The following is a 57,294-nucleotide window of genomic DNA, read 5'->3' as shown; positions in this document are numbered from 1 at the left end:
GCGTGCAAAAACGCGACATTTTTAGTTGATCCCACGCCCGCCAAGCCCTAAAGTTCGCGCCGAACGTCCATGCTGGAAACGATCCATCCGGCTCAAGTACTGACGACGAGACAGCAAGGCCAAGGGCAGCTTACCCCGTGGCCTTTTTGCTTTCGGCGACATGCCTTGGGAAGTAGGCGAACCAAAGTGGGGATACGGAGGACGTTCATTTGCACCCATTGATCAAATTAGTTTGCCCTTAGGAGTTCCCAGCATGTCGATCAACGTCGAAGATTATTTCGCGCGCGCCACTTTTGACAAAATGAAGGCGTTCGCCGACAAGCAAGAAACCCCGTTCGTGGTGATCGACACCGCGATGATCAGCCAGGCCTACGATGACCTGCGCGCCGGTTTCGAATTCGCCAAGGTGTATTACGCGGTCAAGGCCAACCCGGCCGTCGAGATCATCGACCTGTTGAAAGACAAGGGTTCGAGCTTCGACATCGCATCGATCTACGAGCTGGACAAGGTCATGGACCGCGGCGTCAGCGCCGACCGTATCAGTTACGGCAACACCATCAAGAAATCCAAGGACATCCGCTACTTCTATGAGAAGGGCGTGCGCCTGTTCTCTACCGACTCCGAAGCCGACCTGCGCAACATCGCCAAGGCCGCGCCGGGTTCGAAAGTGTATGTGCGTATCCTCACCGAAGGCTCGACCACTGCTGACTGGCCGTTGTCGCGCAAATTCGGCTGCCAGACCGACATGGCCATGGACCTGCTGATCCTCGCCCGCGACCTGGGCCTGGTGCCTTACGGCATCTCGTTCCACGTCGGCTCGCAACAGCGCGACATCAGCGTGTGGGACGCGGCCATCGCCAAGGTCAAGGTGATCTTCGAACGCCTGAAGGAAGAAGATGGCATCGAGCTGAAGCTGATCAACATGGGCGGCGGCTTCCCGGCCAACTACATCACCCGCACCAACAGCCTGGAAACCTACGCCGAAGAAATCATCCGCTTCCTCAAGGAAGACTTCGGTGACGACCTGCCGGAAATCATCCTGGAACCAGGCCGTTCGTTGATCGCCAACGCCGGTATCCTGGTCAGCGAAGTGGTGCTGGTGGCGCGCAAGTCCCGTACCGCCGTCGAGCGCTGGGTGTACACGGATGTGGGCAAGTTCTCCGGCCTGATCGAAACCATGGACGAAGCCATCAAGTTCCCGATCTGGACCGAGAAGAAAGGCGAGATGGAAGAAGTGGTCATCGCCGGCCCGACCTGCGACAGCGCCGACATCATGTACGAAAACTACAAGTACGGCCTGCCATTGAACCTGGCCATTGGTGATCGTCTGTACTGGTTGTCGACCGGTGCCTACACCACCAGCTACAGCGCGGTTGAGTTCAATGGGTTCCCGCCGCTGAAATCGTTTTACGTGTAAGAACAGCGGTAAGTTTTAAGCGACAAGCTGCAAGAAGAAGCCCATGACTTGTCATGGGTTTTTTTATGGCTCAGGAAAAGGCCGCGGCTCGTTGTTGGTAGGCCTCGGCCATGGCGCGAATCCGCGGGTCATCCGCCTGCGCCAGCGCCTTGTGCGCCGTTCGCAGAAACTTGAGATTCCCGCCTGCCAGCGCCTTGTGCAACCATTCCAGCGCCGCGTCGATCTGGCCGCTGTCGGCCAGCACCGCCGCATGGCTGAACTGCCCACGAAAATCCCCTGCCTCGGCTGAGCGGCGATACCACTCAACGGCCACCTCAACATCCTTGGGGCAATGCTGCCCGTCTTCCAGGTAACGCCCGAGCAGGTTCATCGACTTGGCATGGCCCTGTTCGGCAGCCTGGCGATACAGCGCCAGTGCTTGCGCCTGGTCTTCAACAACGCCACGGCCGGTAGCCAAGAGGTTGGCGTAGTTGTACTGCCCCCAATCCAACCCGGCGTGTGCCGCCAGGCGATATTCCCGTACTGCGGCGGCTTCATCGACAGCGCAGCCCCAGCCATGCTCGCGGCAGCGCCCGATCATATTGCGCGCCATCAGGTGCCCGCCCTGCGCGGCAATCTGGAACCAGCGCAGCGCCAGGGCCTCATCGCGGGCAATGCCGCGCCCTTCCAGCAAGATTTGCCCGAGCAGGGCCTGGGCCTCGACCACACCTGCCTTGGCGGCGATCAGAATGGCCTGGGCGGCGCGCACCGGGGAGTCATCGAGCATGCTCTGCAATTGTTCGACATTGAGCACTTCTTCGCGGCGCAATAAAAAACCCATGCTCAGACCTCGACCCAGCGGCGCAACAGGTTGTGGTAGGTGCCGGTGAGCTGGATCAGCGCAGGGTGGTCGGGCACGTCGCGGGTCAGTTGCTGGATCGCGCCGTCCATCTCGAACAGCAAGGTGCGCTGGCTGTCTTCGCGCACCAGGCTTTGGGTCCAGAAGAACGAGGCATAGCGCGCGCCACGGGTCACCGCGTTGACTTTGTGCAGGCTGGAGCCGGGGTACAGCACCATGTCGCCAGCGGGTAGCTTGACCCGCTGCAGGCCGAAGGTGTCCTGGATCTCCAGTTCGCCGCCGTCGTACTCGTCGGGATCGCTGAAGAACAGCGTGGACGACAGGTCGGTGCGCACGCGCTCGTGGCTGCCTTTGGGCTGGCGCACCGCATTGTCGATATGAAAGTCAAAACTGCCGCCAGCGGTATAGCAGTTGAGCAGTGGCGGGAAGACTTTATGCGGCAGCGCGGCCGACATGAACAGCGGGTTGCTCCACAACCGCTCCAGCATGGCTGCGCCAATTTCCTTGGCCAACGGGTGACCTTCAGGCAATTGCAGGTTGTGCTTGGCCTTGGCCGACTGGTGACCGGCGGTGATTTTGCCGTCAGCCCATTCGGTCTCTTCCAGGGCCTGGCGAATGCGCAGCACCTCCTCGCGAGAGAACAGGCCGGGAATGTGCAGCAACATGGGGCAATACCTGGGATCAGAGAGGCGTCAATGGTATTGATTCTTATCCTCTCTGTAAAACACGGGGACGAACGAGAGCGCAAAATCCGTAACAAAAAAGTGTAAAGAATGTAAATTTGATGCGAATAGCAATATCTCGCAATTGATACAAAGTCTTGTTGGCCCTATATTCCGCGGCCTCACATCCTTGGGGAAGGGACACGTCATGTCGCGCACTACTCTAAAAATACCGGCCCGTTCGCCACGCATGCTGGCCTCCGCCATTGGCGTTGCCCTGAGTGCCGGCTCCGCCGCCCACCTGGCGCAGGCGGCTGAAAATACCGAGCCAAAAGGCGAGCGCAATCCTATCTCCCTCGGCGCCACCAACATCACCGGCCAGGAGCAGGACAACACCTCCTACCAGGTGGAGAAAGCTTCGTCGCAGAAGTACACCGCGCCGCTGGTGGACACGCCGCGTTCGGTCACTGTGGTGCCGCAACAAGTACTCAAGGACACCGCCGCCACCTCGCTGCAGGACGCGTTGCGCACCGTACCGGGTATCACCTTCGGCGCCGGTGAAGGTGGCAACCCTCAGGGCGACCGCCCGTTCATCCGTGGTTTCGACGCCCAGGGCGATACCTACCTCGATGGCGTACGCGATACCGGTGGCCAGAGCCGCGAGATCTTCGACATCGAGTCCATCGAAGTCAGCAAAGGCCCGAACTCCTCGTTCGGTGGCCGAGGCTCGGCCGGTGGCAGCCTCAACCTGGTGAGCAAGACCCCACAAGCGCGGGACTTCACCAACGGCGGCTTTACCTACGGCTCCGACCAGACCCGCCGCTACGTGCTCGACGTGAACCGCCAGTTCCTGGACGACAGCGCGGCATTCCGCCTGAACCTGATGAGCCATGAACAAAACGTGGCCGGCCGCGACGCGGTGAATTACGACCGTTGGGGCGTGGCGCCGTCGCTGACTTTCGGCTTGGGCACGCCGACCCGTGTCAACCTCAGCTACTACCATATGGAAAGTGATGACCTGCCGGATTCGGGTATTCCCTACGGCTACGGCTCGTCGACCGCCACGGCCCACGTGCATGACAAACCCAACGACGGCGGCGACAGCAACAACTTCTACGGTTTGAAAAGCCGTGACTTCCGCAAAACGCGTGCGGACATCAGCACGTTCTCCATCGAACACGACTTGAACGACAACATGACGCTCAAGAACACCCTGCGCCACGGCAGCACCGGCCAGGACTATGTGCTCACTCAGCCGGATGACAGCAAGTTCAACGTCAACCGCTACGGCACTGTCTGGCGTCGCGCCAACAGCCGTGTCTCCACCACGACCACAACCACCAACCAGACGGATCTGTTTGGCAGCTTCCAGGCCTTGGGCTTCAAGCACACTTACTCCACCGGCCTGGAATTTACCGGCGAAGAAACCCGCGTCAGCGGCTACACCGTCAGCCCTAACGCCAACCCGGTGTGCACAACGGCCAAGGGCAGCCTGGGCGGCCAGTGCACCTCACTGAGCAACCCGAACCCCGACGACGCCTGGAACGGCAGCATCGCGCGCAACTACAACGGTACCAACACCAAGGCCACCAGCCGCGCCGCCTACGTGTTCGATACCATCGAACTCGATCCAAAATGGCTGCTGAACGTGGGGTTGCGCTACGACACCTTTGACACCGAAGCCAACACCAACGCCATCGCCGGGCGCACCAAGATCAAGGACGACAGTCAGTTCTTCAACTGGCAGGCCGGCCTGGTGTGGAAGCCGGTGGAGAACGCCAGCATCTACGCCTCTTACGCCACATCGGCCACGCCAGCCGGTGGCCTGGTAGGCGAAGGATCCGACGGCAACCCGCTGTCTGCCGGTGCCGCCACCAGCGACTTGCAGCCAGAAGAAACCGTCAACTACGAACTGGGCACCAAGTGGGACCTGTTCCACGACCGCCTGTCCCTGACCGCAGCCGTGTTCCGCACCGAGAAGAAAAACACCCGCATCCTGGTGGATGCGCTCACCTACCAGAACGCCGGTGAATCTCAGGTCGACGGCATCGAGTTGTCCGCCAGCGGCAAAATCACCGAACAATGGCAGGTGTTCGCGGGCTACAGCTATCTGGACAGCGAACTGGTCAAATCCGGCCTCAACGGGCGTAACGGTGTGGTGAGTGCTGGCTCCAGCAAAGGCAACCAGATGCCCAACACGCCGAAGAACTCCTTCAGCCTGTGGACCACCTACGACATCACCCCCAAGCTGACCATCGGCGGCGGCGCCTTCTATGTCGACCAAGTTTACGGCGATGTCGGCAACACGGTGTATGTACCCTCCTACACCCGCTACGACGCCATGGCCAGCTACAAGCTGACCAAGAACGTCGACCTGCAACTGAACGTGCAGAACCTGACCGACAAGACCTACTACGACAAGGCCTTCTCCACGCACTTCGCCAACCAGGCGGCCGGTCGTACGGCGTTGTTGACCACCAGCTTCCACTTCTAAAAGCGGTCAAGGTTCAGCCAGAAGCCCCACACATCGGATGCGTGGGGCTTTTGCGTGTTTCCCGGCAACTCACGGCATAATGCGCGCCGTGATCAGATATCCAGCTAAGCGAGGCGCTCCGACGTGTTGAAGAAAACCCTGTTCCAGTTGCATTGGTTCTTCGGCATCACGGCCGGGCTGGTGCTGGCCTTGATGGGGGTCACCGGGGCCGCGTACTCGTTCCAGGACGAGATCCTGCGGGCGCTCAACCCCACCGTGTTGAGCGTGCAGAAACGCGAGGCCGGTGTACTGCCGCCCGCCGAGCTGGTACGCAAATTGGAAGCGGCTGAAGGCAAGACCGTGGCCATGCTGTGGGTAGAAAGCGACAGCGGCAACGCCGGCCGCGTGTCCTTCACCCCGCCACCGGGCGAGCGTCGTGGCCAGATGCGCTACTTTGACCCGTACACCGGCGACTACATGGGCGACGCGGTCGGCCAGGATCTGTTCGGCTTTATCCTGCAACTGCACCGCTTCCTCGCCATCGGCGACACCGGGCGCAACATTACCGGCGCCTGCACCCTGATCCTGCTGTTCTTCTGCCTCTCCGGCCTGTACCTGCGCTGGCCGCGCCAGGTGAAAAGCTGGCGTGTCTGGCTGACCCTGGACTGGCGCAAAAAGGGTCGCAGCTTCAATTGGGACCTGCACTCGGTATTCGGCACCTGGTGCCTGCTGTTTTATCTGTTGGCAGCGCTGACCGGGCTGTATTGGTCGTACGACTGGTACAACCGTGGCGTGACCAAACTGCTGTCCGACGCGCCGCAGAACGAGCGCATGCGCAAGCGCGGCCCAGCCCCGACCGGCCCGGCTCCGGTGGCCAACTACGACGCGATCTGGAGCAGCATCTACAGCAACGCCGGCCCCGACTTGAGCGCCTACAACATTCGGATGCCCGCGGTCGCCGGGCAACCGGCCACCGTGTATTACCTGCTCACTTCATCGCCCCATGACCGTGCGCTGAACCAGATCAACCTGGACCCGGCCACAGGCGAGGTCAAATCTCACGAGCGCTACGCCAGCAAAAGCCTCAAGGCGCAGTTGCTGACCAGCGTGTATGCGCTGCACACCGGCAGCTATTTCGGCCTGGTCGGGCGCATCGTCCTCACCGTCAGCTCACTGCTTATGCCGCTGTTTTTCATCACGGGCTGGCTGCTGTACCTCGACCGACGCCGCAAACAGCGCCAGGTCCGCGATGCCCGCAAAGGTCTGACAGATAACCACAGCGATGCCGCGGCCTGGCTGATCGGCTTCGCCAGCCAGAGCGGCTTTGCCGAACAACTGGCATGGCAAACGGCCGGGCAATTACAGGCTGCGGGCCTGGCGGTGAAGGTGCAGCCCCTGGGCAGTGTCAGCCGCGACGACCTCAGCCAGTCGCAGAATGCGCTGTTTGTGGTCAGTACCTTTGGCGACGGCGAAGCGCCCGACAGCGCCCGTGGGTTCGAGCGCAGCGTGCTCGGCCAGGCGCTGCCCCTCAAAGGCTTGAACTACTCGGTGCTGGCCCTGGGTGACCGGCAGTACGAACATTTTTGCGGCTTTGCCCGACGCCTGCATTTCTGGCTGACCAACCAGGGCGGCACCCCGCTGTTTGCCCCGGTGGAAGTCGACAGCGGCGATACCCTGGCGCTGCAGACCTGGCAACAGCAGCTGGGCCAGCTCACCGGGCATGCGCCGGCAGCGGCCTGGCCGACGGCCCAGTACGAAAACTGGACCCTGAGCCAACGCACCCTGCTCAACCCCGACAGTGTCGGCTCGCCCGTCTACCTGCTGGGCCTCACATCCACGTCTGCGCACAGCTGGGCGGCCGGCGACCTGGTGGAAGTCCTGCCGCGCAATTGCCCCTGGGCTATCGAACACTTCCTGGCCGGCCTGGGCTTGGTCGGCAGCGACGGTGTGGTGATCGACGGCGTCGCCCACCCCCTTGATCAGGCCCTGGCCACGCGCCAACTGCCGGAAAACCGCACGCACCTGGTCGGCCTGCACGCCCAGGCATTGGTGGATGCGCTGGTCCCCCTGGGCATGCGCGAATACTCCATCGCCTCGATTGCCAGCGACGGCGTGCTGGAGCTGATTGTGCGCCAGGAGCGCCACCCCGACGGCAGCCTGGGGCTTGGCTCCGGCTGGCTGACTGAACACGCCGCCCTCGGCTCGGCCATCAGCCTGCGTCTGCGGCGCAACAGCGGCTTCCATTTGCCCGACGCGCCTGTGCCGCTGATTCTGCTGGGCAACGGCACCGGGCTTGCGGGCCTGCGCAGCTTGCTAAAAGCACGCATTGCCGACGGCCAGCAGCGAAACTGGCTGCTGTTCGGCGAGCGCAATATCGCCCACGACTACCTGTGCCAGGACGAACTGCAAGGCTGGCTCGCCAGTGGAGACCTGGCCCTGCTGGACCTGGCATTTTCCCGTGATCAAGAGGAGAAGATCTACGTACAGGATCGCCTGCGCGAGTCAGCGGATGTGCTACGCAAATGGCTCGCGGACGGCGCAGCGATTTATGTGTGTGGCAGCTTGCAGGGGATGGCGACGGGGGTGGATCAGGCACTGAAAGACATCTTGGGCAATGAGGCGCTGGAGCGCCTGATCGAACAGGGCCGCTATCGTCGGGATGTCTACTGACCCCCAGGAACAAAGAAAATCGAAGGTGGGAGCTGGCTTGCCTGCTCCCACAGTTTTAACTGTATTCCAATCAGATGGGTTGCAGCTTTTGCTCGAACACCGAGACTCCATCGAGATCGCGCAGCATCACCGTCAACTCCGCCGTCTGCCCATCAATCTGCACTTCACCAAAAAACTGAAAGCCCGCAAACGGCGAGGTGTTCTGTGCCGGTGGCGCCTTCTGGAATACCACCTGCGGGCCAAAGGTTTTATCCAGTGGGTTGGGCCCGAAACTCCCGGCATTCAACGGCCCCGCCACAAACTCCCAGAACGGCTCGAAATCCTGGAACGCCGCGCGGTCAGGGTGATAGTGATGCGCCGCACAGTAATGCACATCGGCCGTCAGCCACAGGTGGTTGCGCACCTTGTGCTCATGCAGGAACCCCAGCAGTTCGGCGATCTCCAGCTCACGCCCTTGCGCCGGGCCAGGGTCGCCATTGGCGATCGCTTCCCAACGCGCCACGCCGGGGCTGACCTCACCGTCGGGCACGCCCAGGCCGATGGGCATGTCGGCGGCTACCACCTTCCACTGCGCTTGCGACGCCTTGAGCCCGCGCTTGAGCCAGTCCAACTGTTCACGACCAAGGAAGGGTTTTTCAGCGCCCAGGTTGTCGTCATTGGGCCCGCGATAGCTGCGCATATCCAGCACAAACACATCCAGCAGCGGCCCATAACTGAGCTTGCGATAAATGCGCCCGCCACTGTCGGCGCTCTGTCGGCGCATGGGTGAATATTCCAGCCAGGCCTGGCGGGCACGGCCCACCAGGGTGTTGATGTCGCGGGTCTGGTAACGCTCATCCAACTGCTTGCTCGATGACCAGTTGTTGATCACCTCGTGGTCGTCCCACTGCCAGATCTGCGGCACCTCGGCATTGAAGCGGCGTACGTTTTCATCCAGCAGGTTGTAACGGTAATTGCCGCGATATTCATCGAGGGTTTCCGCAACTTTGCTTTTGGCTTCAGTGGTGATGTTGCGCCAGATGCGCCCGCCTTCAGTGGTGAGCTGCGCGGGTACCGGGCCGTCGGCGTAGATGGTGTCGCCGCTGTGGATAAAAAAGTCTGGCAGGCGCAGGCGCATGGCTTCATAGATGCGCATGCCACCGATGTCCGGGTTGATGCCGAAGCCTTGGCCGACGGTGTCGCCGCTCCACACAAAACGAATATCACGCCGCTGTTGCGGCACGCTACGCAGGTGGCCGAACCAGGGTTCACTGGCAATGCCGGTCTGGGCGTCTTCGAAATGCACGCGGTAGAAAATCGCCTGGTCGACCGGCAGCCCGGTGAGCTCGACACGGGCGGTAAAGTCGGTGCGGCTGTCGGCCAGGGGCGAGACGAATCGGCGCGGGTTGCTGAACACGCTGCGGGTATCCCACTCCACCACCATCTTCGCCGGGCGGTCACTGCGGCTCCAGATCATCGCGCGATCGCCCTGCAGGTCGCCTGATTGCACGCCGTCAGTGAGTTGCGGTCGGTCCTTCACCGAAGCGATCACCGCCGGCGCCAGGCCCGGCAACAGCAGGCCAGCGCCCACAGCTTGCATCACGCGGCGGCGACCGAGATCGAAATGGCTCATGCAGGTGCCCTCTTGAGTATCAAAAGGGCCACTAAAGCATGACGGGATGAAGCGCAGATGACACTGATCAGGAGAACGGTCTAGCTCCCACACTTTCTGCCAGTGTCAGGCAGTCACGGCCAGCTCGGCCGCTTCCGGTCGCTTGAGCACGGCATACACCAAGCCGGTCAAGACACTGCCCGCCACAATCGCCAACAAATACAACAACGCATGGTTCATCGCATTCGGAATCACCAACACAAACAACCCGCCATGGGGCGCGGCGAGTTTGCAGCCGAAATACATCGACAGCGCACCGGTCAACGCGCCACCGGCGATGCTGGCTGGAATGACGCGCAGCGGGTCTTTGGCGGCGAAGGGAATCGCGCCTTCGGAGATAAAGCACAGCCCCAGGATCATCGCCGCCTTGCCGGCCTCGCGCTCGGTCTGGGCGAACTTGCGCCGGGCCAGCAACGTGGCGATGCCCATGCCAATCGGCGGCACCATGCCGGCGGCCATGGTCGCGGCCATCGGCGCGCCGCTCGACGCGGCCAGCAGGCCAACCGAGAACGCATAGGCCGCCTTGTTGATCGGCCCACCCAAGTCCACGCACATCATGCCGCCGAGCAGAATGCCCAGCAGCACCGCGTTGGTGGTGCCCATGGTGCTGAGGAAATCCGTCAGGCCCGTGAGCAAGCGGGCGACCGGTGGGCCCACCAGGTAGATCATCACCAAGCCGGTAAACAGGCTCGCCAGTAACGGGATAATCAGGATCGGCTTGAGCGCTTCCAGGCTCTGGGGCAGTTGCACCGCCCGGCTGATCAGCTTGACGCAATACCCGGCGACGAAACCGGCCAGGATGCCGCCGATAAACCCAGCCCCCAGCGTCCCCGCCAGCAGCCCGCCGATCATGCCGGGCGCAAGGCCAGGACGGTCGGCAATCGAGTAGGCGATGTAGCCCGCCAGCAACGGCACCATCAACAGGAACGCCTGGTCACCCACGGATTTGAGCGCCGCCGCCAAGGTGCCGGGCTGCTCGAAAGCATGGATGCCGAACACAAACGACAAGGCGATCAGCAAGCCCCCCGCCACCACCATCGGCAACATATACGACACGCCGGTGAGCAGGTGTTTGTAGACGCCGGTTTTCTCCGCCTTGGCCGGTGCACCGCCGGCCGCGCTTTCCACCGCGCCTTCGGCCAGGGCTTTGTTGAGGATGGCTTCGGATTGCTTGAGGGCAATGCCGGTGCCACAGCGGTAAATCTTCTTGCCGGCGAAACGCTCGGTGGCCACTTCGATATCGGCCGCCAGCAATACCACATCGGCATCGGCAATCGCTTGCGGGCTCAACGGCGTGCGGGCGCCCACCGAACCTTGGGTCTCGACCTGCAGGTCATAACCCAGGCGCTGAGCAGTCTGCTGCAAGGCTTCGGCGGCCATGAACGTGTGGGCCACACCGGTGGGGCACGCGGTAATCGCGACGATACGCGGCGCAGCCTTGGCCGCCACCGGGGAGGCGTCGGCGACATACACCTGGGCTTCTTCGGCGCCCCGGCGCAGCACGCCCTCGACATCCGCCAACGCCTGGGCCGGTGTGCTCTGAAACACACGCTTGCCGACAAACCGCTGCATATCCACCGGGGTACTGCTGACCAGCAGCACCCACTCGGCATCATCAATCGTCGCCTGGGACAACTGGCGCTCCGGGCGCTGTACATCGACGACTTCAACACTGGTGTGCAAGCCCATGCGCTGGGCGGCGGCGTCCAACAAGCGGGCGCACAGCACACTGGTGACCATGCCGTTCGGGCAGGCGGTAACAATGGCTAACTTCATCACAAACCCTCTTATTGTTCTGTCAGCGTGCGCACATCGACGCCGCGTTCGAGATGCGCCAACTGCGCGTCATCGCTGATGCCAAAACCGATCTGTGTCACCGCCATCGCGGCAATCGCCGTGGCCCGGCGCAGGGTGTGCTCTGGCGTGTCGCCACTGAGCAAACCGTGGAGCATCCCGGCCAGCAGCGAGTCCCCGGCCCCCACGGTACTGGCCACTGCCACCTTGGGCGGCGTGGCGTGCAGCACCGTACCCGGGCGGTACCAGGTCACGCCTGCGGCCCCGTCGGAGACCACCACATGTTCGACGCCTTGCTGATGCAGGCGGCTGATGGCATCGGTGGCGTTACCCAAGGCTTCGGCCAACTCTTCGGTATTGGGTTTGACCAGCCACGGGCCAACCTCCAACCCCAGGCGCAGCGCCTCGCCGCTGGTGTCCAGGGCGACTTTCAAACCGAGGTCCTTCAACGCCTCCAGCAAACCTTTAAACCACTGCGGGCTGACGCCGCGCGGCAAGCTACCGGCCACCACGACCGCATCGAACTCCGGGCCAATCATCGCGACCATCTTGAGCAGCGCTTTTAGCGCCTCTTCAGTCACCAGCGGCCCCGGTGCATTGATGTCGGTGACACGACCATCCTGTTCGGCAATCTTGATATTGCTACGGGTTTCGCCGGGAACCCGGATGAAGGCATCGCCAAACCCACGGCGCTTGATCAGCGCATTGAAAGCCTGGGGGTTGGCACTGCCGAGGAACCCGCCCACGCTGACGTAATGGCCCAGGTCGGCCAGCACTTGCGCCACATTCACGCCCTTGCCGGCCGCGTGGGTGAGCATCGCTTCACTGCGATTGACCTCACCGGGTTGCAGGTGCGCCAGGCGTACCGTGAGGTCCAACGCCGGGTTCAGCGTCAGGGTCAGAATATTCGCCATCTACACGGCCTCCACTAGGGCACGCACTTCGGCGGGCGAACCCACCGCCAGTGCTTGTTGCGCCAGGCCCTGGGCCTCGCTCAGACTGAATTCACGCACCCGCGCCTTCACTTCAGGAATGCTGCGGGCCGACACGCTCAACTCATCCACACCCAGGCCGACCAGCACCGGCACCGCCAGCGGGTCCGCCGCCAACTCGCCGCACACACCTACCCATTTGCCGTGGGCATGGGCGGCGCGCACGGTGATGTCGATCAGTTGCAGGACTGCCGGGTGCAAGCCATCGGCCTGGGCCGACAGGGTCGGGTGGCCGCGGTCGATGGCCAGGGTGTATTGGGTCAGGTCGTTGGTGCCGACGCTGAAAAAGTCGACTTCCTTGGCGAGGACCGGCGCCAGCAGCGCGGCTGAGGGCACTTCGATCATGATCCCCAGTTGCAGGTCTGCCACTGGGATCTCCAGGCGCAGGCGCTCGGTCATGTCCCGGGCGGCGCGCCACTCATCCACGCTGCCGACCATGGGGAACATGATGCGCAGCGGGCGATTGTCCGCTGCACGCAGCAATGCGCGCAGTTGCGCTTCCATGATCTGCGGGCGTTGCAACGTCAGGCGAATGCCGCGCACACCCAGGAAGGGGTTTTCCTCTTCGGCGATCGGCCAATAGGGCAAAGGTTTATCGCCGCCCACATCCAGGGTGCGCACCACCAGCGGGCGACCATTGAGGCCGTCGAGTACGCGCCGGTATTCGGCCTCCTGGGTGGCCTCGTCCGGCGCCTGGGGGTGGGCCATGAAAATCAGTTCGGTGCGCAGCAGGCCAATGCCTTCGGCGCCCTGCTCCACTGCGCTGGCCACCCCGGCGCTTTCGCCAATGTTGGCGAACACTTCCACGGCGTGGCCGTCACGGGTCAGCGCCGCTTCATGGCGCTGGGCCGATGCGGCTTGCAAGCGCTGTTCGCGGCTGTCGCGCTCCACGGTGGCCCGTTGCAGGGTGGCGGCGTCGGGGTCCACATGCAGGCGACCACGCTGGCCATCGAGCAACAGTGGCGTGCCCGGGTTGAGCAATAACACCGCAGCGCCAGCGCCGACCAAGGCCGGAATGCCCAGGGCGCGGGCGACAATGGCGCTGTGAGCGGTGGCGCCGCCCCGGGCGGTGAGAATGCCGGCAACGCGGGCCGGGTCCAGGCGCGCCACGTCCGAAGGGCCGACCTCTTCCATCACCAGGATGTAGGGCTCGCTCGGTTCCTGCACGCTCTGGACGCCGCACAACTGGGCCAGCACGCGGCGGCCGATGTCACGCAAGTCGGCAGCACGCTCGGCCAGCAAGGCATCCTGCAAGGCTTCCTGTTGCTTGGCGGCGGCTTCGATCACACTCATCCAGGCGGCTTCGGCGCTTTCGCCCTGCTTGAGGCGGGTGTCGACTTCGTCGGTCAGTTCCGGGTCGTCGAGCATTTCCTGGTGCGTGATGAAAATCTCGCGGATGGCCTTGGCCTGGCTACGCTCGATCAAGCCCTGGATATCCGTGCGCACGTCGCTCAAAGCGGTGTGCAGGCGCTGGCGCTCGGCGGCGGCGGATTCACCCCGTAGCGGGTAATCGAACACCTGCGGCACCTGGATATGGGCCGGGCCGATCGCGATACCCGGCGCGGCGGCAATGGCCTGGAGTTGGCTACCGCTCAGTGGCGCGCTGAGCACCGGTTCGATATCGACCTGTGCGGGCTTTACGCTCACCGTGGGCAAGGGCTCGACCTCTTCGCCAAGGCCCTCTTGCACGGCGGCCAAGAGGGCGGGCAGTGCATCGTCGGCCACCGTCGGCTCGGCCACAAACTCCAGCACCTGGCCACGACGTGCGCCGAGGCTGAGCAACTTGCTCAGACTTTTGACCGACACGGCGCCCACCGCGCCATCGACGATGCGTACGCGGATATCGCCGTCAAAACTTTTCGCCAATTGCGCCAGGATCTTGGCCGGGCGCGCGTGCAGGCCGTGGGCGTTGGCCAGGGTAATACGGGCGCTGGGCCAGTCCGGCGGCAGTTCACCGCCCAGCACTTCCAGCACCGCGCGGCTGCTGGTGGCGCGTCCCAACTCCTGGCCGCGCCCTTCAATCAGCAAGGCACACAGGCGTTCAAGCAGGGCCTGGTGCGCTTCACCGAGGCTCGCCAGGCAGAACAGGCCGTGCAAGGGCTGGCCGAGGTAACGCATAGGTTTGTCCGGCGTCACAAAGGCCAGGCCCGGACGCTTGACCGTCTGCTCGCTGTGCAACCACCACAGGCCATCGCCCAGGGGCAGCGCGTCGACTTGCTGCAATACGGCGGCAAAGCCATTGCTCACGCAGTCGGCCTGGCGCAGCAGGCGCGCACCGCGCCACACCAACTCTTCAAAATCATCGGCCGACACGCCCAGGCTGATCATCTGCGCATCCAGCGCCAGTTCCTGGGGCGCGCCTTGCAACAGTTTCAACAGCGCTTCGGCACTGCCGGCACGGCGCAACGCCTGGCCCAGGTCAGTTTCACCGAGGGCACGGGTGAGCAGTTGCAACAGGCGCAGGTGTTCATCGGACTTAGCCGCGATGCCAATCGCCAGGTAGACGATCTGGCCATCGCCCCAGTCCACTCCTTCGGGGAACTGCAGCAGGCGCACACCGGTGGAAAACACTTGGTCGCGGGTTTCTGGCGTGCCATGGGGGATAGCAATGCCTTGGCCGAGAAAGGTCGAACCTTGGGCTTCACGGGCTTGCAAGCCACTGAGATAACCTTCGGCAACCAGGCCATCGGCCACTAATTTGTCAGCGAGCAGGTGCAAGGCAGCAGATTTATCCACAGCCACCTGGCCCATGGATATCTGCTCTACAGTGAGCTCAAGCATGCCGTTCTCCTAGTTAGTGCGACGGGCGCACTAGGTATTGTTGTAGGTAAATATGTTCAAAATTAACTGACTGAGCGGTCAATTGGCAGTGGTCACTCAGTAGCGAACATCGTAAAAATACGCTTGCTGAAACGTTTAATCTAGAATTTATGGCAGATTACGCGTTAATTACGCAAGCTTGAAGGGCCACTCGGCGCTTGCTGTGGGACATTGGTCGAATGCTGGAATCGGTTACGATTGGACAAAATGTCGGGGCGAGCGCCAAAAAACAAGGAAATCCCGGTTTGAAACTCAGTGATATCGCACGTCTGGCCGGTGTGTCCGTTACCACCGCCAGCTATGTCATCAATGGCAAGGCCGAACAGCAGCGCATCAGCAACGCCACCGTTGAGCGTGTGCGTGCCGTGGTCCAAGCCCATGGCTTTACCCCCAACCCTCAAGCCGCGGGGCTGCGCAGCCGGCATACGCGGACCTTGGGGTTCATCCTGCCAGACCTGGAAAACCCCAGCTACGCACGCATCGCCAAACTGCTGGAACAAGGTGCACGGGCGCGGGGCTATCAGTTACTGATCGCCAGCTCCGATGACGAAGCGGACAGCGAGCGCCAACTGCTGCAACTATTCCGGGCGCGGCGTTGCGATGCGTTGTTCGTCGCCAGTTGCCTGCCGGCCAGCGATGACAGCTATCGCGAGCTGCAGGCCAAGGGGCTGCCGGTGATTGCCATCGACCGGGAGATGGAGCCGAACCAGTTCTGCTCCGTGGTCAGCGACGACCACCAGGCCTGCCAGCAACTCACTAGCAGCCTGCTGCAACCGTTGCCCAAGCAGATCGCGCTGATCGGCGCACGGCCCGAGCTGAGCATCAGCCAGGCGCGTACCGCCGGTTTCCGCGATGCGCTGCAAGGCTTTACGGGCGAAGTGATCATCGAACAGGGCGAAGCCTTCAGTCGTGACTGCGGCCGAGAGCTGATGGAGCAACTGCTGCAACGCCGGGGGCATCTGCCGGACGCGCTGGTAACCACCTCCTACGTACTGCTGCAAGGCGTGTTTGATGCGCTGCATGACTTCCCTCTCAAGTCACGCCCCCTGCGCCTGGGCACCTTCGGCGATACCCAGTTGCTGGATTTCCTCCCGCTGCCGGTCAACGCCATGGCCCAGCAACATCAGTTGATTGCCGAGACCGCCCTGCGCCTGGCCCTGGCCGCCATTGAAGAAGAACAGTACCAACCCGGCGTGCATGCGATTGGCCGGACCTTCAAGCAGCGTATCCACGAGGCCTGAGCGTGGAGCTGATCGACACCCACACGCACCTAGACTTCGAGGACTTCGACCAGGATCGCTCGCACGTCCTCGCCCACAGCCGTGAACTCGGCGTGCGGCGCCTGGTGGTGCTGGGGGTGTACCAGAAAAATTGGCAGCGGCTATGGGACTTGGTGCAACAGGACGAAGGCTTGTTCGCCGCCTTCGGCTTGCACCCGGTGTATCTCGATGAGCATCGCCCCGCCGACCTGCTGGAGCTGGGTGACTGGTTGACGCGCCTGCATGGCCACCGGCAACTGTGCGCCGTGGGCGAAATTGGCCTGGATTACTTTCTGGAACAGTTGGACCACGAGCGCCAGCAACCGCTATTTGAAACCCAGCTGAAACTCGCGGTGGATTTCCAGCTGCCGGCCCTGCTCCACGTTCGCCGCAGCCACGCCGCGGTAATTGCCACCTTAAAGCGTATCCGCCTGCCCAGAGGCGGCATCATCCATGCGTTCGCCGGCAGCGTTGAAGAGGCACGCGAGTACATCAAGCTCGGGTTCAAACTGGGCCTGGGTGGCGCTGCCACCTGGCCCCAGGCGAAGCGCATGCACAGGGTACTGACCCAGTTGCCACTCGACGCCGTGGTGCTGGAAACCGACTCGCCGGATATGGCCCCGGCCATGTACCCCAACCAGCGCAATAGCCCGCAGCACCTGCCAGACATCTGCACGGCCCTGGCCGAGCGCATGGGTATCAGCCCTCTATTGCTGGCTGAGGCGAGCACACGCAATGCGTGCGAGCTGTTCAACTGGTAGCGCACTGATGGCCTGCAAGTTCAAGGTCATTGTCTGACGATGACGGGCGTAGCGCACCACCAGCAAATGGATCAACACCGCGACCAGTGAAATGTTGAACTGTGCGTTGACACTGAGCAGCCCCAGCCACTCGGCGACCAAGGCCACCAGCAAGGTCGCGCACGTCAGCATGATCATGCTCGGCCGCACCAGCGCCCATTGGTCCACGGCCCTGAACTGGCGCAACTGCTTGACGCAGCACAACTGCAACCCGCAGTGGCAATACGTACAGTCAAACGGCACATCGATGGCAATGGCGTTCAGTTGCCAAGGCTTGAGTTCAAACGTCATGTTGCACTGGGCGCAATGCCCCCTGATACCGATTGCGGCGGCCATCGTTTTGTCCCCTCGTGACCGTGACGGATGACATAAATTTTCACCTATTCACGCCCCGATAAAACACGCATCGGTAAATCAAGACATGGGCCACAGGCCCCGTGGTTCAGCCCTTCAGAACCGACCTACACCCGAAACGCACCAATCAATTGCTTCAACTCAACCACCTGGGTTGCCAGTTGTCGACTGGCCGCTTCCGTGTGCTGGGCGCCTTGCGCTGCATGCTCGCCAGCACGGTTGATTTCGACAATGTTCTGGTCGATGTCGTGGGCGACCGCCGTTTGCTGCTCCACGGCGGCGGCGATTTGCTGGTTCTGATCGACGATCATCCCAACTGCCCCCAGGATATTTTCCAGGGCTTGCTGGACTTTTTCCGACTGCCCCACCGTGCCATTCGCCATTTCATGGCTGCTGCCCATGGCCTTCACCGCCGCGCCCACGCCGCTGTGCAAGCGGCTGATCATCTGCTCGATTTCCTCGGTGGAGTGCTGGGTGCGCCGAGCCAGGGTGCGCACCTCGTCGGCCACCACCGCAAAACCACGCCCTTGGTCACCGGCGCGCGCGGCTTCGATGGCCGCGTTGAGCGCCAGCAGGTTGGTCTGCTCGGCAATGCTCTTGATCACTTCCAGGACGCTGCTGATGGACTGGCTGTCGGCAGCCAGTTGGTTGATCACCCGCACCGATTCGTCAATCTCCGCCGCCAGGCGGGCGATGCCGCCTTGCTGGGATTGCACCAGCGCACGCCCGGTGACCGTTTCATCATTGACGCTCTGGGCACTACTGACCGCCGCCGCCGCGCTGCGTGCCACCTCTTGGGCAGTGGCGGACATCTGGTTCATCGCGGTCGCCACTTGTTCGATCTGGCTGCGCTGGCCGGACACCGCCTGGTTACTCTGTGCCGACACCGCCTGCACCTGGCCGGCCTGCAACTCCACCTGGCTGACCGTATGCCCAACGCGCTCGATGAGGTCATGAATCTTGGCCACGGTGCCATTGAACACCTGGCCCAAGTCGCCCAGCTCGTCGCGGCTTTGGGCAACGAAGGTGACCGTCATGTCACCTGCCGCCACTTTGTCCATCATCGCCCCCAGGCGGCGCAAGGTGGTGCGGGTGGAGACAAAGAAACCGGCATAGAGATAGAAAATCAGCGCAAACACCGCCGCCAGGGCCGTGACCAGCAACACCATATGCAGGCGGTTTTGCGCCAGGCGTTGCTGCAACTGCTGCCCGAGGAACGCCAGGGTGGCGTCATCCAACTGATAGGTCTTGGCCATCAACTGGCTGACGCCGTCATAAAAACCCTGCCAAGACGTATCGAGGGTCTCGGCCATCACCACCTGCTCTTCAAAAAACTCACTGCCTTGCTTGAGGCTGGCCCGGCTGGCTTGCGCCGAAACGTCGAGGGCTGCATGCGCGGCCTGGCTGGCGCCCAACGCGTCCTGCAGCTTCAAGCCATATTCCCCGTGGAGTTTTTCCAGCTGCTGCAGCAGTTCGTCAAAACGGGTGCTGGAGGATGAATTGATAAAGCCCTGCCCCAGGGAGTACGCGCCCATCGCACGGCCTTCGCCCAAGGCCTGGGTGACTTGAGGGGTGACTGTGGTGACCAGGTCGCTGAGCTGGCGCAGGTCACTTTGCGGATCACGGCTCAAGCCGGCTTGGCTGGCAATAATCTGGCTGAACATCTGGGCCTGGTTGAGTAACTTGCCGATCAACGCCGTTTTGTTGAGCAACGAGGTTTCCTGCTGCTGGGCCTTGAACGCGGCGATCAACTCGTCGCGCTTACTGTCGAAGACGGCAACTTGCTCGGGCTGGGTCGCAATGGCGCGCAGGTCCTGCAAGCGCTCCACCACACTGGCTTCCAAGGCGCTGATCCTGGTCTCCAGGTCTGCTGCTTTGCCGGACTGGCCAAGGGTGGCATTGATCTGGACCTGGTTGTTGAGGGTTTCAAGGTCGCGGCGCAACGCCAGGCTGCTGCCGAGCAGGTCGAGACTCTGCAGTTCGACCCGGGTGCCCTGGTATTCACGCCAGGAGTCGCGCACCAGGTAATAGTTGGTCGCCAGCATCGGCAGCAGGAACAGCACGCTGATCAGGCTGAACTTCATGCCGAAGCTCAGGCGGTTCATCAGCGCGACGGCGGGATAGAGCAAGCTCTTCACAGGTGACCTCCCCTTCTTTTATTTTTATTGAGGCGCAGGGCGGCGGCAGATAGCCACTATTTGGCGCTCTATCTGTATAGCTCAATTCGAAAGGGAGTTTTGTAACGTAAGGTTAACGGCGGGAGCGATGGATACCCCCGCCGCTATCACTCAGGGCAACACCGTCCAGATGGCAAACCCGGCATACCACAGCACCGCCGCACGCAGCAGCAGTTCCCACAGGCGATCCAGGCTGTTGATGCCATCGGCCCCCACCACTGGCGCAGGAATTTCCGCGGCGGCCAGGCCGACTTTTTCCACCAACTGTGCCGCGCTGATGTCCCAGCTCAACAGTTCGTGGAGCATCACACGGCTGACCCCGACGAAATTACCCACCAAGGCAAAGCTGGCCGCCAGCAGGCGTACCGGCAACCAGTCAAACGCGTGGCGCAATTGCGTGGCGCGCTCGGCCACCAACGGGTTCTGGCTGTTTTCGCTGGCCAGCGCCAACAGGCGGTAGGCCAGGGCGGCCACCGGGCCCAGCAGGAAATACCAGAAAATCACCGCGAAAAAGCTTTGATACGCCTGCCACAGCAGGTAGCCCTGGACGCGCTCCAGCAATTGCTCGCCACTGTCGGCGCCAAGTTTGAGGTCACGTTCGGCCACATGCTCGGCCGCTTGCAGGTCACCGCGCCGCCAGGCGTCGCGAAACGGCCCCAGCCCCGCCAATAGATCGCCACGGCCCAGGCTGTAGATCACCACCAGCAAGTGCACCGGCAATGCCAACAGGCCATAGGCCACCGGCTCCAGGACCAGCAACAACAACGCCAGCAATGCCACCGGCAGCAGCACCAATACCAGCAGGATCAACCAGGGGCGCTTGCCCATGCGCGGGCTCGATTCCAGCTTGGCCAGCTCACGCAGCCATCCACCGTCGCGCTGCAACCGCAGGCGCAAGGCCGAGAACTTCTCGATCCACACGGCCAGCACCAACACCAGGAAACTCATCGTTCGTGTCCTCCATCCTGCAGGGCGCTGCGAAAGCGCGCCCAATCAAAAGCGGGGCCCGGGTCAGTCTTGCGCCCCGGAGCGATGTCGCTGTGACCACAAATACGTTGGCGGGTGATATCTGGGTATGCGGCCAGCAGTTGGCGTGTCAGGTCGATCAGCGCCGCATACTGGGCATTGGTAAACGGTAGGTCATCCGTGCCTTCCAGCTCGATTCCCAGAGAAAAGTCGTTGCAGACCTCGCGCCCTTCAAAGACGGAAATACCGGCATGCCAGGCACGGTCGCGGCACGAAACAAATTGCGTCACAGTGCCGTCACGTTCAATCAGAAAATGCGCAGACACTCGTAGGCTCGCGATCCCTTCAAAATAGGGATGCTCTGAGATATCCAGGCGGTTCTGGAAAAATTCCTGCACCTTGCCGGTGTTGAACTGCGCCGGGGGCAAACTGATGTTATGCACCACCAACAGCGAGATTTCGCCTTCAGGGCGCTCGTTGAAGTTGGGCGAAGGGCAATGACGAATGCCCTGGCACCAACCGCTGGCGGGGTCCAACTGCATACAGGCTCCTTGAATGAGAAGAGGTGTGACCAGTATGCCGCGTTCCACCCTACGGTTGCGATCACTTGCCGCGATTGAGTTGCCGCAGGTTGCCCACCACCGCTGCCAGCGCACGCTCGAACAGCGGGCCATCATCCAAGGCGTGCAGGACGCCCTGCTTGAACGCCAGCGCTAACTGGCCCGCGCTTTTCTCCAGCACCTTGAGGCCGGCGCGGCTGACAAAAACATAGGTATCGGCGGGCGGCATGATGGCGATCAATTTGCAGCGCAGGGTACCAGCTTCATGTTGCTGCAGCGCTACCCAAGTACCGGCTCGCAACTGCTTGGCTTTGAGCAGGTCGGGGTCATCATGGGGCAGTGGTTCGTCGGCACCCGGCGGGCCAGCCCCCAGGATAAAAGGCTCACGGACTTCAACCAGCACCTCGCCGTCGAGCGGCTGAACATGCATGGCCTGCAACCGCAGGAAGAACTCACGGGTACTGAAAGGATCGAAGGCCGCACTGGCCAACCCGTCACGCAAGGCCTTGAGCAGCCCGGGTAATTGCTCGAGCAAACGCCGGCCCGCTTCGGTGTCTTCACGCAGGCCGACGCTCCAGATCAATTCATCCAGGGTGCGCAGTGCCGCCTGCCACTGCAGCGATTGTTCACCGTGCTTGAGAACGGCCACTAACAGCACCTGGCTCCACGCCTGCTGCACAAATTGCAGCACCGATGGCGGCAAGGTTTTGCCCACGAGCCGCCGATTGAGCACGTGCGCCACACACTGGCGCGCCACCTCGACCTGCAGGCGCTCTTGCTCGGCGTCACGGGTATGTCGCTCAAGTCGCTCGCTGCGCTTGCGCTCTTGGGCTATGAATGCGCTGAACGTGGTGAGCAACTGGGAGAAAATCGCCGGGTCTTCGACGAACTCATTCAGCACACGCTGTACGAGTTGCTCGATACACAGATAGAGGTTGTCCCGTGGGTGGTCATGGGGCGGGCTCCAGCCGATGACGGCGCTCGCCATGTCATTGAGCAAGCGCCGCGCCGGATGCTCCGCGCAACTGAACAGGCTCTTGTCCAGCACCGCCACTTTCAGCAGCGGGATCTGCAAGCGAGCGATCAGCGCCTTGAAAACGTCCGGCACACTGCTGTCATCGAACATGAACTCGAACAGCATGGCGACCAGATTGATCACATCTTCGTCTGCCTCTTCTAATACCCTCGACTTGCCGCTTTTGACGCTGCCCCGGGTCAGCAACTGTTCCAGCTGGTTGCGCAGGTCGAAATCGTCCTCGCCACCGGGCTCCGGGACATATTGCTGCAAATGCGACAACAGCCGTAGCAGGTCACGGGTGGCAATCGGCTGCGGCTCGGCACTGGCTTCAAGGGTCGGGGCCACGCTGCCACGCACGGCTACCAGTAACTTTTGCAAGGCACTGAACGCTTGCTGGCCGCTTTTATCCAGCGGCGGGTCGGCCACCGCTTGGCGGGTGTAATGCTGGTGCTCCCGGGCCTCGCGCCCGCCAGCTCGACGGGACGGGACCGTCTTGAGTTGCGGCAATACGCCGGTGGCGATCAGCAATTGGTTGGCCTCGCCATACAACAGGTCGGCATCACTGAGCACGTATTTCTCAAACAGCTTGAGCATGACCAGCTTGACGCGAATCTCCACCCCCAGGCTGCGCCCTGCTTGCAGGAAAAACTCACAAAGCCGCGCAGGGCCCAAGGGGTTTTCAGGGTCCTCCAGGCGCCTGCCGAGCAGTTCACTCAAGCGTGCGTTCAACTGCCCCAGGGCCAAGCCATCACGATGCCGCACCCGACCGAGCATCGCCTCCAGAGCCACGGCTTTTTCCACATCATCCGCGCTGGTGCCGGGTGCCGCCTCATAAGACACCACCGGCACCAGGTGTGCACCGCTGCACCGGGCCTGGCCCAGGTTGGCGAACGCCACAAACAGCTGCTCCATGAACACGCGCTCGAAGTTCTTGCGCTTGAGGCGCAGGTCGCGCATGGCCTCGAAAAAAATATGATGGTCAACGGTGCTACGGGCCTTTTCGGCCATTTCGAACAGGGTGTCGTCGGCGTTATCGAACAGTTCCTGCAAGCCTTGCTGCAGCTGTTGCGCAGCCTTGTCACGCACCTGCAGCAACACCACCGGCAGGCGCGCGAGCGGCGATGGCGTGGCCTGTGCCCTGTTGATAGGCACCACCTTCCCGTCATTGTGCATCCTGGCCTCCTGAAACGGCGGTTTTGAGCGGTGGAGAGACGGAGCGCAGGCCCGGCAGGCACTGCAAACACCCGATCACCACCAGGACGTCAAAGCTATGACGCCAATTGCAAGGCGCGAGATTATCTTGCAAACGAGGGCAGTTGCGCCAGCACACTCTGACTTTGTGCGGTAAATGAGTGGCGAGCCTGGGTTAGAACGCACGCTGGCCCTATAATCGAGGCACTTTGTTTGTGGAGCCTGTTATGCCGAACCTCCGTCTTGCCGACCTCACCGCCGAAATCGAAGCCAACGTGCGCCGCGCACTGCTGGAAGACATCGGCAGTGGCGACATCACCGCGCAGTTGATCCCGGCCGAACGGCTGGCCAAGGCCACGATCATTACCCGTGAGGCGGCTGTTATCGCCGGCACGGCGTGGGTGGATGCGGTGTTTCGTCAACTGGACCCACGGGTTGCTGTGCATTGGCAGGTGGCTGATGGTGAACGAGTGAGCCCCAACCAGGCGTTGTTCCACCTTGAGGGCCCGGCCCGCTCGCTGCTCAGTGGTGAACGTAGCGCGTTGAATTTTCTGCAATTGCTGTCAGGGGTTGCCACCCGTGCGCAATTTTTGGCGGACTTTGTCGCCAGCACCCAGGTCAAGCTGCTGGACACCCGCAAGACATTGCCCGGCCTGCGTTTAGCGCAGAAATATGCGGTGACCTGCGGCGGTTGCCACAACCACCGTATCGGGCTGTATGACGCGTTCCTGATCAAGGAAAACCACATCGCCGCCTGCGGTGGTATTGCCCAAGCGATCACCGCCGCCCACAAGATTGCCCCGGGCAAGCCGGTGGAAATCGAAGTGGAAAGCCTGGAGGAATTACGCGAGGCCCTGGCGGCGGGTGCCGACATCATCATGCTGGATGAACTGAGCCTGGAAGACATGCGCGAAGCCGTGCGCCTGAACGCAGGCAAGGCCAAGCTGGAAGCCAGCGGCGGGATCAATGAAACCACCTTGCTGCCTATCGCTGAAACTGGCGTGGACTACATCTCCATCGGCGCGATGACCAAGGATGTGAAGGCGGTGGATCTGTCGATGCGCCTGAGCATCTAGGAAACCATGCAGGCCGGGCGATTGTGGCGAGGGAGCTTGCTCCCGCTGGAGTGCGCAGCGCTCCCAAACCGTTCATCGACGTACACCTGATGTATTTCGATCACCCAATTTGGGGCTGCTTCGCAGCCCAGCGGGAGCAAGCTCCCTCGCCACAACAAGCCCGCCGTGCTTAGACCACCAGATTATTCATCTCGCAGTACTCGTCCCAATCGACACCCAGCACCTCGGCCGCCTCTTTGTGCAAGGCCAACCGCGCGGCCTCGAACTCTTCGGGTGTCGAGGTGTACTTGAGGGTCAGCTCCCAAGGCTGGAAGCCCTGGCTCTCGGCCTCATCTTCGAATGCCCACTGAATCTGGTCGCGCTGATCGTCGGCACTCAGGTCCTTGATCTCTTCTTTAAGCTGCGGCGTCGCTTCAAGGTAGTGCTTGAGCGCTTGTTCGTGCCGTGCTTCCTGGGTCATCTCAGTCGTGGTCATGTTGTTCTCTTAGATCGAGGAATGGGAATGCATCTGGGTCTTCAAGGTTGCGCAGATACAAAAGAGCGGGGGCAAATGCCCGGCTCACCTGGCCTTCAGAACCATTCTGGGATCATCTGAAAACATTGCCGTTGAAACAGTGGTGCCTGTGGTGCCCGAGACAGGAATCGAACCTGCGACCTTCGCGTTACGAGTGCGCTGCTCTACCGGCTGAGCTACACGGGCGGTGGGCTAAAGCTAGCACTGCATTGGGCATGCAGCAACCAACTCGCTCACCGCCCGGCGACTGTCACGCGCCGTTGGCGCCGCAGCCCTTGGCAGCATACTGAGCCTCTACCGTGGTGGCACAGCTCCAGCCGGTGGTGGCGCTGCGGGTCAAGGTGATGGTCTTGCCCAGCACGGGCGCGGGTGCATCAAGGATTTCACAACGCAAGGTACCTGCGCCCGAGGCCACATCGCCTGTCACTTCGATGGTGCAGTTGGCGGTAGGGCTTGTGCCCCCGATGAGGGCCAGGGTTGGCACGGTGCCCTGGTTGATGGCGTCCTCGTAGCCGGCCTTTAGCGCGCTGATTTCAGCCAACCCCGCCGTGAACTTGGCCTTGGCCTGGTGCTTGGTGTACATGGGCAGACCGATGGTGGCCAAAATGCCGATGATTGCCACGACGATCAATAATTCGATCAAGGTAAAACCTTTTTGACGCATCTCTTTCACTCTCCAGAATAGAACCATGACAAGGCGCATCCTGCGCCCCGTAGTGTGCAACGGCGCCAGTGTACTCATCCCCACGCAGCCGTTCGCCTGCAAGACGCACAATCTGACATTTTATCGCCCAGCGCCAGCCTGCCCGAATTCGCCACCTGACTAAGCTATAAATTCTTCACGACCTGGGTGCGCCAACCTCACATGAACGACACTCCAACAATCTATGCTTGGGAAGGCATCAACCGCAAAGGCCGCCGGGTTTCCGGGCAAATCGCCGGGCATAACCTTGCGCTGATCAAGGTACAACTGCGCCAGCAAGGGATCTGCCCTGAGCGTGTGCGCAAGAAATCTTACGGTTTACACATCTTCAAGACGCGAATAACGCCCGCAGATATTGCCCTGTTCACTCGCCAGTTAGCCACCTTGCTCAAAGCCGGCATCCCGCTGCTGCAAGCCTTCGACATCATCAGCGAAGGCGTCGAAAACCTGCAGCTGCGCGAACTGGTGAAGGCGTTGAAACAGCACATTGCCAGCGGCCACCCCTTGGCCGCTGCCCTGCGTCAATATCCCCGCTACTTCGATGAGTTGTATTGCAATCTGGTAGCAGCTGGCGAAATAGCCGGCGCCCTGGAAACCTTGCTCGAGCGCGTGGCGATTCATCTGGAAAAAAGCCAACGGCTCAAAACCAGGATCAAGAAAGCCATGACCTACCCTGTCGCGGTACTGGTAATTGCCACAGGGGTGAGCACAGTGCTGTTGATTCACGTTGTGCCGCAGTTCCAGAACTTGTTCGCCGGGGTCAACGGCCAATTGCCCGGGTTTACCCTGGCGGTCATTGCACTGTCGGAACTGTTGCAACACGCGTGGTGGATGCTGGCGCTGGGCGTGGGCGCCATAATGGTCGCTGGGCATCACGCCTATCGAACTTACCCGGGCTTTCGCCATTGGTTGGCGGCAGGTTTGTTGAAAGTGCCCGTGGCAGGCAAACTGCTGCACAAATCTGCGGTTGCTCGCTACGCTCGCACACTTTCCACCACCTTTGCGGCGGGCGTCCCTCTGGTACAGGCATTGGGTTCGGTGGCCGGCGCCGTCGGCAATGGCCCCTTCAAACAGGCAATCGAACGTATGCGCCACGATGTATCCGCAGGCATGCAGTTGAATCATTCGATGCATAACAGCGGCCTGTTCCCAGGCATGGCGATCCAGATGACCGCAATCGGGGAGGAGTCCGGCACCCTGGACCGCATGCTGGAAAAAGTCGCGAACCACTACGAGTCAGACGTGGATACCTTGGTCGACAACCTCACCAGCCTGATGGAGCCGCTGATCATGGTCGTATTGGGGGGGATTGTCGGCGCGCTGGTAGTCGCCATGTACCTGCCGGTGTTTCAATTGGGGACGGCGTTTTGAGCCTGCTGCTGAGCGAACATCCCTGGGCGTTTGTTGGCCTGGCGCTGGTGTTGGGCCTGATCGTCGGCAGCTTCCTCAATGTGCTGGCGTGGCGCCTGCCCAAAATGCTCGAGCGGGAATGGCGTGCCCAGGCCCGTGAGATTCTCGACTTGCCAGCCGAGCCCGGTGGGCCGACCTATAACCTGATGCACCCGAACTCCTGCTGCCCGCACTGCAATCAACCGATTCGGCCTTGGGAAAATATCCCGGTGCTCAGCTACCTGCTGCTCCGGGGGCGTTGTGCCCACTGCCGCGAGCCCATCGGCCTGCGTTACCCCCTCACCGAACTCGCGTGCGCGCTGATCTCAACCGCTGTCGCCTGGCACTTCGGCTTCGGCTGGCAAGCCGGCGCGGTGATGCTGTTGAGTTGGGGCTTGCTGGGCATGAGCCTGATTGATCTGGACCACCAACTGCTGCCGGATGTGCTGGTGCTGCCGCTGCTATGGCTGGGGCTGATCCTCAACAGTGCTGACCTGCTGACGCCACTGCCCGATGCAGTGTGGGGCGCGGTCATCGGCTACATGAGCTTGTGGTGCCTGTTCTGGCTGTTCAAGCTGGCCACCGGCAAAGACGGTATGGGCCATGGCGACTTCAAGTTATTGGCCTTGCTGGGAGCCTGGGGCGGCTGGCAGATTCTGCCGATGACCCTGCTGATGGCCTCGCTGCTGGGCGTGTTTGCCGGGCTGATCCTGCTGCGTTTGGGTAAGGCCCAAGTGTCAGCGCCAATGCCGTTTGGCCCCTGCCTGGCAATTGCCGGCTGGATTGCATTGCTCTGGGGTGGTCAAATAACCGACTTCTATTTGCAGTCTGTCGGTTTCAGATGACCACTTCTGTTGCAACACCCTGGATTCTTGGGCTCACGGGCGGCATTGGCAGCGGCAAAAGCGCTGCGGCCGAGCACTTTATCAAGCTGGGCATCGACCTGGTGGATGCCGATCATGCCGCGCGCTGGGTGGTCGAGCCTGGCCGCCCTGCCCTGGCACGCATCGCCGAACATTTCGGCGCCAGCGTGCTGCAACCCGATGGCCGACTGGACCGTGCCGCGCTGCGCAAACTGATCTTTGAGGTCCCACAAGAGCGCCTGTGGCTGGAAGCCTTGCTGCACCCGCTGATCGCCGAGGAAATTCGCAGCCACCTGGCACGCGCCCAATCGCCCTACGCGATCCTGGTGTCGCCGCTGCTGATCGAGTCCGGGCAGTACAGCATGACCCAGCGCATCCTGGTGATCGACGTGCCGCAATCGCTGCAGATTCAGCGTACCCTGCAGCGCGACGGCATCAGCGAACAACAAGTGCAGGCGATTCTCAAGGCCCAGTCCAGCCGCGAAGACCGCCTGAACCATGCCGATGACGTGCTGGTCAACGATAAGGACCTCGCCTGGCTGCACGGCGAGGTCGAGCGACTGCACCACTTTTACCTTACTTTGCGTGGAGGCCGATCATGAGCCAACCCTTGACCGTCGACTGCCCAACCTGCGGTGCACCCGTGGAATGGAAAGCGACCAACCTCAACCGACCGTTCTGCTCGGACCGTTGCAAGCTTATCGACCTGGGCGCCTGGGCCGCTGAAGAACACAAGATTCCCGTGGCCCCTGACGCCGAAGATGAACTGTTTTCCGAAGACCTACCGCCGCGCCACTAAGGCCGCATAAAAGCATATTCCTGCTGGTCGTCGAGGTTTTCGGCAAGGTATTGCAACTCGTCGGCCAGGTCTTCAAAACTGCGTACCCCCTTGCTTTGCTGCACCACCGCACTGAGCATGGCGCGCAAGGTCAAGCCGGGGTCAAAACCGATTTCCTGCGCTGCATCCTGGCTTCTGCGCAACTCCTGCCGTGCCCACTCGTACACACTCATGATCCGTGCTCCTGAAAATTTTGCAGAGCATGGACCCGCGCCGCTGCCTGGCATTTGACCTGGATCAACGCTGCGAATCGTCGTCCTTCCACGGCGCCGAGAGGTAGCGGGTACGGTTGAACGTCTCCAGCCATTCCGGGCAAAACACCACCAGCGCGCTGATGACCATGCCGTTGATGAAAGCTTCGGGAAAGATGATCAGCCATAGGTAACCGACAAAATCTTCCAACCACTCAGGCATCGCAAAAAGACCGTCTAACCACAACAGGCCCAGGCCGGCCAACAGGCACAGCAATGCCGACAGTGCGGCAGCAAAAAAGCCCGAACAGAAGATATACACAAAGGGGTTTCTCGGCTGCGCCCGTTCTACCAGCAGCGCGCACCCTTCGGTGACCAGCACTGGCAGCACGATCAGCAGCAGGCCATTGATGCCAAGCGCGGCCAGGTCCTGGCGCCCCAGCAACATCAAGCCAAGCTGGGCGGCAAAGCCTCCGACGATTGCCAGCGGCCAATCCAGCAGCAAGGTCACGGCGGTCATGCCGATAAAGTGGTAGGACACGCCGGTATCGAAATCCCGTCGCACCAGCCACAGCATGAACAGCGCGAACACCGTACCGAACAGTAAATGCTGGCGCCGACGGTCGGCAAACAGCTCCACCCATGGCGAGCGCAGGATTGCCCACATCATCACTGGCGCATATACCAGCCAGCCGAAGCCGAGAGTCTGGGGTGCCAGAACCGCTGCACTGATCACGGATGCTCTGCCTTCACCAAAAACCTCATCACACACCTCGTCCCTGGGCCTGTTTCACGCAAGCATTCTACACCCGGGTTTTAAGGCAAGACTTCCTGTGGTCATCATTTGAACGCTAAGCTGCGACTATGGATGACTCAGATTATTTGCGCCTGCTCACCGTAGCAGCCGAACAAGCCAATGCGTTTCTGTCCAATGCCCGCAAGTGGGAGCGTGAGCGTTGGGTCTGCCAGCGCCTGTTACAAGGCTTGAATGTGCCCTACCGTGTCGAAGAATTCCACGCAGCGGGCCAGGAGCCGCCCGACGTGTTGTTTCGCGACGCCAGCTTCGAGGTCTTTTTTGTGTTGGATGAGGGCCGCCGCCTGAACGACGAGTGGCGCGATGAGTTGCTGCGCAGGCGCAGTGCTTTCTCCTTGAGCCAACTGGTACGGCGCGAAGCGAAGCCACGGCGAATCCCCGCCCATGAATTCCTCCTGCGCCTGGCCCCCACACTGCGTAAAAAAGCCCACAACTATAAAGAGCGCGGCATGGACCTGGGGGAGTTGGACCTCATTGCGTTTACCAGCCTCAAGCGCGAAGTATTGGACCTCAACAGCCATTTTCCGCCGCCGACCGAATACCTGCGCCAGGGCTGGCGCTCGCTGTCACTGGTGGGTCCAACCTTCGCCAGGGTGCTGTTTGCACATCCCGATGCGCCGGACTTCTTGCGCAACAATCTGGGCCGCAGCATAGTGTTTGATGTCGGCATCAGCCTTTGATGCCCCTGGCTGTAACGTGGCGCCCCTTTGCAACGTCTACCTGACGAGGCCTTTATGACCAGCCGCCTGAAACCCGATGACCAAGAGCGTGTCGAAGAGTACCTGCGACTTTCCCAGCACAGAGTCGAGCGCAAGCCTTTCCGGCCGTGGCTGCTCCTCTGCGTGGTGCTGGTCGTGGTAATCGGGCTCGGTGCGCTGAGCCGCCTATTGAGTTACCTGACGCTATGAGTCGCCTGGCGCTCGCGAGGGTAACTGCTCCGATTTCTTTTAGCCTTGCGAGATATCCCCATGACCCATCGTATTATTATCGTCGGCGGCGGTGCCGGCGGCCTGGAGTTGGCTACCCGCCTGGGTAAGACTCTGGGCAAGCGTGGCAAGGCCAGCATCACGCTGGTCGACACCAACCTGACCCATATCTGGAAGCCGTTACTGCACGAAGTCGCGGCCGGCTCACTGAACTCATCTGAAGACGAACTCAACTATGTTGCCCAGGCGAAATGGAACCACTTCGAGTTCCAGCTAGGGCGCATGAGCGGGCTTGACCGTGAGCAGAAGAAAATCCAGCTGGCCGCCACCCTCGACGAAGAAGGCCGCGAACTGGTGCCTGCCCGCGTGCTGGGCTATGACAGCCTGGTGATTGCGGTAGGCAGCACTACCAACGACTTCGGCACTGAGGGCGCAGCGCAACATTGCCTGTTCCTCGATACCCGCAAGCAGGCCGAGCGCTTCCATCAGCAACTGCTCAACCACTACCTGCGCGCCCATGCCGGGCAGACCGACGCCGTTGAACAGATTAGCGTCGCCATCGTGGGTGCCGGTGCCACCGGGGTCGAGCTGGCCGCCGAGCTGCATAACGCCGCCCATGAACTGGCCGCCTATGGCCTGGATCGTATCAAGCCGGAAAACATGCACATCACCCTGATCGAAGCCGGCCCGCGGGTATTGCCTGCACTGCCGGAGCGGATCGGTGGGCCAGTGCACAAGACCCTGGAAAAACTAGGGGTGACGGTACTGACCAACTCGGCGGTCAGTGAAGTAACTGCCGACGCCTTGATCACCAGCAGCGGCCAGGTGATTCCGGCCAGCCTCAAAGTCTGGGCGGCCGGTATCCGCGCACCCGGTTTCCTCAAGGACATCGACGGTCTGGAAACCAACCGCATCAACCAGCTGCAAGTCCTGCAAACTCTGCAAACCACCCGCGACGAAAATATCTTCGCCTTTGGTGATTGCGCCGCCTGCCCGCAACCGGGCACCGACCGCAATGTGCCGCCACGGGCCCAAGCGGCTCACCAACAGGCGTCGCTGCTGGCCAAATCGCTCAAGCTGCGGATTGAAGGCAAGGAGCTGCCGACCTACACGTACACCGACTACGGCTCGCTGATCTCGCTGTCGCGCTTTTCCGCGGTGGGTAACCTGATGGGCAACTTGACGGGCAGTGTGATGCTGGAAGGCTGGCTGGCGCGGATGTTCTACGTGTCGCTGTACCGCATGCACCAGATGGCGCTGTATGGGTTCTTCCGCACGGCGATGCTGATGCTGGGCAGCAAGATCGGCCGCGGCACCGAGCCACGCCTTAAATTGCATTAACAACCTGGTCTCGAAGGAGGCCTGGCAAATGTGGGAGCGGGCTTGCTCCCACATTTGTTTTGCAGAGAATTCAGGATTCGCGAGCACAAAAAAAATCCCCGTATCTTTCGATACGAGGATTTTTAGTATGGTCGGGGTAGGGGGATTCGAACTCCCGACATCCTGCTCCCAAAGCAGGCGCGCTACCGGACTGCGCTATACCCCGGTAATAAAAAGGCGACCTTTCAGTCGCCTTCTTCGATCAGCGCTTTTGGCCTCTGATCTTAAGATTCGATTCCAGCGTTAACTGGTCTCAAAAATGGTGGGTCGTGTGGGATTCGAACCTACGACCAATTGGTTAAAAGCCAACTGCTCTACCAACTGAGCTAACGACCCAAATATGGTCGGGGTAGGGGGATTCGAACTCCCGACATCCTGCTCCCAAAGCAGGCGCGCTACCGGACTGCGCTATACCCCGGTTTGAAATTGGCTCCGTGACCAGGACTCGAACCTGGGACCCAATGATTAACAGTCATTTGCTCTACCGACTGAGCTATCACGGAACTACATATTTCAAAGTTACTGCTGTGTTGCTTCCTCTTCGACCCTGTCCGTATCGCTACGTTAGCGTCTCTGAGGCGCGCTATTCTACAATCTTAAAAACCCCTGTCAACCCTTTAAATTGCTTTTAAGACAATGATTTGCGCTTCTTTCTGATTTCTTCTTGGGGAGAAGAAACCCGTGGGCTGACGTTGCTGCGGGGCGCACTTTACAAGCCTTTGCCTTACAGTTCAACGCCCTATCGAAAAAAAAGGCCCCGCAATGCGGGGCCTCCTGTGGTTGCGCCAAGCGCAGGGCTTAATGGAAGACGATTTCGTCGTCTTTCACCGTCGCCGTGACGCGGGTGCCAGGCATAAAGCTGCCCGACAGAATCAGCTGCGCCAGTGGGTTCTCGATCCAGCGCTGGATCGCACGTTTGAGTGGCCGTGCGCCATACACTGGGTCGTAACCGACCGCGATCAGCTTATCCAACGCTTCGCCGCTCAGCTCAAGGTCCAGCTCGCGCTCAGCCAAGCGGCTACGCAGGCGGCCCAACTGAATCTCGGTGATGCCCGCGATCTGATCCCGCGCCAGAGGCTCGAAGATCACCACTTCATCGACCCGGTTGATGAATTCCGGACGGAAGTGCGTGGTCAACGCGTCCATCACCGCCGCACGCTGAGCTTCACGATCACCCACCAATTCCTGGATCTGTGCCGACCCCAGGTTGGAAGTCATCACGATCACCGTATTGCGGAAGTCCACCGTACGCCCGTGGCTGTCCGTCAAGCGACCATCCTCCAGCACCTGCAGCAAGATGTTGAACACATCCGGGTGCGCCTTCTCGACCTCATCCAGCAAGATCACCGAGTAAGGCTTGCGCCGCACGGCTTCGGTCAGATAACCGCCCTCTTCATAGCCTACATAGCCTGGCGGTGCACCGATAAGGCGAGCCACCGAGTGTTTCTCCATGAATTCGGACATATCGATCCGCACCATGGCCTCTTCAGTATCAAAGAGGAACTCGGCCAGGGCCTTGCACAACTCGGTCTTACCCACACCGGTCGGGCCGAGGAACATGAACGAGCCGCTTGGACGGTTCGGGTCGGACAAACCTGCCCGGGAACGCCGTACCGCGTTGGACACCGCCACCACTGCCTCTTCCTGGCCGATGACGCGCTGATGCAACAGGCTTTCCATCTTAAGCAACTTGTCGCGCTCGCCTTCGAGCATCTTAGACACGGGAATACCGGTCCACTTGGAGACTACTTCGGCAATTTCTTCCTCGGTCACCTTGCTGCGCAGCAACTGGTTTTCAGGCTTGCCGTGCTGGTCGACCATCTGCAGGCTGCGTTCCAGGTCCGGGATCACCCCATACTGCAACTCGGCCATGCGGTTCAGGTCGCCTTTGCGGCGCGCCGCTTCCAGTTCCTGGCGGGACTGCTCGATTTTCTGCTGGATCTGCGCCGAACCCTGTACTTCGGCTTTTTCCGAGGTCCAGATTTCTTCGAGGTCCGAATACTCACGTTCCAGGCGGACAATTTCTTCCTGGAGTTTTTCCAGGCGCTTCTTGGCCGCTTCGTCTTCTTCTTTCTTCAATGCCTGGGATTCGACTTTCAGTTGAATCAGGCGCCGATCCAGGCGATCCAGCACTTCCGGCTTGGAATCGATCTCCATACGGATGCGGCTGGCCGCTTCGTCGATCAGGTCGATAGCCTTGTCCGGCAACTGGCGATCGGTGATATAGCGGTGGCTCAATTTGGCCGCCGCAATAATCGCACCGTCGGTGATCGCCACCTTATGGTGGACCTCATAGCGCTCTTTCAGGCCACGCAGGATCGCGATGGTGTCTTCTTCGCTGGGTTCTTCCACCAGAACTTTCTGGAAGCGACGCTCAAGGGCTGCGTCCTTTTCGATGTACTGACGGTATTCGTTGAGCGTAGTAGCACCGACGCAGTGCAACTCACCCCGCGCCAAGGCGGGCTTGAGCATGTTGCCGGCGTCCATGGAGCCTTCGCCCTTACCGGCGCCGACCATGGTGTGCAATTCGTCGATAAACAGAATGATCTGCCCTTCCTGCTTCGACAATTCGTTAAGCAGGGATTTGAGGCGCTCTTCGAACTCACCCCGGAACTTGGCACCGGCAATCAGCGAGCCCATATCCAGAGACAGCAGGCGCTTGCCTTTGAGGCCGTCTGGCACTTCACCATTAATGATGCGCTGGGCCAGGCCCTCGGCAATCGCGGTTTTACCCACGCCAGGTTCACCGATCAACACCGGGTTGTTCTTGGTGCGACGTTGCAACACCTGGATGGTGCGACGAATCTCGTCGTCACGGCCGATCACCGGGTCCAGCTTGCCTTCTTCGGCACGCTTGGTCAGGTCGACGGTGTATTTGTCCAGGGCCTGGCGCGACTCCTCATGGTTAGGGTCGTTCACCGCCTCGCCGCCACGCAGGTTGTTGATGGCGTTTTCCAGGGCTTTCTTGCTCACGCCCTGGCCCAGCAACAATTTGCCGAGCTTGCTGTTGTCGTCCATGGCGGCGAGCAGCACCAGTTCGCTGGAGATGAACTGGTCACCTTTCTGCTGAGCCAGGCGGTCGGCCTGGTTGAGCAGGCGCGCCAGATCCTGGGACATATTCACGTCACCGGTGGGATTCTGGATTTTCGGCAGTTGGTCGAGCTCTTTGCTCAACTCCTTGCGCAGACTGTTAACGTCAAAGCCCACCTGCATCAGCAAGGGTTTGATAGAACCACCTTGCTGTTCCAGGAGTGCCTGCATCAAGTGCGCAGGCTCAATGGCCGGGTGGTCGAGGCCCACCGCCAAGGATTGAGAGTCGGACAAGGCCAACTGTAATTTGCTGGTTAAACGATCAATACGCATTAGTCACCTTCCTTTTGAGCAGGCCGGAGCTATGAACAAACACATCCTGAATGAAGAAACCTGCCAGATACCCTTATAGATGGGGTGGATTCTGGGCGTTTCAAGCGGCGGACGGTTGATACAGATCAGGACAGTCTAGCGTTCAAGCCAGATAAGGGAGGCGAATCGGCCCGTACGCGGGCTGCGGCGATAAGAAAAGAAACGCGGGTCGGTCACAGTGCACAAACCGCCACCATACACAGCGGAAACACCGCGCACTCCCAGACGCAGACGCGCCAGCTGGTAGATGTCGGCCATGAACTTGCCAGCGTTGTGGCTGGGAACAAAGGCTTCAGCGGTGGCCGGCAGTTGCTGCATGAACACTTCACGCACTTCCGGGCCGACCTCGAAGGCTTGCGGGCCAATGGCAGGGCCGAGCCAGACCAGAACGTCTTCAGGGGCGGTATCCAGGCTTTCGAACGCGGCCTCCAGTACCCCAGCCGCCAAGCCACGCCAACCGGCATGGGCTGCGGCAACCCGGGTGCCCGCCCGATTACAGAACAGCGCAGGCAGGCAATCGGCGGTCATGGATGTGCAGGCGATGCCAGCGGTGCTGGTCCAACTGCCGTCTGCCTCGACAGTACGGCCCGGATCGGCCTCAACCACCTGAGTGCCATGGACTTGACGCAACCAGGCAGGCTGGATATCAAAGGCGTCACTCAGGCGACGACGATTTTCAAGGACGGCCTCAAGGCTGTCCTCGACATGATCGCCCAGGTTGAGGCTGTCGAACGGCGCCAGGCTGACGCCGCCCGCACGGGTGGTGACGCAGGCTTTTACCCGAGCCGGCGCGGGCCAGTCAGGTATCAGCCAGTCATTCATCCGACAAACGCCTCGCGATCCTGCTTGAGCAGCGAAAGCAGCCAGACCAGATCGTCTGGCAGTGGCGATTCCCAGCTCATGCGCTTACCGCTCGTCGGATGATCCAGTTCCAGGAAGCGTGCATGCAGTGCCTGGCGCGGGAACGTCTTGAGCGACTCAACCATGGTCTGGCTGGCCGCCGGCGGAATACGGAAGCGGCCACCGTAGGCTGGGTCGCCGACCAACGGGAAGTTGATGTGCGCCATGTGCACGCGAATCTGGTGGGTACGCCCGGTTTCCAGCTTGACCCGCACATGAGTGTGGGAGCGGAAACGCTCCAGCACACGGTAGTGGCTGACGGCCTGCTTGCCGCCCTCCATCACCGCCATACGCTGGCGCTGCTGGCCGTGACGACCAATGGGAGCGTTGATCTTGCCACCGGCCACAACGACGCCGATCACAATGCACTCATAGATGCGGCTGACGCTACGGCTCTGCAATTGCGTAACCAGTTGCGTCTGCGCCTGAATGGTCTTGGCTACCACCATAAGGCCGGTGGTGTCCTTGTCCAGACGGTGCACGATGCCGCAGCGCGGCACATTGATGATGTCCGGCACGTGGTGCAACAGGGCATTGAGCAAGGTGCCATCAGCGTGCCCGGCGGCCGGGTGAACCACCAGGCCCGCGGGTTTGTTGATGACCAGGATGTCGTCGTCTTCATAGACGATATCCAGCTCGATGTCCTGGGCAACCCATTCTCCCTGGGCTTCCTGCTCGGCAGTCAGCTCAAGAATCGCACCGCCATGGACTATGTCTCGCGGGCGGATAACCGCTCCATCCACAGTCAGGCGGCCGTCTTTGATCCAGGCGGAAAGGCGCGAGCGCGAGTGCTCAGCGAATAATTGTGCGGCGACTTGATCGAGGCGTTGGCCGCCCAATTCGGACGGCACCTCTGCGCGAAGTTCAATTTTATCGGACATGCTCAGACTAGGCGTGGCGTAGCCTTTGGTTTCGGCTGCGCGCTTGTGGTTAAATACGGCGTCTTTTGCCCCGAGGCTTTCAACGGGGCGCTCATCATAACAGGACGGCCCCGCCCAAGACAGCGGCCGTCATAGGGACGCAAGCCGCCATGCAAGTGAAACACCTGCTGCTGATCGCCATCCTCGCCATGACTGCTGCTTGCTCGTCAACAAAGGACGTCGTCGACGAAAACCTGAGCGAAGTCGAGCTGTACCAGCAAGCTCAGACAGACTTGGACAATAATAGCTTCACCAGCGCCACAGCGAAGCTGAAGGCATTGGAGTCGCGTTACCCGTTCGGCCGCTATGCCGACCAGGCCCAGCTTGAGCTGATCTACGCCAACTACAAGAACGCCGAGCCGGAAGCTGCCAAGTCCGCTGCCGAGCGTTTCATCCGCCTGCACCCGCAGCATCCGAACGTGGACTACGCCTACTACATGAAGGGCCTGACCTCGTTCGACCAGGATGTTGGCCTGCTGGCGCGCTTCCTGCCGCTGGACATGACCAAGCGCGACCCGGGTGCTGCCCGCGACTCCTATAACGAGTTCGCCCAGCTGACCAGCCGCTACCCCAACAGCCGCTATGCGCCGGACGCCAAGCAGCGCATGATCTACCTGCGCAACCTGCTGGCTTCGTACGAGATCCACGTGGCCCACTACTACCTGACCCGTCAGGCTTATGTGGCCGCAGCCAACCGTGGCCGCTACGTGGTGGAAAACTTCCAGGAAACCCCGTCCGTGGGTGACGGCCTGGCCGTGATGACCGAGGCTTACCAGCGTTTGCACCTGGACACCCTGGCGACTACCAGCCTGGAAACCCTGAAGCTCAACTACCCTGACCACCCTAGTCTGAAAGACGGCCAGTTCGTGCCTCAGGTTGACGAAGCGGACAACCGTTCGTGGCTGAGCAAGTACACCCTGGGCCTGATCGAGTCCCGTCCACCGCTGCCGCCAGGTGAAACCCGCGCCAACCAGGACGTGATCAAGCAGTACCAGGACGCCAAGGACGCCATTCCTTCGGAGCTCAAGCCGCACGACGAGAACGGCGATGTGATCGAAGAAGAAGAGCCGCAAGCCCTGGGCGACAACCAGGACCGTTCGTGGTTCAGCTACATGACCTTCGGTGTGTTCGACTGATTGTTCGACGCAACGCAAAAGGGAGCTCTGAAGGAGCTCCCTTTTTTATGAGCGAGTATTTATTGCGCTGTGCGCCCGTGACCACCTTGGCTAAACTGGCGCATTCCTTGTCGAGAAACTGCCCATCATGCTTCGTCTACTGTTCTGGATTGCCGTCATTGCTGCCGCGGTATGGTTCTGGCGCAAATTCAAAAACCCTGCCTCCCGTCAGCAACGGCCTGCCGAGCCGGATGCAGCCCTGATGGTGCGCTGCGCTCACTGTGGCGTGCACCTGCCGCAGGACCGCGCACTGAGTTCACGTCAGGAATGGTACTGCACCCAGGCGCACCTGGAACAAGGGCCAAAGTCTATCCAGCGTTGAGGCGACCTGCGGGGGCGTAAGGCACTGGATCGATGATCGGAGCCCGCGCCAGCAGCAAGTCGGTGAACAACTGGCAAGATGCTGGTGCGAGTACCAGACCATTGCGGTAATGCCCACAATTGAGCCACAGCCCCCTGAAGCCAGGGACCTCACCGATAAACGGTATACCTTCGGGTGAGCCAGGCCGCAAACCGGCCCAATGCCCGACCACCTCGGCGTCCGCCAAGGCGGGAATCAGTTCCTGCGCAGATGCCTTGAGGCTTTCAAGCGCGGTGTCGGTCGGCGTCTTGTCGAATCCTTCATGCTCCAACGTGCTGCCGATCAGGATGTGCCCATCCCGCCGCGGGATCGCATAACGCCCCTTGGCCAGGACCATGCTGGATAAAAAATCGGACGCGCATTTGTACAGGATCATCTGGCCTTTAACCGGCTCCACGGGTAGCCCCAAGCCCAGCGTACCCAGCAATTGCCCGCTCCAGGCGCCGGCCGCGAGCACCACCTGATCCCCCAAAACGTGGCCCGTAACGGTATTCACACCCACCACCCTGCCGCCGCCGAGTACAAAGCCCGACACATCGCATTGCTCGCGAATCGTCACGTTCGGCAACGCCAGCAGCGCCACCTTCAATGATTTGACCAGGCGCGGGTTGCGAACATTGGCCACGTTGGCCATGTAGATCGCCTGGGAGTAGCCGCCCCCCAGCACCGGCACCGCGTCATGGGCCGCCGATACATCCACCTTGCTCAACGGTCGCCCTTCACGGACAGCCCAGGCCAGTGCTTGCGCTTCGTCATCCAGGTCGAGCCAATACAAACCCGTGGTATGTACCTCTGGATCGACGCCGGTAGCAGCAAATAGCCGTTGCGCCAGTTGCGGGTAAAAATCCTGGGACCAATGGGCCAAGGCAGTGACCGCCTGGCTATAGCGCCACGGGTACAACGGCGAGACAATCCCACCGCCCGCCCAGGAAGCCTCTTGCCCAAGCCCACCGCGCTCCAGCAGCGTGACCGTCTGGCCCTCACTGGCGAGGTTGTACGCCGTCAACAGACCGATTACTCCGCCGCCGACAATCACCACTTGCTGTTGCTTAGCCATCATTTGATCCAGCCGATAAACAGGGAAAGGCGCGCCCGGCGCCCACGCTTCAAGTACGCTCATTCTTGCCCCCAGCAGACCTTGGGCGACATTTCAGGCCCTGCTCCCGGGTTGCCGCGCATACCGGTGCTGGTCAAGCTGAATGCTGCGCACGCGTCGTTCGCCATGACCGAGTCCGCAGCGGGTGTGGCGAGCAGGTCAAAATCCTGAGGGTTGAGAACGGCACTGATTCTATAATGATCATTGCCCGCGCTGACGTCGCCTGCATCAATAAAAGTGCCATTCCTCGTATAAGAACGCTCCAGGTACTGGGCCTGTTCGCTCAACAACGCGACGATCTGCGCCCGATACATCTTCTTCACCTGGCTGAGGTACCCGGGATACGCAATCCCGGCCAGCAACGCGATGATCGCCACGACGATCAGTAACTCAATCAGGGTAAAACCCTGGCTCTCCTTGCCCATCCGATTGCTCCTTATTGAAGTTGCCGCCATAAGACCCGTCGAAACCTGACGCGGCCGCCCTCCTCTACACGGGCATAGACCGTCTCCAGCACCGTGCGAGATTGCCCCGCGAGACCGACCGAAGTGACCCGAAAAAGCGTGGCCAGGGAATGGGGCGGCAAATGAGCCAGCCCTTCACCCTCCCCGAGGGATTGAATGCCATAAAACCCATTTTTCAAGGCAAGCCAGGTGACCGCCGAGACAGGGTTCGTCCCGGCCGCCGTCAAGGAAGACGCTTCAGCAGGCGGCGCACAGCGGATGATCGAGTGGCAGACAGGCATCGCCTGGCCAACCTTTTGCACGGCCGACTCCCCCAACCTCAGGCCGCTTTCGGCAGATTGAAACGATTGATTGCGATGCCACAGGCTGCTCGCGACTTTTTGCTGGGAGACCGCAGCCTGTATTGATGACACTCCCACCTGCGACAGCACCAACAGGAACACCAGACTGATCAGCAGCACCATGCCGGTCTGCCCTGCTCGAATGCCACCATGCATGGTCATTACCCCAGCCGATTTCGCAGTGCCGCAACGACACTATAGGTCTGGTCCTTCACCCGCCCAGCGGGGTCTTGAAGGGTCATCAGGATGCGCACGCTGCGTATCAGCGACTCATCGGCCGGATGGCTGTCATAGCGCACCACAACTGTCGATACCGAGGTGGCCGCCATGCCGAAGCTGACGTCGAATGCCCGCACGTTATCCATCAATACCGCCTTGGCCGGTGCTGCCGGGGTACTGATCTTCAACTGACCCGATTCGTAGGTGTAGGTAAGTTGGCGTATGCCAAAGCGAAGTTGGCCGGGTTCGGCTCCGGGCGGTGTGCCTGCATAAGCCCTGGCCGCCTCCTTGCAGTCGGACAACACTGTCCAGTCAGTCTTGCTGACGCCATCGCCGACATTCGCGGTCACCAGCGTCAGTGACTTCGCACTCCCCGCCGCCTCCCAGCTTATCGGCCGATCAAAGGCTGCCGGAGCATTGTCGATAGCGGCCACGGCCAAACACCCCAGCATGCCTGCCTGGCGAATATCCTGGGTGATCTTGCTCAGCACAAACCGCGCATCATCCTGCAGCAGCATGGCGGCCTGCTGGCTGGCATGGGTCAACCGCGAACTGATCAGTATCTGGCTCGCACCAAGTATCAAAACCAACCCGATGGCAAGCGCCAGCAACACTTCCACCAGACTGAAACCTCGCCCAAGACGCTTCATTACCTCTCTCCCTGTTCAGTGCCGATGCGGCTGGTCAGCGTGAAGGTTTCCCGCGCACCTGGACGGTTTGCTGCCCGGGCATCTGCCCAACTGATGCTGATGGTGACCTCTTGCCCGTTCACCACCACTGAACCTTTGGCATCCTCACCGGCAAAACCCGTGATATTGGCCTCGAAATCGTGCAGGTCGAGATCACGCACGCTGGCGGTGGCAGTGTTGGGCGGCGCCAGCTGGGCCCTGCCCCATGTGTAATCGGCGCCAGCATTGGTGCGAATGCGGTCGAGCATGTCATAGGCAATAAAACTGGCTTGGCTGGTCATCCTGGCACTGTTGGTGTACTTGAGCGCGTTGAGTTGCAGCACCGCAGCGCCCATCAGGCCGATCGCCAAAATCAACAGCGCTACCAGCACCTCGACCAGTGTCATGCCGGATTGGCGCGAGTGCGCAACGCGCAGGAATCGGTTCTGGCAGGCTGGCATTTCCGTCGTCATCCATGTCGAAGGCCGGTGAAAAAAAGCAGGCAAGACCTGCTGTGCGACCCAAGACTAGCGTCGGTTTTCGAGCGGCGCTGCTCCCGGAACAAAGGGAAATACTTTGGACATAAAGGCCATCATCCAGCGCCAAGGACCAGGCGCTATACCTAGAAAACCCACTCGCGCCCATGGAGGGAACGCACATGAAACAACAAGGATTCACCCTGATTGAGATGTTGCTGGGGCTGATCGTCACCAGTTTTCTCGCGCAACTGGCCGTACCCGGTTTCAAGGGTTTGCTTGAATCGCAGCAACGACAAAGCGCGGCCCAAGCACTCGCCTCCGGGCTGCGCTACGCACGCACCGAGGCCATTGCGCGCAACCGGGCGGTGGTCATTCATGCGAAGGACGAGGACTGGAGCCTGGGATGGCGCGTGATACTGGATGTGAGTGGGCGCGGCCACCTGGATGACGACAATCCGGTATTGCTGGAGCGCGAGAGCAATGGGCGCGTGCCGGTCGCCGGTAATGGCCCGGTTACGAGCCAGGTGCGCTTCAGCGGCCTGGGGGAGCCAGTGTTCGCCGGCGGGGGATTTCGTGCCGGCACCGTGCATGTGTGTGACAAGGACCATGCACAGAGCGTGTATCAGATCGTGCTGGCCCCCAGCGGGCGCGTCAGCCTGCGCAGTGACAAGACCGAACAGGCATTATGCCGAGGCTATTCCAGCACCCTGGCCGTCAGAGCAGCGAGCGGACCCGCAGTTCCTTGGGCATCGAGAACGTGATGTTTTCTTCACGACCCGCCAGCTCATCGGCGCCGGTAGCACCCCAGGCTTGCAACTGTTGGATCACACCGCGCACCAGCACTTCCGGAGCGGAGGCACCCGCCGTGATGCCGATACGCTCAACACCATCGAACCAGCTGCGCTGCATGTCTTCGGCACCGTCGATCAGGTACGCCGGCGTGGCCATGCGTTCGGCCAGCTCACGCAAGCGGTTGGAGTTGGAACTGTTAGGGCTGCCGACCACCAGCACTACATCACACTCATTCGCCAGTTGCTTGACCGCATCCTGGCGGTTTTGCGTGGCGTAGCAGATGTCATCCTTGCGGGGGCCGCCAATGGCAGGGAATCGCGTGCGCAGGGCATCGATGACGCGGCTGGTATCGTCCATGGACAAGGTGGTCTGGGTAACGAAAGCCAGGCGGTCGGGATTGTGCACCTGCAAGTTGGCGACGTCTTTTTCGTCTTCAACCAGGTAGATGGCGCCGCCGTTGCTGGCGTCGTACTGGCCCATGGTGCCTTCGACTTCCGGGTGACCGGCATGGCCGATCAGGATACATTCGCGACCGTCGCGGCTATAGCGCGCCACTTCGATGTGCACCTTGGTCACCAGCGGGCAGGTGGCATCGAATACTTTTAGGCCACGGCCGGCCGCTTCGGTACGTACGGCCTGGGACACGCCATGGGCACTGAAGATGACGATAACGTCGTCGGGTACCTGGTCGAGTTCTTCGACAAAGATCGCACCGCGTGCGCGCAGGTCTTCGACCACGAACTTGTTATGCACGACTTCGTGGCGCACATAAATCGGCGGCCCGAAGACTTCCAGGGCGCGGTTGACGATTTCGATCGCCCGGTCCACGCCAGCGCAGAAGCCACGGGGGTTGGCGAGTTTGATTTGCATGCTGTGCCTCGTGCCTTGCAGGCCAAGAAATTGGATCAACTCAGCTCTATAGAATAAGCGTCTGTGTGAGCGGGCTTGCCCGCGATGCAAACGTCTCGATGTATCAGGTACACCGAGGTGATGCTATCGCAGGCAAGCCAGCTCCCACACAAGCCAGCCCCACAGGAACCGGTTTCGTCAGTTAGAGCGCTTTAACGTCGATGATTTCAACATCAAACGTCAAGGTTTTACCGGCCAACGGATGGTTGAAGTCGATGGTCACTTGCGCATCATCGAAGGCTTTAACCACACCGGGCAATTCGGTATTCGCCGCATCATTGAAGATCACCAGCAAGCCTTCCGACAGGTCCATACCCTCGAACTGCGAACGCGGGATGATCTGCACGTTTTGCGGGTTGGGTTGGCCGAAGGCGTTTTCCGGCAGGATCTGCAGGTTGCGCTTGTCGCCCGCCTTGAACCCGAACAATGCCGCTTCAAAACCAGGCAGCAGGTTACCGTCGCCAACCTTGAAGGTCGCCGGGGCTTTGTCGAAGGTGCTGTCTACCGTATCGCCATTCTCCAGGCGCAATGCGAAATGCAAAGTGACTTCCGTGTTCTGGCCGATGCGTTGCTCAGCCAATACCTGATCAGTCATTGACGGTTTCTCCGGTTTTCTTGCTCTTGAACATATCCAGCGCCAGCATGATTGCACCAACGGTGATGGCGCTGTCGGCAAAGTTGAACGCCGGGAAGTAGTGGCGGTTTTGCCAGTGCACCAGGATGAAGTCGATCACATGGCCCAGGGCGATGCGGTCATACAGGTTACCCAGCGCGCCGCCCAACACCAGGGCCAGCGCGATAGCCAGCCAGGTGTCGTCGCGACCCAGGCGCTTTAGCCACACCACCAGCACGGCACTGACCACCACGGCGATCACCGCGAACAGCCAGCGCTGCCAGCCACCGCCGTCAGCGAGGAAGCTGAAGGCGGCGCCAGTGTTGTAGGCCAGGGTCCAACTGAAGTAATCCGGGATCACCACAATCTGCTGGAACATTTCCAGGGAGCCCTCGAAGTGAGCCTTGCTGACCTGGTCAATGACCAGCACCAGCAGGCTCAGTACGAGCCAGCCCAGACGTCCGAAACGACTGGCTGCATTAGGCATAGTGGCGAACCTCGCCTTCACCGCTGATGTTATCGACACAACGACCGCAGATTTCCGGGTGCTCAGGGTTCACACCGACATCTTCACGGCAGTGCCAGCAACGGGCGCATTTAGGGAAGGCCGATTTCACCACCTTGAGCTTCAGGCCCGGCACCTCGGTGACCACGGCATCTGCCGGGGCCTGGGCGAAAGGTGCCAGGCTCGCGGTGGAGGTGATCAGTACGAAGCGCAGTTCGTTGCTCAGCTTGGCCAGGTCGGCAGTCAGGCCATCCTCGGCAAACAGGGTGACTTCGGCTTGCAGGTTGCCACCCACGGCCTTGGCCGCACGCTGGACTTCCAGTTCCTTGTTCACCGCAACCTTGACGGCCATGACGCCTGCCCAGTACTCGCGGCCCAGTTCGAAGTCGGCCGGCAGTTCGGTCAAGCCTTCGTACCAGGTGTTGAGCATGACGGACTCGTTACGCTCGCCCGGCAGGTATTCCCACAGCTCGTCGGCGGTGAACGCCAGGATCGGTGCGATCCAGCGCACCAGCGCTTCGCTGATGTGGTACAGCGCGGTCTGCGCCGAACGGCGAGCCTTGCTGTTGGCGCCGGTGGTGTACTGGCGGTCCTTGATGATGTCGAGGTAGAAACCGCCCAGCTCCTGCACACAGAAGTTGTGGACCTTGGAGTAGACATTCCAGAAGCGGTATTCGCCGTAGTGCTCTTGCAGCTCACGCTGCAGCAACAGGGTACGGTCCACAGCCCAACGGTCCAGCGCGAGCATGTCTTCGGCCGGCAGCAGGTCGGTGGCCGGGTTGAAACCGGTCAGATTCGACAGCATGAAGCGCGCGGTATTGCGGATACGACGGTAGGCGTCGGCGCTGCGTTGCAGGATCTGCTCCGAAACAGCCATCTCACCCGAATAGTCAGTCGAGGCCACCCACAGACGCATGATGTCGGCGCCCAGGGTGTCATTGACCTTTTGCGGCGCAATCACGTTGCCCAGGGATTTGGACATCTTGCGGCCGTTCTCGTCGACGGTGAAACCGTGGGTCAGCAGTTCGCGGTACGGTGCGTGGTCGTCGATGGCGCAACCGGTCAGCAGCGACGAGTGGAACCAGCCACGGTGTTGGTCCGAACCTTCCAGGTACAGGTCGGCACGCGGGCCGGTCTCGTGGCCCATCGGGTGCGAGCCACGCAGCACGTGCCAGTGGGTGGTGCCCGAATCGAACCACACGTCGAGGGTGTCGCTGATCTTGTCGTACAGCGGCGCTTCGTCGCCCAGCAGCTCGGCGGCGTCCAGCTTGAACCAGGCTTCGATACCTTCCTGCTCAACGCGCTGGGCCACAAGCTCCATCAGTTCGACGGTGCGAGGGTGCAGCTCGCCGCTTTCCTTGTTCAGGAAGAACGGAATCGGCACGCCCCAGTTACGTTGGCGGGAGATGCACCAGTCCGGACGATTGGCGATCATCGAATGCAGGCGCGCCTGGCCCCAGGCCGGAACGAACGTGGTGTCTTCGATGGCCTTGATCGCGCGGTTACGCAGGGTATCGCCGCTGGTCGGCTCTTTGTCCATGCCGATAAACCACTGCGCAGTGGCGCGATAGATCAGCGGGGTCTTGTGGCGCCAGCAGTGCATGTAGCTGTGCTTGATGGTTTCGGTGTGCAACAGCGCACCGACTTCCGAGAGCTTGTCGATGATCGGCTGGTTGGCCTTGAAGATGAACTGACCGCCGAAGAACTCCAGGGACGGCGCGTACACGCCATTGCTTTGCACTGGATTCAGGATGTCGTCGTTGACCATGCCATAGGCTTTGCAGGTCACGAAGTCGTCTACGCCATAGGCGGGCGCAGAGTGAACGATGCCAGTGCCGGCGCCCAGCTCCACGTAGTCAGCCAGGTACACCGGCGACAGACGGTCATAGAACGGGTGACGGAAGTTGATCAGCTCCAGCGCGGAACCCGTGGTGGTGGCGATCACCGAACCTTGCAGCTCGTAACGCGCCAGGCACGACTCGACCATTTCCTCGGCCAGCACCAGCAGGCGATCCCCAACGTCCACCAGGGCGTAGGTGAATTCCGGGTGCACGTTCAGCGCCTGGTTGGCCGGGATGGTCCATGGGGTGGTAGTCCAGATCACGATGGCGGCCGGCTTGGCCAGGCTTGCCAGGCCGAAAGCCTCGGCCAGCTTGGCGTCGTCGGCGATCGGGAAGGCCACGTCGATGGTCGAGGACTTCTTGTCTTCGTACTCCACTTCCGCTTCGGCCAGGGCCGAACCGCAGTCGAAGCACCAGTTCACGGGCTTGAGGCCCTTGAACACGAAACCGCCTTTGACGATTTCGGCCAAGGCGCGGATTTCACCGGCCTCGTTCTTGAAGTTCATGGTCTTGTAGGGGTTGTCCCACTCGCCCAGCACACCCAGGCGAATGAATTCGGACTTCTGCCCTTCGATCTGCTCGGCGGCGTAGGCACGGCACAGTTCGCGGGTCTTGTCCGCGCCCAGGTTCTTGCCGTAAGTCACTTCGACTTTGTGCTCGATCGGCAGGCCGTGGCAGTCCCAGCCCGGGACATACGGCGCGTCGAAGCCCGACAGGGTCTTGGAGCGCAGGATCATGTCCTTGAGAATCTTGTTCAGCGCGTGACCGATGTGAATCGTGCCGTTGGCATAAGGAGGGCCGTCGTGCAGGACGAATTTCGGACGATCCTTGCCAATTTCGCGCAACTTTCCGTACAGGCCAATACTGTCCCAGCGCTGCAGGATCTGCGGTTCGCGCTGTGGCAGGCCGGCCTTCATTGGGAAGGCGGTGTCCGGAAGGTTTAGCGTGGCTTTATAGTCGGTCATTTAAGGCTCTTCGGTTAGCGATGGGCGCTAGGTGCGGCTAGTGCACGGGCGGCGGCGACATCCGCATTGATCGCCGTTTTCAACGCCTCCAGGGAGGCGAAACGCTGCTCTTCACGCAGCTTCTGGTGGAAAACCACCGTCAAACGCCGGTCGTATAAATCTCCGGCAAAATCCAAAAGGTGAACTTCCAGGTGGGCCTTGCCATCACCTGCAACCGTGGGTCTGACGCCTATATTGGCGACTCCCGGCCACGATTGGCCATCGATGTCGACACTTACCAGGTAAACCCCGGTCAGCGGCACACGACGGCGCTTGAGTTGCACGTTGGCGGTTGGCGTGCCCAATTGGCGCGCCAGCTTCTGGCCGTGCAATACCCGTCCGGCAATGCGGAACGGGCGACCGAGCAAACGCTCGGCCAGGTCGAAGTCGGCGGCGGCCAGGGCGTTACGCACCTGGGTGCTGCTCACGCGCAGGCCGTCCAGTTCGACGGTTTGCGCGGCTTCGACAGTGAAACCCTGATTGACACCGGCATGTTGCAGGAAATCGAAATCCCCGACCCGGTCACAACCGAAATGGAAGTCGTCGCCGACCTCCAGGTGTTGCACCCCCAGCCCATCGACCAGGATGCGGTCGACGAACTCGGCGGCGCTGAGGCTGCGCAGACGTTGGTTGAAAGCCAGACAGAGGACACGGTCCACGCCCTCCTCCGCCAACAGCTGCAACTTGTCCCGCAAGCGCGCCAAGCGTGCCGGCGCCGTTTCCGGGGTAAAGAACTCCCGCGGTTGTGGCTCAAAAATCACCACGCAGCTGGGCACGCCCAACTCGACCGCACGCTCGCGCAGCCGAGCCAGGATAGCCTGGTGGCCACGGTGAACACCGTCAAAGTTGCCAATAGTGGCGACGCAGCCCCGATGCTCGGGGCGCAGGTTGTGGAGACCTCGAACCAGCTGCATAACGCGCTTCTTGCTCATAAAGTGGTCGATTATAACCACACCCAGCCCCGGACGACAGGCAACAGCGCAGGCCAAATGGGTCGAATCGATAAAACAACTGTTTTATCGCGGCAAACTCGCTATCCCAGCGACTTGCGATTGAAATCGCGCAGGCGGAAGCCCTGCAACAGCAACATCCCGAAGTACACCACCACGCCCGCCACTACCAATGCGCCCAGGCGCATGAAGCGCTCCAGCATATTGCCCTGGCCCCAGGCCGGCATGATGTGCATCAGGCCAAACAGCACAACCGACATCGCCGCTACCGCTACCAGCAGCTTGAGCGCAAACACACCCCAGCCTGGCTGCGGCTGGTACATCTGTTTTTTGCGCAATTGGTAAAACAGCAGACCTGCGTTTATGCATGCCCCCGCGCTGATCGCCAAGGCCAGGCCGGCATGGGCCAGCGGGCCGATAAACACCAGGTTGAGCAGTTGCGTGACAACCAGGGTGAAAATCGCGATTTTCACCGGCGTGCGGATGTTTTGCTGGGCATAGAAGCCGGGCGCCAGCACCTTGATCACGATAATGCCGAGCAGGCCGACAGAGTAGGCGACCAACGCATGCTGGGTCATCAACGCGTCATGGGCGTCGAACTGCCCGTATTGAAACAGCGAGACCGTCAGCGGCTCGGCGAGGATGCCCAGGGCCAGGGCGCACGGCAACACCAGCAGAAAGCACAGGCGCAGGCCCCAATCGAGTATGCGTGAGTATTCCTGGCGATCCTTGCTGGCGTAGGTGCGCGCCAGGGTCGGCAGTAGGATGGTGCCCAACGCCACGCCCAGCACACCGGATGGCAATTCCATCAGGCGGTCGGCGTAGTACATCCACGACACCGAGCCGGATACCAGCAACGAGGCGAACGCGGTGTTGATGATCAGGGAAATCTGACTGACCGACACCCCGAGGATTGCCGGCAGCATGTTGCGCATCACGCGCCAGACGCCGGAATCCTTGAGGTTCAAGCGCGGCAGTACAAGCATGCCGATTTTCTTCAGGTGTGGCAGCTGGTACAACAACTGTGCCAGGCCGCCGGCCAGCACCGCCCAGCCCAGCGCCATGACGGGTGGATCGAAATACGGCGTAAGGAACAGCGCAAAAATAATCATGCTGACGTTCAGCAAGGTCGGCACAAAGGCCGGTACCGAGAAACGATTCCAGGTATTGAGGATCGCCCCGGCGAGCGAAGACAGGGAAATCAGCAATATATAAGGAAAGGTCACCCGCAGCAGATCAGTGGTCAGCGCGAACTTTTCCGGCGTATTGGCAAAACCGGGCGCCGTGGCCCAGATCACCCACGGCGCGGCGAGCATCCCGACGATGGTTACCAGCATCAGCACCAGCGTCAGCAAACCCGAGACGTAGGCGATGAACGTACGAGTCGCCTCCTCGCCATGCTGGGTCTTGTATTCGGCCAGAATCGGCACGAACGCCTGGGAAAACGCGCCTTCGGCAAAGATCCGCCGCAACAGGTTGGGCAGTTTAAAGGCAATAAAGAACGCATCCGTGGCCATGCTGGCGCCAAAGATGCGGGCCAGCAGGGTGTCGCGCACGAACCCCAATACCCGGGAAATCATCGTGATAGAGCTGACGGCAGCCAACGATTTGAGCAGATTCATTGAAAGAGTTTGCGCCTATAGATAAAGAGCAGGCGAACTACGCGCCCACTTATGCGATACTGCGCGCCTGCAACAGCACAGAGCCAAAGCTCGCGAGTTTACAGGTCAAGCGCCGGAAATAAATCACCCGCCTCTTCAGATCGACCACTCAGCAGTTCGCATCAGCCGCCCTTGACAACCCGTCAAGTCATCGGCATGATTCGCGGCCTATTTTGTTTGCTATTTCCTAAAAAGTCTTTCGAGGAGCTCGACGGTGGCCAACACACCTTCCGCCAAAAAACGTGCAAAACAGGCTGAGAAGCGTCGCAGCCACAACGCCAGCCTGCGTTCCATGGTTCGCACCTACATCAAGAATGTAGTCAAAGCCATCGACACCAAAGACGCTGAAAAAGCTCAAGCAGCTTACGTTCTGGCTGTGCCTGTTATCGACCGTATGGCCGATAAAGGTATCATCCACAAGAACAAGGCCGCTCGCCATAAGAGCCGCCTGAATGGCCACATCAAGGCTCTGAGCGTTCCTGCTGCAGCCTAAGTGGTAACAACTGCAACGCAGCTCAGGCTGTGTAACAGTTAAGAAATGCCCCGTACCGAAAGGTCCGGGGCATTTTTGTTTGTGCTTAATTCAGGACGGTACAGATCAAAATGTGGGAGCGGGCTTGCCCGCGATATAGACAACTCGGTACAGCAGGCATACCCAGTTGATGCCATCGCAGCGGTGCGACGATTCGACAAGCCAGCTCCCACATTTTGACTGCGGAGTATCAGGTGAATATTTCCAACCCAAAAAAAACGCCCCGAACCAGTCGGGGCGTTTTTGCTACCACTTGATCAAAACATCAATCAATGGTGATGACCGCCTTCACCGTGGACGTGGCCGTGAGCCACTTCTTCCTGGGAAGCGTCGCGGATGGCCACGATCTTCACTTGGAAGTTCAGGCGCTGGCCAGCCAGAGGGTGGTTGCCGTCAACGGTAACGTCGTCGCCGTCCAGGTCGCGGATGGTGACGATCTGCATTTGGCCGTCCGGCGCGGAAGCGTGGAACTGCATGCCCACTTCCAGCTCATCAACACCTTCGAACATGCTGCGGCTCAAGGTGCTGACCAGTTCGGCGGAGTATTCGCCGTAGGCATCTTCAGGTTCTACGGCGACAGTCAGTTCGTCACCGACGCTCTTGCCTTCCAGAGCCTTTTCCAGGCCCGGGATGATGTTGCCTGCGCCTTGCAGGTAAACCAGCGGCGCGCCGCCGGCGGAGCTGTCGATGACCTCACCAGCGTCGTTGGTCAGGGTATAGTCGATGGAGACAGCCTTGTTAGCGGCGATCGTCATGGGGCGAGACCTTTTGCATAAGAATGAAGAACGGACAAGTCTAAACAAGGATTTGCCCGAAAGCGAACAGAACCCGGACAGACGGGGCCGACCAACGGTCTCTATCATCACCGGATTCCACCAGGACGACGACCTGCACTGGGTGGCCGAGCTGTCCTGCGGCCACACCCAGCACCTGCGCCACCAGCCGCCGTGGCAGTCGCGCGCCTGGGTGCTCGACCCCGCGCAACGCCTTGAAAAAATAGGCCAGGCCTTTGCGTGCGGCTGGTGTGCGCAAGGGCACGAATAACGATAACCTTGGCGCCTGATTCGCGGTAGGCACTCACCCATAGAGCGCCACCCAAGCCATGCACCTCCAGAGAATTCGCATGCAGACTTTTTTTATCGCGCCCACCGATTTTGGTGTGGGTCTGACCTCCATCAGCCTTGGGCTGGTGCGCACCCTGGAACGGGCCGGCCTGAAAGTCGGCTTTTTCAAACCCATTGCCCAGCCACACCCTGGCGATACCGGGCCGGAACGCTCTACCGAGCTGGTGGCGCGCACCCACGGCCTGAAACCGCCGCAGCCCCTGGGCCTGGCTCACGTAGAGCGCATGCTCGGCGACGGCCAGCTCGATGAGTTGCTCGAAGAGATCATCACCCTTTACCAGCAGGCAGCCGTAGGCAAAGACGTGCTGATCGTCGAAGGGATGGTGCCAACCCGCAGCGCCAGCTACGCGGCACGGGTCAACCTGCACCTGGCCAAGAGCCTGGACGCGGAAGTGATCCTGGTCTCGGCGCCGGAAAATGAAGTGCTCACCGAGCTTTCCGGCCGTGTGGAATTGCAGGCCCAACTGTTTGGCGGCCCCAAAGACCCTAAAGTGCTGGGCGTGATCCTCAACAAGGTGCGCACCGACGAAAGCATGGAGGCGTTCTCGGCGCGCCTCAAAGAGCATTCGCCGCTGTTGCGCAGCGGTGATTTCCGGCTGCTCGGCTGCATCCCCTACCAACCCGAGCTGAATGCCCCGCGCACCCGCGACGTAGCTGACCTGATGGGCGCGCAGATCCTCAACGCCGGCGACTACGAAAGCCGGCGCATGACCAAGATCATCATTTGCGCGCGCACCATGCGTAACACTGTCGAGCTGCTCAAACCCGGCGTGTTGGTGGTGACCCCGGGAGATCGCGATGACATCATCCTCGCCGTCAGCCTGGCCGCCATCAATGGCGTGCCGCTGGCCGGGCTGCTGCTGACCAGCGACACCCTGCCCGACCCACGCATCATGGATCTGTGCCGAGGCGCCTTCCAGGCCGGGTTACCGGTGTTGTCGGTGAGCACCGGCTCCTATGACACTGCCAACCAGCTCAATAGCCTCAACAAGGAAATCCCTATCGATGACCGCGAGCGTGCGGAAATCATCACCGACTTCGTCGCCAGCCACCTCGATGCGCGCTGGCTGCACCAGCGCTGCGGCACGCCAAGGGAGATGCGCCTGTCGCCGGCAGTGTTCCGTTACCAGTTGATCCAACGCGCCCAGGCCGCCAACAAACGCATCGTGTTGCCCGAAGGCAGCGAGCCACTGACCGTACAGGCCGCCGCAATCTGCCAGGCCCGGGGCATTGCCCGGTGCGTGCTGTTGGCCAAGCCTGCAGATGTGGAGGCAGTCGCCCGCGCCCAGGGTATCGACCTGCCCGAAGGCCTGGAGATTCTCGACCCCGACCTGATTCGCCAACGCTACGTGGAGCCAATGGTCGCCTTGCGCAAGAGCAAAAGCCTCAACGCGCCCATGGCCGAGCAGCAACTGGAAGACACCGTGGTGATCGCCACCATGATGCTCGCCCTCGACGAAGTGGATGGCCTGGTCTCCGGCGTGATTCACTCCACCGCCAACACCATTCGCCCCGCGCTGCAGCTGATCAAGACCGCGCCGGGCTGCACCCTGGTGTCGTCGGTGTTCTTCATGCTGTTCCCCGAGCAGGTGCTGGTGTACGGCGACTGCGTGATGAACCCGCACCCAAGCGCTGCGGAACTGGCGGAAATCGCCCTGCAAAGCGCCGACTCGGCGGCGGCGTTCGGCATCACGCCACGGGTGGCGATGATCAGCTACTCCAGCGGCGACTCGGCCAGCGGCGAGGAGGTGGAAAAAGTCCGCGAAGCCACCCTGCTCGCCCACGAACAACAAAGTTCGTTGCTGATCGACGGCCCGTTGCAATACGACGCCGCCGCCAACGAAAACGTCGCCCGACAACTGGCGCCCAACAGCCAGGTGGCGGGCAAGGCCACCGTCTTTGTGTTCCCGGACCTGAACACCGGCAACACCACCCACAAAGCCGTACAACGCAGCGCCGATTGCGTGAGCCTGGGGCCGATGCTTCAGGGCCTGCGCAAACCGGTCAATGACCTGCCACGTGGCGCCCAGGTGGACGACATCGTGTACACCATCGCCCTGACGGCGATCCAAGCCGCCAACCGACCCATGGATATCTAAATGCTGGATTTTCTACCTGCCGCCGTGCGCGGGGTGATCGCTTCGCTGTTGCTGGCGCTGAACACGATCCTGCTGTGTTCGTTCCTGTTTATCGTGGCGCTGTTCAAGGCGCTGCCGTTCGCCAAGCGCCTGAGCGAATGGCTGATGAACCACACCCACGAAGCCTGGGTTACCAACAACAAGGGCTGGATGAACCTGGTGCGGCGTACGCGCTGGCACCTGACTGGCCTTGAGGGCCTGGACTACCAGCACTCGTACCTGGTGACCAGCAACCATCAGAGCTGGGTCGACATCATGGTGTTGCAGTACGTGCTCAATCGGCGCATTCGCCCGCTGAAGTTCTTCCTCAAGCAAGAGCTGATCTGGGTACCGGTGATTGGCCTGGCGTGGTGGGCGCTGGGCTTTCCCTTCATGAAGCGCTACAGCAAGGCTTATTTGGAGAAGCACCCGGAGAAGAAAGGCAAAGACCTGGAAACCACACGCAAGACCTGTGCGAAGTTTCGCGACAACCCCGTGGGGATTTTCAACTTTGCCGAAGGCACACGTTTTACGCCGGGCAAGCATGCGCAGCAACAGTCACCGTTTCGCTACTTGCTTAAACCCAAGGCGGGCGGCATTGCGTTTGTGCTGGATGCCATGGGCGAGCAGCTCAAATCACTGGTCAATGTGACCATCCACTACCCCGGCGGGCGCCCAGGTTATTGGGATTTGCTGTGCGGCAATGTGAAGGACGTGGTGGTGCACTTTGAAGAGGTGCAGATCCCGGCCGAGTTCATCGGCAAGAATTATGAGCAGGATGAGGAATATCGGCTGGCGTTCCAGGGCTGGATCAACCAGTTGTGGCAAGACAAGGATGCATTGCTGGAGCAGCTTCACAAAGACTTTCCGGCCAGCCGCTGATCACATGTGGAAGCAAGCCAGCTCCCACATTGACCGAGTCCACATTTGAGAATATGTAAAAAGCCCGCCACCGATCACTCGGTGGCGGGCTTTTTTGTGCGGCTATAAAGCTTAGATCGCGCCGCGCTGACGCAACAGTTCCAGCACTTGCTTGACGCTGTCCTCCAGCGACAACGCCTGGGTGTCGATCACAAGGTCGGCATTCAGCGGCACGTCATACGGGAAGGATTCGCCAGGGATGTTATCCCCACCGGCCGCGTACAAACCTTGCGGGTCACGCTCGGCGCACACCAACGGCGATGCCTGCACGTAGACGGTCAGCAGTCGGTCCGCACCAATCAGCGCCTTGGCCTGTTCACGGCCTTCGGCATCCGGCGCAACGAAAGCCGCCAGGGTCAGCAGGCCGGCTTCGTTGAACTGACGCGCCACATGAGCGGCACGACGCCAGTTCTCGGTACGCCCGGCACGGTCCTGCGGCAACCCTTTGTTCAGGTCGTGACGCAGGTTCTGGCCGTCCAGCACGAACACCGCCCGGCCCATGTCGAACAGCTTGCGCTCGACCGCATAGGCCAGAGTGCTCTTGCCAGCGCCCGACAAGCCGCTGAACAACACCGTGGCCGGCTGCTGGCCGAAACGCAGGGCGCGCTCTTCGGTGGCGACATGCGCCAGGCTGCCGTGCTGCGCCGCGCCGCCATGACCCACCGGTGGCGCGATGATCATGCCCGCGGCCACCGTGCCGTTGGTCAAGCGGTCGATCACGATGAACGCGCCAGTGGTGCGGTTGCTGTCGTAACCGTCCAGGGCGATGGCGGCGTCCAGGCTGACCTTGACCCGGCCAATCTCGTTGAGCTGCAGCGAACTCGCCGGGCCTTCGGCCAGGGTGTTTACGTCCACGCGGTGCACGATGCTGGTGATGGAACCCGGCACGTAGCTGGTGGCGCGCTTGATGTCGTATTTCTTGCCCGGCAGCATCGGTTCTTCGGCCATCCACACCAGCATGGCGTCGAAGGCGTCGGTCACTTGCGGCACGTTGTCGGCATGCACCAACAGGTCGCCACGGGAGATGTCGATCTCGTCTTCCATGGTCAAGGTCACGGCCTGGCCTGGGCCTGCGTGTTCCAGCTCACCTTCAAAGGTGACGATGGATTTGACGCGGCTGCTCTTGCCCGACGGCAATACCACCACTTCGTCGCCCTTGTGCACGATGCCACTCGCCAGGGTGCCGGCAAACCCACGGAAGTTCAGGTTCGGGCGATTGACGTACTGCACCGGGAAACGCAGGTCGGTGTAGTTGCGATCATTGGCGATCTCGACAGTCTCCAAGATCTCCATCAGCGACTGGCCGGTGTACCAGGGCGAACGCTCGCTCTTGTTCACCACGTTGTCGCCCTTGAGCGCCGACATCGGCACGAAGGCCAGGGTGCTCGGCTTGAACGCGATACCTTCGGCGAACTTCAGGTAATCGGCCTTGATCGACTCGAATACGTTTTGGTCAAAGCCGTTGATGTCCATCTTGTTGATGGCCACCACGATGTGTTTGATACCCAGCAACGAAGCGATAAAGCTGTGGCGACGGGTCTGGGTCTGCACGCCGTAGCGGGCGTCGATCAGGATGATCGCCAGGTCACAGGTGGACGCACCAGTGGCCATGTTGCGGGTGTACTGCTCATGGCCGGGTGTGTCGGCGATGATGAATTTGCGCTTGGCGGTGGAGAAATAGCGGTAGGCAACATCAATAGTGATGCCCTGCTCACGCTCGGCCTGCAGGCCATCGACCAGCAATGCCAGGTCGATATCGTCACCGGTGGTGCCGGACTTTTTCGAGTCGCGGGTAATGGCTTCCAGGTGATCCTCGTAGATCATCTTGGAGTCGTGCAGCAGGCGCCCGATCAGGGTGCTCTTGCCGTCGTCGACGTTGCCACAGGTCAGGAAGCGCAACATTTCTTTGCGCTCGTGCTGGCCCAGGTAGGCGAGGATGTCCTCGCTGATCAAATCAGATACAT

Annotated in this window: 51 protein-coding genes and 5 tRNA genes (1 of these 56 running past the window's edge); 20 read left to right on the top strand and 36 right to left on the bottom strand. The window is 61.0% G+C overall.

Annotation, left to right across the window (positions count from 1 at the left end; all coding sequences use genetic code 11):
• Positions 1–253 precede the first annotated feature (253 nt).
• Positions 254–1,417 carry a type III PLP-dependent enzyme gene (locus GIV35_RS04015; protein ID WP_003188470.1) on the top strand — a complete coding sequence of 388 codons (1,164 nt, stop codon included), beginning with the start codon at positions 254–256 and terminating at the stop codon, positions 1,415–1,417.
• A gap of 70 nt (positions 1,418–1,487) precedes the next feature.
• Here GIV35_RS04015 and GIV35_RS04010 read toward each other — a convergent pair whose 3' ends face one another.
• A complete protein-coding gene (locus GIV35_RS04010) occupies positions 1,488–2,237 on the bottom strand; it encodes a tetratricopeptide repeat protein (protein WP_223023436.1) in 750 nt (249 codons plus the stop codon).
• A 2-nt stretch (positions 2,238–2,239) separates the two neighbouring features.
• Positions 2,240–2,920, bottom strand: coding sequence for a Fe2+-dependent dioxygenase (locus GIV35_RS04005; RefSeq protein ID WP_034126270.1), 681 nt, complete (start codon positions 2,918–2,920; stop codon positions 2,240–2,242).
• Positions 2,921–3,125: 205 nt separating this feature from the next.
• Between GIV35_RS04005 and GIV35_RS04000 the strand changes: the two genes are divergently transcribed.
• A complete protein-coding gene (locus GIV35_RS04000) occupies positions 3,126–5,411 on the top strand; it encodes a TonB-dependent receptor (RefSeq protein WP_236264347.1) in 2,286 nt (761 codons plus the stop codon).
• Between the two features lie 123 nt (positions 5,412–5,534).
• Positions 5,535–8,060 carry a PepSY domain-containing protein gene (locus GIV35_RS03995; protein WP_236264348.1) on the top strand — a complete coding sequence of 842 codons (2,526 nt, stop codon included), beginning with the start codon at positions 5,535–5,537 and terminating at the stop codon, positions 8,058–8,060.
• A 70-nt stretch (positions 8,061–8,130) separates the two neighbouring features.
• On the opposite strand, the gene GIV35_RS03990 is transcribed toward GIV35_RS03995, so the two are convergent.
• The 4 genes from GIV35_RS03990 to ptsP form a co-directional block, all read right to left on the bottom strand.
• Positions 8,131–9,672 (bottom strand): alkaline phosphatase D family protein, encoded by a 1,542-nt coding sequence (locus tag GIV35_RS03990; protein WP_198716003.1) that lies wholly within the window; start codon positions 9,670–9,672, stop codon positions 8,131–8,133.
• Between the two features lie 105 nt (positions 9,673–9,777).
• Positions 9,778–11,487: a PTS fructose-like transporter subunit IIB gene (locus GIV35_RS03985; protein WP_236264349.1), complete on the bottom strand. Its 1,710-nt coding sequence runs from the start codon at positions 11,485–11,487 to the stop codon at positions 9,778–9,780.
• Positions 11,488–11,498: 11 nt separating this feature from the next.
• Positions 11,499–12,419 carry a 1-phosphofructokinase gene (gene pfkB / locus GIV35_RS03980; protein WP_236264350.1) on the bottom strand — a complete coding sequence of 307 codons (921 nt, stop codon included), beginning with the start codon at positions 12,417–12,419 and terminating at the stop codon, positions 11,499–11,501.
• Entirely contained in the window at positions 12,420–15,278 is a 2,859-nt protein-coding gene (gene ptsP / locus GIV35_RS03975; RefSeq protein WP_223023433.1) for a phosphoenolpyruvate--protein phosphotransferase, read from the bottom strand.
• 284 nt (positions 15,279–15,562) lie between these two features.
• On the opposite strand from ptsP, the gene cra reads away from it, so the two are divergent.
• Positions 15,563–16,558, top strand: coding sequence for a catabolite repressor/activator (gene cra, locus GIV35_RS03970; protein ID WP_236264351.1), 996 nt, complete (start codon positions 15,563–15,565; stop codon positions 16,556–16,558).
• A 2-nt stretch (positions 16,559–16,560) separates the two neighbouring features.
• On the top strand, positions 16,561–17,337 hold the full coding sequence (locus GIV35_RS03965; protein WP_223023431.1) for a TatD family hydrolase: 777 nt from the start codon (positions 16,561–16,563) through the stop codon (positions 17,335–17,337).
• Here the strand turns inward: GIV35_RS03965 and GIV35_RS03960 are convergent.
• The 5 genes from GIV35_RS03960 to GIV35_RS03940 form a co-directional block, all read right to left on the bottom strand.
• Positions 17,284–17,712, bottom strand: coding sequence for a hypothetical protein (locus GIV35_RS03960; protein WP_223023430.1), 429 nt, complete (start codon positions 17,710–17,712; stop codon positions 17,284–17,286). The genes GIV35_RS03965 and GIV35_RS03960 overlap by 54 nt on opposite strands.
• Before the next feature lie 125 nt (positions 17,713–17,837).
• Complete coding sequence (locus tag GIV35_RS27435; protein ID WP_371264140.1) at positions 17,838–18,542, bottom strand: methyl-accepting chemotaxis protein; 705 nt, start codon at positions 18,540–18,542, stop codon at positions 17,838–17,840.
• 1,476 nt (positions 18,543–20,018) lie between these two features.
• Positions 20,019–20,855: a regulatory signaling modulator protein AmpE gene (ampE, locus tag GIV35_RS03950; protein ID WP_105225747.1), complete on the bottom strand. Its 837-nt coding sequence runs from the start codon at positions 20,853–20,855 to the stop codon at positions 20,019–20,021.
• Positions 20,852–21,415, bottom strand: coding sequence for a 1,6-anhydro-N-acetylmuramyl-L-alanine amidase AmpD (ampD, locus tag GIV35_RS03945; protein WP_054896894.1), 564 nt, complete (start codon positions 21,413–21,415; stop codon positions 20,852–20,854). Before ampD ends, ampE begins: the two co-directional genes overlap by 4 nt.
• Before the next feature lie 61 nt (positions 21,416–21,476).
• Positions 21,477–23,624: a DUF1631 domain-containing protein gene (locus tag GIV35_RS03940; RefSeq protein ID WP_223023429.1), complete on the bottom strand. Its 2,148-nt coding sequence runs from the start codon at positions 23,622–23,624 to the stop codon at positions 21,477–21,479.
• A gap of 245 nt (positions 23,625–23,869) precedes the next feature.
• Between GIV35_RS03940 and nadC the strand changes: the two genes are divergently transcribed.
• Entirely contained in the window at positions 23,870–24,718 is an 849-nt protein-coding gene (nadC, locus tag GIV35_RS03935; RefSeq protein WP_034126256.1) for a carboxylating nicotinate-nucleotide diphosphorylase, read from the top strand.
• 169 nt (positions 24,719–24,887) lie between these two features.
• On the opposite strand, the gene GIV35_RS03930 is transcribed toward nadC, so the two are convergent.
• The 3 genes from GIV35_RS03930 to GIV35_RS03920 form a co-directional block, all read right to left on the bottom strand.
• Positions 24,888–25,193 carry a DUF6388 family protein gene (locus GIV35_RS03930; RefSeq protein WP_198862421.1) on the bottom strand — a complete coding sequence of 102 codons (306 nt, stop codon included), beginning with the start codon at positions 25,191–25,193 and terminating at the stop codon, positions 24,888–24,890.
• Between the two features lie 149 nt (positions 25,194–25,342).
• Positions 25,343–25,418: transfer RNA gene (locus GIV35_RS03925), tRNA-Thr, on the bottom strand.
• A gap of 64 nt (positions 25,419–25,482) precedes the next feature.
• Positions 25,483–25,896, bottom strand: coding sequence for a pilin (locus GIV35_RS03920; RefSeq protein WP_034126254.1), 414 nt, complete (start codon positions 25,894–25,896; stop codon positions 25,483–25,485).
• A gap of 201 nt (positions 25,897–26,097) precedes the next feature.
• Here GIV35_RS03920 and GIV35_RS03915 point away from each other — a divergent pair, with 201 nt between their 5' ends.
• Genes GIV35_RS03915 through yacG form a run of 4 tightly spaced genes read left to right on the top strand, consistent with a single transcriptional unit; the run spans position 26,098 to position 28,986 of the window.
• A complete protein-coding gene (locus GIV35_RS03915) occupies positions 26,098–27,306 on the top strand; it encodes a type II secretion system F family protein (RefSeq protein ID WP_223023428.1) in 1,209 nt (402 codons plus the stop codon).
• Positions 27,303–28,169, top strand: a complete 867-nt coding sequence (locus tag GIV35_RS03910) for a prepilin peptidase (RefSeq protein ID WP_202691097.1) — start codon at positions 27,303–27,305, stop codon at positions 28,167–28,169. The genes GIV35_RS03915 and GIV35_RS03910 overlap by 4 nt, the downstream gene beginning before the upstream one ends.
• A complete protein-coding gene (gene coaE / locus GIV35_RS03905) occupies positions 28,166–28,789 on the top strand; it encodes a dephospho-CoA kinase (protein WP_213154068.1) in 624 nt (207 codons plus the stop codon). Before GIV35_RS03910 ends, coaE begins: the two co-directional genes overlap by 4 nt.
• Positions 28,786–28,986, top strand: coding sequence for a DNA gyrase inhibitor YacG (yacG, locus tag GIV35_RS03900; RefSeq protein ID WP_003188437.1), 201 nt, complete (start codon positions 28,786–28,788; stop codon positions 28,984–28,986). The genes coaE and yacG overlap by 4 nt, the downstream gene beginning before the upstream one ends.
• On the opposite strand, the gene GIV35_RS03895 is transcribed toward yacG, so the two are convergent.
• Positions 28,983–29,198 (bottom strand): hypothetical protein, encoded by a 216-nt coding sequence (locus GIV35_RS03895; protein WP_003171680.1) that lies wholly within the window; start codon positions 29,196–29,198, stop codon positions 28,983–28,985. The two genes, yacG and GIV35_RS03895, sit on opposite strands and share 4 nt — an antisense overlap.
• Before the next feature lie 64 nt (positions 29,199–29,262).
• Entirely contained in the window at positions 29,263–29,952 is a 690-nt protein-coding gene (locus GIV35_RS03890) for an energy-coupling factor ABC transporter permease (RefSeq protein ID WP_198716012.1), read from the bottom strand.
• A 128-nt stretch (positions 29,953–30,080) separates the two neighbouring features.
• Here GIV35_RS03890 and GIV35_RS03885 point away from each other — a divergent pair, with 128 nt between their 5' ends.
• The 3 genes from GIV35_RS03885 to GIV35_RS03875 are packed head-to-tail and all read left to right on the top strand — an operon-like array spanning position 30,081 to position 32,297.
• A complete protein-coding gene (locus tag GIV35_RS03885) occupies positions 30,081–30,710 on the top strand; it encodes a DUF1780 domain-containing protein (RefSeq protein ID WP_003188431.1) in 630 nt (209 codons plus the stop codon).
• Between the two features lie 54 nt (positions 30,711–30,764).
• Positions 30,765–30,938: a DUF3094 family protein gene (locus GIV35_RS03880; protein WP_034126248.1), complete on the top strand. Its 174-nt coding sequence runs from the start codon at positions 30,765–30,767 to the stop codon at positions 30,936–30,938.
• Positions 30,939–30,998: 60 nt separating this feature from the next.
• Positions 30,999–32,297: an NAD(P)/FAD-dependent oxidoreductase gene (locus tag GIV35_RS03875; RefSeq protein WP_032903990.1), complete on the top strand. Its 1,299-nt coding sequence runs from the start codon at positions 30,999–31,001 to the stop codon at positions 32,295–32,297.
• Between the two features lie 128 nt (positions 32,298–32,425).
• Here GIV35_RS03875 and GIV35_RS03870 read toward each other — a convergent pair.
• The 7 genes from GIV35_RS03870 to rluD all read right to left on the bottom strand — a co-directional run bounded on the left by GIV35_RS03870 (position 32,426) and on the right by rluD (position 37,519).
• Positions 32,426–32,502: transfer RNA gene (locus GIV35_RS03870), tRNA-Pro, on the bottom strand.
• 94 nt (positions 32,503–32,596) lie between these two features.
• Positions 32,597–32,672 (bottom strand) — tRNA-Lys (locus GIV35_RS03865).
• Between the two features lie 5 nt (positions 32,673–32,677).
• A tRNA-Pro gene (locus GIV35_RS03860) sits at positions 32,678–32,754 on the bottom strand.
• A gap of 9 nt (positions 32,755–32,763) precedes the next feature.
• Positions 32,764–32,839, bottom strand: a tRNA-Asn gene (locus GIV35_RS03855).
• A 295-nt stretch (positions 32,840–33,134) separates the two neighbouring features.
• A complete protein-coding gene (gene clpB, locus GIV35_RS03850; protein ID WP_003188426.1) occupies positions 33,135–35,699 on the bottom strand; it encodes an ATP-dependent chaperone ClpB in 2,565 nt (854 codons plus the stop codon).
• A gap of 135 nt (positions 35,700–35,834) precedes the next feature.
• Positions 35,835–36,560 (bottom strand): peptidoglycan editing factor PgeF, encoded by a 726-nt coding sequence (gene pgeF / locus GIV35_RS03845; RefSeq protein ID WP_105225691.1) that lies wholly within the window; start codon positions 36,558–36,560, stop codon positions 35,835–35,837.
• The gene (rluD, locus tag GIV35_RS03840) at positions 36,557–37,519 is read right to left on the bottom strand and encodes a 23S rRNA pseudouridine(1911/1915/1917) synthase RluD (protein ID WP_003188422.1); all 963 of its coding nucleotides are present in this window, start codon (positions 37,517–37,519) and stop codon (positions 36,557–36,559) included. The genes pgeF and rluD overlap by 4 nt, the downstream gene beginning before the upstream one ends.
• A 149-nt stretch (positions 37,520–37,668) precedes the next feature.
• On the opposite strand from rluD, the gene GIV35_RS03835 reads away from it, so the two are divergent.
• Positions 37,669–38,694, top strand: a complete 1,026-nt coding sequence (locus GIV35_RS03835; RefSeq protein WP_034128050.1) for an outer membrane protein assembly factor BamD — start codon at positions 37,669–37,671, stop codon at positions 38,692–38,694.
• A gap of 127 nt (positions 38,695–38,821) precedes the next feature.
• Positions 38,822–39,055: a PP0621 family protein gene (locus GIV35_RS03830; RefSeq protein ID WP_034128051.1), complete on the top strand. Its 234-nt coding sequence runs from the start codon at positions 38,822–38,824 to the stop codon at positions 39,053–39,055.
• Here the strand turns inward: GIV35_RS03830 and thiO are convergent.
• The 5 genes from thiO to pilV are packed head-to-tail and all read right to left on the bottom strand — an operon-like array spanning position 39,042 to position 42,343.
• A complete protein-coding gene (thiO, locus tag GIV35_RS03825) occupies positions 39,042–40,151 on the bottom strand; it encodes a glycine oxidase ThiO (RefSeq protein WP_223023427.1) in 1,110 nt (369 codons plus the stop codon). The two genes, GIV35_RS03830 and thiO, sit on opposite strands and share 14 nt — an antisense overlap.
• Positions 40,152–40,210: 59 nt before the next feature.
• Positions 40,211–40,615 carry a type IV pilin protein gene (locus GIV35_RS03820; RefSeq protein WP_223023426.1) on the bottom strand — a complete coding sequence of 135 codons (405 nt, stop codon included), beginning with the start codon at positions 40,613–40,615 and terminating at the stop codon, positions 40,211–40,213.
• Between the two features lie 11 nt (positions 40,616–40,626).
• Entirely contained in the window at positions 40,627–41,157 is a 531-nt protein-coding gene (locus GIV35_RS03815) for a pilus assembly PilX family protein (protein ID WP_200647636.1), read from the bottom strand.
• Positions 41,157–41,864 carry a PilW family protein gene (locus GIV35_RS03810; protein ID WP_200647637.1) on the bottom strand — a complete coding sequence of 236 codons (708 nt, stop codon included), beginning with the start codon at positions 41,862–41,864 and terminating at the stop codon, positions 41,157–41,159. The genes GIV35_RS03815 and GIV35_RS03810 overlap by 1 nt, the downstream gene beginning before the upstream one ends.
• Complete coding sequence (gene pilV / locus GIV35_RS03805) at positions 41,864–42,343, bottom strand: type IV pilus modification protein PilV (protein WP_105225687.1); 480 nt, start codon at positions 42,341–42,343, stop codon at positions 41,864–41,866. The genes GIV35_RS03810 and pilV overlap by 1 nt, the downstream gene beginning before the upstream one ends.
• Positions 42,344–42,540: 197 nt before the next feature.
• On the opposite strand from pilV, the gene GIV35_RS03800 reads away from it, so the two are divergent.
• On the top strand, positions 42,541–43,122 hold the full coding sequence (locus GIV35_RS03800; RefSeq protein WP_198715303.1) for a GspH/FimT family pseudopilin: 582 nt from the start codon (positions 42,541–42,543) through the stop codon (positions 43,120–43,122).
• Here the strand turns inward: GIV35_RS03800 and ispH are convergent.
• The 6 genes from ispH to murJ form a co-directional block, all read right to left on the bottom strand.
• Positions 43,076–44,023 carry a 4-hydroxy-3-methylbut-2-enyl diphosphate reductase gene (ispH, locus tag GIV35_RS03795; RefSeq protein ID WP_032893637.1) on the bottom strand — a complete coding sequence of 316 codons (948 nt, stop codon included), beginning with the start codon at positions 44,021–44,023 and terminating at the stop codon, positions 43,076–43,078. The genes GIV35_RS03800 and ispH overlap by 47 nt on opposite strands.
• A 181-nt stretch (positions 44,024–44,204) precedes the next feature.
• Entirely contained in the window at positions 44,205–44,642 is a 438-nt protein-coding gene (locus tag GIV35_RS03790) for an FKBP-type peptidyl-prolyl cis-trans isomerase (RefSeq protein WP_169855857.1), read from the bottom strand.
• 7 nt (positions 44,643–44,649) lie between these two features.
• On the bottom strand, positions 44,650–45,162 hold the full coding sequence (lspA, locus tag GIV35_RS03785) for a signal peptidase II (protein ID WP_003188406.1): 513 nt from the start codon (positions 45,160–45,162) through the stop codon (positions 44,650–44,652).
• Positions 45,155–47,986 carry an isoleucine--tRNA ligase gene (ileS, locus tag GIV35_RS03780; protein ID WP_105225685.1) on the bottom strand — a complete coding sequence of 944 codons (2,832 nt, stop codon included), beginning with the start codon at positions 47,984–47,986 and terminating at the stop codon, positions 45,155–45,157. The genes lspA and ileS overlap by 8 nt, the downstream gene beginning before the upstream one ends.
• A 14-nt stretch (positions 47,987–48,000) precedes the next feature.
• Complete coding sequence (gene ribF / locus GIV35_RS03775; RefSeq protein WP_003188404.1) at positions 48,001–48,939, bottom strand: bifunctional riboflavin kinase/FAD synthetase; 939 nt, start codon at positions 48,937–48,939, stop codon at positions 48,001–48,003.
• Between the two features lie 119 nt (positions 48,940–49,058).
• Positions 49,059–50,597 (bottom strand): murein biosynthesis integral membrane protein MurJ, encoded by a 1,539-nt coding sequence (murJ, locus tag GIV35_RS03770; RefSeq protein ID WP_054919406.1) that lies wholly within the window; start codon positions 50,595–50,597, stop codon positions 49,059–49,061.
• A 253-nt stretch (positions 50,598–50,850) separates the two neighbouring features.
• Here murJ and rpsT point away from each other — a divergent pair, with 253 nt between their 5' ends.
• Positions 50,851–51,129: a 30S ribosomal protein S20 gene (rpsT, locus tag GIV35_RS03765; RefSeq protein ID WP_003188401.1), complete on the top strand. Its 279-nt coding sequence runs from the start codon at positions 50,851–50,853 to the stop codon at positions 51,127–51,129.
• A 308-nt stretch (positions 51,130–51,437) separates the two neighbouring features.
• On the opposite strand, the gene GIV35_RS03760 is transcribed toward rpsT, so the two are convergent.
• Positions 51,438–51,923, bottom strand: coding sequence for an FKBP-type peptidyl-prolyl cis-trans isomerase (locus GIV35_RS03760; RefSeq protein ID WP_027606858.1), 486 nt, complete (start codon positions 51,921–51,923; stop codon positions 51,438–51,440).
• Between GIV35_RS03760 and GIV35_RS03755 the strand changes: the two genes are divergently transcribed.
• From GIV35_RS03755 to GIV35_RS03745, 3 genes are all read left to right on the top strand, one after another.
• Positions 51,922–52,212, top strand: a complete 291-nt coding sequence (locus GIV35_RS03755) for a DUF3565 domain-containing protein (protein ID WP_329609835.1) — start codon at positions 51,922–51,924, stop codon at positions 52,210–52,212. The genes GIV35_RS03760 and GIV35_RS03755 overlap by 2 nt on opposite strands.
• Positions 52,213–52,291: 79 nt before the next feature.
• Positions 52,292–54,391 carry a phosphate acetyltransferase gene (gene pta / locus GIV35_RS03750; RefSeq protein ID WP_003188396.1) on the top strand — a complete coding sequence of 700 codons (2,100 nt, stop codon included), beginning with the start codon at positions 52,292–52,294 and terminating at the stop codon, positions 54,389–54,391.
• Positions 54,392–55,291: an acyltransferase gene (locus tag GIV35_RS03745; protein ID WP_198715300.1), complete on the top strand. Its 900-nt coding sequence runs from the start codon at positions 54,392–54,394 to the stop codon at positions 55,289–55,291. It begins immediately after the preceding gene.
• Between the two features lie 111 nt (positions 55,292–55,402).
• Here GIV35_RS03745 and cysN read toward each other — a convergent pair whose 3' ends face one another.
• Positions 55,403–57,294, bottom strand: partial view of a sulfate adenylyltransferase subunit CysN gene (gene cysN, locus GIV35_RS03740; protein WP_105225682.1) — the 3' portion only. The gene runs 7 nt beyond the window's last position; only the last 1,892 of its 1,899 coding nucleotides appear in the window; its start codon lies off the right edge, out of view — the gene reads right to left on this strand; its stop codon occupies positions 55,403–55,405.

The sequence above is a fragment of the Pseudomonas sp. PA-1-6B genome (genome assembly GCF_021609545.1).
GTDB lineage: Bacteria > Pseudomonadota > Gammaproteobacteria > Pseudomonadales > Pseudomonadaceae > Aquipseudomonas > Aquipseudomonas fluorescens_BV.
This window is presented reverse-complemented; position numbering and strand designations above follow the sequence as displayed.

Bases quoted from the DNA above. Each gene is read 5' to 3' on its own strand.
- GIV35_RS04015 (WP_003188470.1), top strand. From the start codon at position 254: ATGTCGATCAACGTCGAAGATTATTTCGCGCGCGCCACTTTTGACAAA.
- GIV35_RS04010 (WP_223023436.1), bottom strand. From the start codon at position 2,237: ATGGGTTTTTTATTGCGCCGCGAAGAAGTGCTCAATGTCGAACAATTG.
- GIV35_RS04005 (WP_034126270.1), bottom strand. From the start codon at position 2,920: ATGTTGCTGCACATTCCCGGCCTGTTCTCTCGCGAGGAGGTGCTGCGC.
- GIV35_RS04000 (WP_236264347.1), top strand. From the start codon at position 3,126: ATGTCGCGCACTACTCTAAAAATACCGGCCCGTTCGCCACGCATGCTG.
- GIV35_RS03990 (WP_198716003.1), bottom strand. From the start codon at position 9,672: ATGAGCCATTTCGATCTCGGTCGCCGCCGCGTGATGCAAGCTGTGGGC.
- GIV35_RS03985 (WP_236264349.1), bottom strand. From the start codon at position 11,487: ATGAAGTTAGCCATTGTTACCGCCTGCCCGAACGGCATGGTCACCAGT.
- pfkB (WP_236264350.1), bottom strand. From the start codon at position 12,419: ATGGCGAATATTCTGACCCTGACGCTGAACCCGGCGTTGGACCTCACG.
- ptsP (WP_223023433.1), bottom strand. From the start codon at position 15,278: ATGCTTGAGCTCACTGTAGAGCAGATATCCATGGGCCAGGTGGCTGTG.
- GIV35_RS03960 (WP_223023430.1), bottom strand. From the start codon at position 17,712: ATGGCCGCCGCAATCGGTATCAGGGGGCATTGCGCCCAGTGCAACATG.
- GIV35_RS27435 (WP_371264140.1), bottom strand. From the start codon at position 18,542: ATGTCCGCCACTGCCCAAGAGGTGGCACGCAGCGCGGCGGCGGCGGTC.
- ampE (WP_105225747.1), bottom strand. From the start codon at position 20,855: ATGAGTTTCCTGGTGTTGGTGCTGGCCGTGTGGATCGAGAAGTTCTCG.
- ampD (WP_054896894.1), bottom strand. From the start codon at position 21,415: ATGCAGTTGGACCCCGCCAGCGGTTGGTGCCAGGGCATTCGTCATTGC.
- GIV35_RS03940 (WP_223023429.1), bottom strand. From the start codon at position 23,624: ATGCACAATGACGGGAAGGTGGTGCCTATCAACAGGGCACAGGCCACG.
- nadC (WP_034126256.1), top strand. From the start codon at position 23,870: ATGCCGAACCTCCGTCTTGCCGACCTCACCGCCGAAATCGAAGCCAAC.
- GIV35_RS03930 (WP_198862421.1), bottom strand. From the start codon at position 25,193: ATGACCACGACTGAGATGACCCAGGAAGCACGGCACGAACAAGCGCTC.
- GIV35_RS03920 (WP_034126254.1), bottom strand. From the start codon at position 25,896: ATGCGTCAAAAAGGTTTTACCTTGATCGAATTATTGATCGTCGTGGCA.
- GIV35_RS03915 (WP_223023428.1), top strand. From the start codon at position 26,098: ATGAACGACACTCCAACAATCTATGCTTGGGAAGGCATCAACCGCAAA.
- coaE (WP_213154068.1), top strand. From the start codon at position 28,166: ATGACCACTTCTGTTGCAACACCCTGGATTCTTGGGCTCACGGGCGGC.
- yacG (WP_003188437.1), top strand. From the start codon at position 28,786: ATGAGCCAACCCTTGACCGTCGACTGCCCAACCTGCGGTGCACCCGTG.
- GIV35_RS03895 (WP_003171680.1), bottom strand. From the start codon at position 29,198: ATGAGTGTGTACGAGTGGGCACGGCAGGAGTTGCGCAGAAGCCAGGAT.
- GIV35_RS03885 (WP_003188431.1), top strand. From the start codon at position 30,081: ATGGATGACTCAGATTATTTGCGCCTGCTCACCGTAGCAGCCGAACAA.
- GIV35_RS03880 (WP_034126248.1), top strand. From the start codon at position 30,765: ATGACCAGCCGCCTGAAACCCGATGACCAAGAGCGTGTCGAAGAGTAC.
- GIV35_RS03875 (WP_032903990.1), top strand. From the start codon at position 30,999: ATGACCCATCGTATTATTATCGTCGGCGGCGGTGCCGGCGGCCTGGAG.
- clpB (WP_003188426.1), bottom strand. From the start codon at position 35,699: ATGCGTATTGATCGTTTAACCAGCAAATTACAGTTGGCCTTGTCCGAC.
- pgeF (WP_105225691.1), bottom strand. From the start codon at position 36,560: ATGAATGACTGGCTGATACCTGACTGGCCCGCGCCGGCTCGGGTAAAA.
- rluD (WP_003188422.1), bottom strand. From the start codon at position 37,519: ATGTCCGATAAAATTGAACTTCGCGCAGAGGTGCCGTCCGAATTGGGC.
- GIV35_RS03835 (WP_034128050.1), top strand. From the start codon at position 37,669: ATGCAAGTGAAACACCTGCTGCTGATCGCCATCCTCGCCATGACTGCT.
- GIV35_RS03830 (WP_034128051.1), top strand. From the start codon at position 38,822: ATGCTTCGTCTACTGTTCTGGATTGCCGTCATTGCTGCCGCGGTATGG.
- thiO (WP_223023427.1), bottom strand. From the start codon at position 40,151: ATGGCTAAGCAACAGCAAGTGGTGATTGTCGGCGGCGGAGTAATCGGT.
- GIV35_RS03820 (WP_223023426.1), bottom strand. From the start codon at position 40,615: ATGGGCAAGGAGAGCCAGGGTTTTACCCTGATTGAGTTACTGATCGTC.
- GIV35_RS03815 (WP_200647636.1), bottom strand. From the start codon at position 41,157: ATGACCATGCATGGTGGCATTCGAGCAGGGCAGACCGGCATGGTGCTG.
- GIV35_RS03810 (WP_200647637.1), bottom strand. From the start codon at position 41,864: ATGAAGCGTCTTGGGCGAGGTTTCAGTCTGGTGGAAGTGTTGCTGGCG.
- pilV (WP_105225687.1), bottom strand. From the start codon at position 42,343: ATGCCAGCCTGCCAGAACCGATTCCTGCGCGTTGCGCACTCGCGCCAA.
- GIV35_RS03800 (WP_198715303.1), top strand. From the start codon at position 42,541: ATGAAACAACAAGGATTCACCCTGATTGAGATGTTGCTGGGGCTGATC.
- ispH (WP_032893637.1), bottom strand. From the start codon at position 44,023: ATGCAAATCAAACTCGCCAACCCCCGTGGCTTCTGCGCTGGCGTGGAC.
- lspA (WP_003188406.1), bottom strand. From the start codon at position 45,162: ATGCCTAATGCAGCCAGTCGTTTCGGACGTCTGGGCTGGCTCGTACTG.
- ileS (WP_105225685.1), bottom strand. From the start codon at position 47,986: ATGACCGACTATAAAGCCACGCTAAACCTTCCGGACACCGCCTTCCCA.
- ribF (WP_003188404.1), bottom strand. From the start codon at position 48,939: ATGCAGCTGGTTCGAGGTCTCCACAACCTGCGCCCCGAGCATCGGGGC.
- murJ (WP_054919406.1), bottom strand. From the start codon at position 50,597: ATGAATCTGCTCAAATCGTTGGCTGCCGTCAGCTCTATCACGATGATT.
- GIV35_RS03755 (WP_329609835.1), top strand. From the start codon at position 51,922: ATGGGGCGAGACCTTTTGCATAAGAATGAAGAACGGACAAGTCTAAAC.
- GIV35_RS03760 (WP_027606858.1), bottom strand. From the start codon at position 51,923: ATGACGATCGCCGCTAACAAGGCTGTCTCCATCGACTATACCCTGACC.
- pta (WP_003188396.1), top strand. From the start codon at position 52,292: ATGCAGACTTTTTTTATCGCGCCCACCGATTTTGGTGTGGGTCTGACC.
- GIV35_RS03745 (WP_198715300.1), top strand. From the start codon at position 54,392: ATGCTGGATTTTCTACCTGCCGCCGTGCGCGGGGTGATCGCTTCGCTG.